57 protein-coding genes (2 of these 57 only partly in view) are annotated in these 55,100 nt (G+C 67.8%); 39 read left to right on the top strand and 18 right to left on the bottom strand.

Annotation, left to right across the window (positions count from 1 at the left end; genetic code table 11):
• Positions 1-438, top strand: partial view of an FAD-dependent monooxygenase gene (locus tag WFK98_RS10975; protein WP_336800237.1) — the final stretch only. 1,158 nt of this gene lie to the left of the window's left edge; only the last 438 of its 1,596 coding nucleotides appear in the window; its start codon lies beyond the left edge, outside the window; the stop codon is at positions 436-438.
• Here the strand turns inward: WFK98_RS10975 and WFK98_RS10970 are convergent, their stop codons facing one another.
• Positions 439-1,431, bottom strand: coding sequence for an AraC family transcriptional regulator (locus WFK98_RS10970; protein WP_336800236.1), 993 nt, complete (start codon positions 1,429-1,431; stop codon positions 439-441).
• On the opposite strand from WFK98_RS10970, the gene WFK98_RS10965 reads away from it, so the two are divergent.
• From WFK98_RS10965 to WFK98_RS10910, 12 genes are all read left to right on the top strand, one after another.
• Positions 1,415-1,690, top strand: coding sequence for a hypothetical protein (locus WFK98_RS10965; RefSeq protein WP_336800235.1), 276 nt, complete (start codon positions 1,415-1,417; stop codon positions 1,688-1,690). The two genes, WFK98_RS10970 and WFK98_RS10965, sit on opposite strands and share 17 nt — an antisense overlap.
• 180 nt (positions 1,691-1,870) lie before the next feature.
• Positions 1,871-2,728, top strand: a complete 858-nt coding sequence (locus WFK98_RS10960) for a class I SAM-dependent methyltransferase (protein WP_442907396.1) — start codon at positions 1,871-1,873, stop codon at positions 2,726-2,728.
• A 187-nt stretch (positions 2,729-2,915) separates the two neighbouring features.
• Entirely contained in the window at positions 2,916-3,422 is a 507-nt protein-coding gene (locus WFK98_RS10955; protein ID WP_336800234.1) for an L-2-amino-thiazoline-4-carboxylic acid hydrolase, read from the top strand.
• Positions 3,423-3,666: 244 nt separating this feature from the next.
• Entirely contained in the window at positions 3,667-4,395 is a 729-nt protein-coding gene (locus tag WFK98_RS10950) for a DUF4198 domain-containing protein (protein ID WP_336800233.1), read from the top strand.
• A gap of 72 nt (positions 4,396-4,467) precedes the next feature.
• Entirely contained in the window at positions 4,468-5,700 is a 1,233-nt protein-coding gene (zigA, locus tag WFK98_RS10945; RefSeq protein ID WP_336800232.1) for a zinc metallochaperone GTPase ZigA, read from the top strand.
• Between the two features lie 2 nt (positions 5,701-5,702).
• Entirely contained in the window at positions 5,703-5,987 is a 285-nt protein-coding gene (locus tag WFK98_RS10940; protein WP_336800231.1) for a hypothetical protein, read from the top strand.
• Positions 5,988-6,106: 119 nt separating this feature from the next.
• Positions 6,107-7,984 carry an adenine deaminase gene (locus tag WFK98_RS10935; RefSeq protein WP_336800230.1) on the top strand — a complete coding sequence of 626 codons (1,878 nt, stop codon included), beginning with the start codon at positions 6,107-6,109 and terminating at the stop codon, positions 7,982-7,984.
• Positions 7,985-8,110: 126 nt separating this feature from the next.
• The gene (locus tag WFK98_RS10930) at positions 8,111-9,091 is read left to right on the top strand and encodes a BMP family protein (protein WP_336800229.1); all 981 of its coding nucleotides are present in this window, start codon (positions 8,111-8,113) and stop codon (positions 9,089-9,091) included.
• Between the two features lie 229 nt (positions 9,092-9,320).
• Entirely contained in the window at positions 9,321-10,892 is a 1,572-nt protein-coding gene (locus WFK98_RS10925; RefSeq protein WP_336800228.1) for an ABC transporter ATP-binding protein, read from the top strand.
• On the top strand, positions 10,889-11,959 hold the full coding sequence (locus tag WFK98_RS10920) for an ABC transporter permease (protein ID WP_336800227.1): 1,071 nt from the start codon (positions 10,889-10,891) through the stop codon (positions 11,957-11,959). Before WFK98_RS10925 ends, WFK98_RS10920 begins: the two co-directional genes overlap by 4 nt.
• A complete protein-coding gene (locus WFK98_RS10915; protein ID WP_336800226.1) occupies positions 11,956-12,909 on the top strand; it encodes an ABC transporter permease in 954 nt (317 codons plus the stop codon). The genes WFK98_RS10920 and WFK98_RS10915 overlap by 4 nt, the downstream gene beginning before the upstream one ends.
• A gap of 5 nt (positions 12,910-12,914) precedes the next feature.
• Positions 12,915-13,646: a creatininase family protein gene (locus tag WFK98_RS10910; protein ID WP_336800225.1), complete on the top strand. Its 732-nt coding sequence runs from the start codon at positions 12,915-12,917 to the stop codon at positions 13,644-13,646.
• Between the two features lie 27 nt (positions 13,647-13,673).
• Here WFK98_RS10910 and WFK98_RS10905 read toward each other — a convergent pair whose 3' ends face one another.
• The 4 genes from WFK98_RS10905 to WFK98_RS10890 are packed head-to-tail and all read right to left on the bottom strand — an operon-like array spanning position 13,674 to position 17,597.
• Positions 13,674-14,876, bottom strand: a complete 1,203-nt coding sequence (locus WFK98_RS10905; protein ID WP_336800224.1) for a (R)-mandelonitrile lyase — start codon at positions 14,874-14,876, stop codon at positions 13,674-13,676.
• A 20-nt stretch (positions 14,877-14,896) separates the two neighbouring features.
• On the bottom strand, positions 14,897-15,913 hold the full coding sequence (locus tag WFK98_RS10900) for a zinc-dependent alcohol dehydrogenase family protein (RefSeq protein WP_336800223.1): 1,017 nt from the start codon (positions 15,911-15,913) through the stop codon (positions 14,897-14,899).
• A 26-nt stretch (positions 15,914-15,939) separates the two neighbouring features.
• A complete protein-coding gene (locus tag WFK98_RS10895) occupies positions 15,940-16,410 on the bottom strand; it encodes a cyclophilin-like fold protein (RefSeq protein ID WP_336800222.1) in 471 nt (156 codons plus the stop codon).
• Positions 16,407-17,597: an MFS transporter gene (locus WFK98_RS10890; protein ID WP_336800221.1), complete on the bottom strand. Its 1,191-nt coding sequence runs from the start codon at positions 17,595-17,597 to the stop codon at positions 16,407-16,409. The genes WFK98_RS10895 and WFK98_RS10890 overlap by 4 nt, the downstream gene beginning before the upstream one ends.
• Positions 17,598-17,747: 150 nt before the next feature.
• Between WFK98_RS10890 and WFK98_RS10885 the strand changes: the two genes are divergently transcribed.
• Positions 17,748-18,641, top strand: coding sequence for a LysR family transcriptional regulator (locus WFK98_RS10885; RefSeq protein WP_336800220.1), 894 nt, complete (start codon positions 17,748-17,750; stop codon positions 18,639-18,641).
• Between the two features lie 48 nt (positions 18,642-18,689).
• On the opposite strand, the gene acuI is transcribed toward WFK98_RS10885, so the two are convergent.
• The 3 genes from acuI to WFK98_RS27355 all read right to left on the bottom strand — a co-directional run bounded on the left by acuI (position 18,690) and on the right by WFK98_RS27355 (position 21,492).
• Positions 18,690-19,676: an acrylyl-CoA reductase (NADPH) gene (gene acuI / locus WFK98_RS10880; RefSeq protein WP_336800219.1), complete on the bottom strand. Its 987-nt coding sequence runs from the start codon at positions 19,674-19,676 to the stop codon at positions 18,690-18,692.
• A 105-nt stretch (positions 19,677-19,781) separates the two neighbouring features.
• Entirely contained in the window at positions 19,782-20,267 is a 486-nt protein-coding gene (locus tag WFK98_RS10875) for a VOC family protein (protein ID WP_266338027.1), read from the bottom strand.
• A 79-nt stretch (positions 20,268-20,346) separates the two neighbouring features.
• Entirely contained in the window at positions 20,347-21,492 is a 1,146-nt protein-coding gene (locus tag WFK98_RS27355; protein WP_442907395.1) for a transglycosylase SLT domain-containing protein, read from the bottom strand.
• A gap of 427 nt (positions 21,493-21,919) precedes the next feature.
• On the opposite strand from WFK98_RS27355, the gene WFK98_RS10865 reads away from it, so the two are divergent.
• The 6 genes from WFK98_RS10865 (at position 21,920) to WFK98_RS10840 (ending at position 28,280) form a co-directional block, all read left to right on the top strand.
• Complete coding sequence (locus WFK98_RS10865) at positions 21,920-23,335, top strand: Ppx/GppA phosphatase family protein (RefSeq protein WP_336800218.1); 1,416 nt, start codon at positions 21,920-21,922, stop codon at positions 23,333-23,335.
• Positions 23,332-24,096: an RlmE family RNA methyltransferase gene (locus WFK98_RS10860; protein WP_266338025.1), complete on the top strand. Its 765-nt coding sequence runs from the start codon at positions 23,332-23,334 to the stop codon at positions 24,094-24,096. Before WFK98_RS10865 ends, WFK98_RS10860 begins: the two co-directional genes overlap by 4 nt.
• 228 nt (positions 24,097-24,324) lie before the next feature.
• Positions 24,325-25,734, top strand: coding sequence for a circularly permuted type 2 ATP-grasp protein (locus tag WFK98_RS10855; protein ID WP_266338024.1), 1,410 nt, complete (start codon positions 24,325-24,327; stop codon positions 25,732-25,734).
• Between the two features lies 1 nt (position 25,735).
• The gene (locus tag WFK98_RS10850) at positions 25,736-26,671 is read left to right on the top strand and encodes an alpha-E domain-containing protein (RefSeq protein WP_266338023.1); all 936 of its coding nucleotides are present in this window, start codon (positions 25,736-25,738) and stop codon (positions 26,669-26,671) included.
• Position 26,672: 1 nt separating this feature from the next.
• A complete protein-coding gene (locus WFK98_RS10845; protein ID WP_336800217.1) occupies positions 26,673-27,512 on the top strand; it encodes a transglutaminase family protein in 840 nt (279 codons plus the stop codon).
• An 18-nt stretch (positions 27,513-27,530) separates the two neighbouring features.
• Complete coding sequence (locus tag WFK98_RS10840) at positions 27,531-28,280, top strand: peptidase (protein ID WP_266338021.1); 750 nt, start codon at positions 27,531-27,533, stop codon at positions 28,278-28,280.
• A gap of 55 nt (positions 28,281-28,335) precedes the next feature.
• Here the strand turns inward: WFK98_RS10840 and WFK98_RS10835 are convergent, their stop codons facing one another.
• The 4 genes from WFK98_RS10835 to WFK98_RS10820 all read right to left on the bottom strand — a co-directional run bounded on the left by WFK98_RS10835 (position 28,336) and on the right by WFK98_RS10820 (position 32,874).
• Complete coding sequence (locus WFK98_RS10835) at positions 28,336-29,787, bottom strand: MFS transporter (RefSeq protein ID WP_266338020.1); 1,452 nt, start codon at positions 29,785-29,787, stop codon at positions 28,336-28,338.
• A 78-nt stretch (positions 29,788-29,865) separates the two neighbouring features.
• Entirely contained in the window at positions 29,866-30,879 is a 1,014-nt protein-coding gene (locus tag WFK98_RS10830) for an ATP-grasp fold amidoligase family protein (RefSeq protein ID WP_336800216.1), read from the bottom strand.
• Positions 30,876-31,907, bottom strand: a complete 1,032-nt coding sequence (locus WFK98_RS10825) for an ATP-grasp fold amidoligase family protein (RefSeq protein ID WP_336800215.1) — start codon at positions 31,905-31,907, stop codon at positions 30,876-30,878. Before WFK98_RS10825 ends, WFK98_RS10830 begins: the two co-directional genes overlap by 4 nt.
• 139 nt (positions 31,908-32,046) lie before the next feature.
• A complete protein-coding gene (locus WFK98_RS10820; protein ID WP_336800214.1) occupies positions 32,047-32,874 on the bottom strand; it encodes an ATP-grasp fold amidoligase family protein in 828 nt (275 codons plus the stop codon).
• 396 nt (positions 32,875-33,270) lie between these two features.
• Here WFK98_RS10820 and guaB point away from each other — a divergent pair, with 396 nt between their 5' ends.
• The 6 genes from guaB to WFK98_RS10790 all read left to right on the top strand — a co-directional run bounded on the left by guaB (position 33,271) and on the right by WFK98_RS10790 (position 39,786).
• The gene (guaB, locus tag WFK98_RS10815) at positions 33,271-34,761 is read left to right on the top strand and encodes an IMP dehydrogenase (protein WP_336800213.1); all 1,491 of its coding nucleotides are present in this window, start codon (positions 33,271-33,273) and stop codon (positions 34,759-34,761) included.
• Positions 34,762-35,043: 282 nt separating this feature from the next.
• Positions 35,044-35,451 carry an MAPEG family protein gene (locus WFK98_RS10810; protein ID WP_336800212.1) on the top strand — a complete coding sequence of 136 codons (408 nt, stop codon included), beginning with the start codon at positions 35,044-35,046 and terminating at the stop codon, positions 35,449-35,451.
• A 12-nt stretch (positions 35,452-35,463) separates the two neighbouring features.
• On the top strand, positions 35,464-36,777 hold the full coding sequence (locus WFK98_RS10805; RefSeq protein WP_336800211.1) for an RsmB/NOP family class I SAM-dependent RNA methyltransferase: 1,314 nt from the start codon (positions 35,464-35,466) through the stop codon (positions 36,775-36,777).
• A 111-nt stretch (positions 36,778-36,888) separates the two neighbouring features.
• Positions 36,889-37,359, top strand: a complete 471-nt coding sequence (locus WFK98_RS10800; RefSeq protein ID WP_336800210.1) for a hypothetical protein — start codon at positions 36,889-36,891, stop codon at positions 37,357-37,359.
• 138 nt (positions 37,360-37,497) lie between these two features.
• On the top strand, positions 37,498-39,060 hold the full coding sequence (gene guaA, locus WFK98_RS10795) for a glutamine-hydrolyzing GMP synthase (protein WP_336800209.1): 1,563 nt from the start codon (positions 37,498-37,500) through the stop codon (positions 39,058-39,060).
• A gap of 342 nt (positions 39,061-39,402) precedes the next feature.
• Positions 39,403-39,786 carry a hypothetical protein gene (locus WFK98_RS10790; RefSeq protein WP_336800208.1) on the top strand — a complete coding sequence of 128 codons (384 nt, stop codon included), beginning with the start codon at positions 39,403-39,405 and terminating at the stop codon, positions 39,784-39,786.
• Between the two features lie 106 nt (positions 39,787-39,892).
• Here the strand turns inward: WFK98_RS10790 and WFK98_RS10785 are convergent, their stop codons facing one another.
• Complete coding sequence (locus WFK98_RS10785; protein WP_336800207.1) at positions 39,893-40,975, bottom strand: hypothetical protein; 1,083 nt, start codon at positions 40,973-40,975, stop codon at positions 39,893-39,895.
• 381 nt (positions 40,976-41,356) lie between these two features.
• On the opposite strand from WFK98_RS10785, the gene WFK98_RS10780 reads away from it, so the two are divergent.
• Both WFK98_RS10780 and WFK98_RS10775 read left to right on the top strand, forming a co-directional pair.
• Positions 41,357-42,319: a SphA family protein gene (locus WFK98_RS10780; protein WP_336800206.1), complete on the top strand. Its 963-nt coding sequence runs from the start codon at positions 41,357-41,359 to the stop codon at positions 42,317-42,319.
• 426 nt (positions 42,320-42,745) lie between these two features.
• Positions 42,746-43,555, top strand: a complete 810-nt coding sequence (locus WFK98_RS10775; protein WP_266338008.1) for a bestrophin-like domain — start codon at positions 42,746-42,748, stop codon at positions 43,553-43,555.
• Positions 43,556-43,596: 41 nt separating this feature from the next.
• Here the strand turns inward: WFK98_RS10775 and WFK98_RS10770 are convergent, their stop codons facing one another.
• Positions 43,597-44,103, bottom strand: a complete 507-nt coding sequence (locus WFK98_RS10770; protein ID WP_266338007.1) for a MarR family transcriptional regulator — start codon at positions 44,101-44,103, stop codon at positions 43,597-43,599.
• Between the two features lie 545 nt (positions 44,104-44,648).
• Between WFK98_RS10770 and WFK98_RS10765 the strand changes: the two genes are divergently transcribed.
• From WFK98_RS10765 to WFK98_RS10755, 3 genes are read left to right on the top strand one after another with little or no spacing between them, the layout of a single operon-like run.
• The gene (locus WFK98_RS10765; RefSeq protein ID WP_442907394.1) at positions 44,649-45,125 is read left to right on the top strand and encodes a DoxX family protein; all 477 of its coding nucleotides are present in this window, start codon (positions 44,649-44,651) and stop codon (positions 45,123-45,125) included.
• Positions 45,122-45,487, top strand: a complete 366-nt coding sequence (locus tag WFK98_RS10760; protein ID WP_266338204.1) for a hypothetical protein — start codon at positions 45,122-45,124, stop codon at positions 45,485-45,487. The genes WFK98_RS10765 and WFK98_RS10760 overlap by 4 nt, the downstream gene beginning before the upstream one ends.
• Positions 45,488-45,499: 12 nt before the next feature.
• Complete coding sequence (locus WFK98_RS10755) at positions 45,500-45,913, top strand: hypothetical protein (protein WP_336800205.1); 414 nt, start codon at positions 45,500-45,502, stop codon at positions 45,911-45,913.
• Between the two features lie 25 nt (positions 45,914-45,938).
• Here WFK98_RS10755 and poxB read toward each other — a convergent pair whose 3' ends face one another.
• The 4 genes from poxB to WFK98_RS10735 all read right to left on the bottom strand — a co-directional run bounded on the left by poxB (position 45,939) and on the right by WFK98_RS10735 (position 49,701).
• Positions 45,939-47,666, bottom strand: a complete 1,728-nt coding sequence (gene poxB / locus WFK98_RS10750; protein ID WP_336800204.1) for a ubiquinone-dependent pyruvate dehydrogenase — start codon at positions 47,664-47,666, stop codon at positions 45,939-45,941.
• A gap of 90 nt (positions 47,667-47,756) precedes the next feature.
• Positions 47,757-48,536, bottom strand: a complete 780-nt coding sequence (locus WFK98_RS10745) for an acetoin reductase (protein ID WP_266338004.1) — start codon at positions 48,534-48,536, stop codon at positions 47,757-47,759.
• A gap of 66 nt (positions 48,537-48,602) precedes the next feature.
• Positions 48,603-49,316 carry an LrgB family protein gene (locus WFK98_RS10740; protein ID WP_336800203.1) on the bottom strand — a complete coding sequence of 238 codons (714 nt, stop codon included), beginning with the start codon at positions 49,314-49,316 and terminating at the stop codon, positions 48,603-48,605.
• Positions 49,288-49,701 (bottom strand): CidA/LrgA family protein, encoded by a 414-nt coding sequence (locus WFK98_RS10735; protein ID WP_336800202.1) that lies wholly within the window; start codon positions 49,699-49,701, stop codon positions 49,288-49,290. Before WFK98_RS10735 ends, WFK98_RS10740 begins: the two co-directional genes overlap by 29 nt.
• Positions 49,702-49,793: 92 nt before the next feature.
• Between WFK98_RS10735 and WFK98_RS10730 the strand changes: the two genes are divergently transcribed.
• The 8 genes from WFK98_RS10730 to WFK98_RS10695 all read left to right on the top strand — a co-directional run.
• Positions 49,794-50,678 carry a LysR family transcriptional regulator gene (locus WFK98_RS10730; RefSeq protein ID WP_336800201.1) on the top strand — a complete coding sequence of 295 codons (885 nt, stop codon included), beginning with the start codon at positions 49,794-49,796 and terminating at the stop codon, positions 50,676-50,678.
• Positions 50,679-50,812: 134 nt separating this feature from the next.
• Entirely contained in the window at positions 50,813-51,331 is a 519-nt protein-coding gene (locus tag WFK98_RS10725; protein WP_336800200.1) for a hypothetical protein, read from the top strand.
• Between the two features lie 97 nt (positions 51,332-51,428).
• A complete protein-coding gene (locus tag WFK98_RS10720; protein ID WP_266337999.1) occupies positions 51,429-51,743 on the top strand; it encodes an ArsR/SmtB family transcription factor in 315 nt (104 codons plus the stop codon).
• Between the two features lies 1 nt (position 51,744).
• Positions 51,745-52,224, top strand: a complete 480-nt coding sequence (locus WFK98_RS10715; protein ID WP_266337998.1) for an SRPBCC family protein — start codon at positions 51,745-51,747, stop codon at positions 52,222-52,224.
• 25 nt (positions 52,225-52,249) lie between these two features.
• On the top strand, positions 52,250-52,666 hold the full coding sequence (locus WFK98_RS10710; protein ID WP_336800199.1) for a GFA family protein: 417 nt from the start codon (positions 52,250-52,252) through the stop codon (positions 52,664-52,666).
• A 61-nt stretch (positions 52,667-52,727) separates the two neighbouring features.
• A complete protein-coding gene (gene soxR, locus WFK98_RS10705) occupies positions 52,728-53,195 on the top strand; it encodes a redox-sensitive transcriptional activator SoxR (protein WP_266337996.1) in 468 nt (155 codons plus the stop codon).
• A gap of 69 nt (positions 53,196-53,264) precedes the next feature.
• Entirely contained in the window at positions 53,265-54,746 is a 1,482-nt protein-coding gene (locus WFK98_RS10700; protein ID WP_336800198.1) for an MFS transporter, read from the top strand.
• 146 nt (positions 54,747-54,892) lie between these two features.
• On the top strand, positions 54,893-55,100 hold the 5' portion of the coding sequence (locus tag WFK98_RS10695) for an ABC-F family ATP-binding cassette domain-containing protein (RefSeq protein WP_336800197.1). 1,421 nt of this gene lie beyond the right edge of the window; 208 of the gene's 1,629 nt are visible here — the first part of the coding sequence; it begins with the start codon at positions 54,893-54,895; its stop codon lies beyond the right edge, outside the window.

The raw sequence follows: 55,100 nt of genomic DNA, 5'->3' as shown, positions 1-55,100 counted from the left end.
CGCGACGGGCCGCTCAGCGTCTCGGCCGGCGAGGGGCCTGTGCAGGCCGGCGACCGGGTTCCCGATGCGCAGGGCCTGCGCCGCGCCGGCTTCGGCTATCCGCTGCGGCTGTTCGACCTGCTGCGCGGGCCGCGCTTCGTGCTGCTGGTCGCGGCGGGCGAAGGCGACCTCGACAAGGCGGAAGCCGCGGCCGCCGCGTTCGAGGCCGCCTGGCCGGGTCTCGTTCGCGTCGTCGCCGTGACGGCGGCGTCGTCCGATGCGCAGCCCCTTGGCGTCGAATGGGTGCACGATGCGGATGGGACGTTCAGCGCCGCCTTCGGCCCGCAAACCGATGTCGCCTGGCTTGTGCGGCCGGACAAGTATGTCGGCTATCACGCGAGCGACTGGTCGGTCGCCGCCGTGCTCGACTATCTGCGCGGGACGATCGGCCTGACCTGATCAGCCCGCGGCGGCGCGCCAATCGCTGGGCGACCGGCCGACATATTTCTTGAAGGCGCGACTGAAGGCGGCCTCGGAATCGTAGCCGATCTCCTGCGCCACCGCCGCGACCTTGACGCCGCCCTCGGCCAGCCGGCGGGCGGCGATCTGCATGCGCCACTGCGTCAGGTACTGGATCGGCGGGCAGCCCACCAGCTGCGTGAAGCGTTCGGCCAGGGCCGAGCGCGACGCGCCGGCGGCGGAGGCGAGATCCTCCAGCGTCCAGGCGCGCGCCGGTTCGCCGTGCAGCAGCGCCAGCGCCCGCCCGACCAGCGGATCGCGCAAGCCGGCGAGCCAGCCGGTGCGCTCGGTGCCGAGCTCGTCCATGTGCTGGCGCACGACTTCGAGGAACATCAGCTCGGAGAGCTTGTTCAGGATGCTCTGGCTGCCGGGGCGCCTGTTCTCCGCTTCGCTGGTGGCGAGGCGGATGAACTGGTCGAGCCGGCTCTCCGGCGTGCCGGCGGAACGGCCGAGCCGCATGAAGCGGGGCAGGGCGGCGAGCAGCGAATTGAACGGCCGCGCGTCGCAGCTGAAGAAGCCGCAGACGATATGCGTTTCGACCGGGCCGTCGCTGCCGGCCTTCAGGACGAAGGGCAGCATCGATTCATCCGGCGGGCGGCGGTGGAGGCTCCATTCCGGCTCGGCCCGCATGCCGGGGCGGCTCGACAGCGCGTGCGGGTCGCCCTGCGGCATCACGGCGATGTCGCCCTCGCGCAGTTCGACCGGCTCGAACGCGCCACGATCGACGATCGAGATCCAGCACGAGCCGCGCGTGACGACGTGGTATTCGATCGTGTGCTGGGCGCCCGGCATGACGAGACTGCCGAACCGCTCCGTCGGCGGCGCCTCGGCCACCCAGGGCGCGCGCGCCGAGACGTCGTAGAACACCGCGCCGGTAAGCCGGATGGCGGAAAGCACGTCCGAGAGGACGTCGATCTTGTCGTCGACATTCATGAGCGAAACCGAAAACGCCGCAGGCAGGCCAAATCCAGATGCGAGGCGGTCGCCGATCGCCGACCGGACCGGATGGACAGGCGCCGCGCGCGGCGGCCCCGATGCCGTCCGGGTGACGTTGGGTCAATCCGAGAATAGCAGGTCTGGACGCTCGGGCAAGAAATCCGGCGGCGCGATCATTCTGCCCCAACGGCAACTGCGCTACTCCATCCGCCGCCCCAGGGACATCGTGTCGGGCAGATCCGCGTGGCAGGCCTGAGCAGCCTCAGTCGGGTTGGCATGGTCCCGGGGAGCTCATCGGTGCCTTCATGACGCAACCGATTTCGACGTGCCGCCGGTGCGACCGGCGGCGCGGCCGCGCTTCACCCCTCACGGCCGCCAGGCGGCCGATCGAACGCTCGACAATGAACCTCGTGCGTAAACCGTCCAGGAGACGAGCATGACCATGACTTCGATTGGAAGCGACACCATGAACCCCGCCGTGATGACCGCGGCCCCCGACCTCGCCGCGCTGAAGGCGAAGCAGCAGGCGACCTGGTCCTCCGGCGACTACGCCGTCGTCGGCACGACGCTGCAGATCGTCGGCGAGAGCCTCTGCGAGGCGATGGACCTGCGCTCGGGGCAGAACGTGCTCGACGTCGCCGCCGGCAATGGCAACGCTACGCTCGCCGCCGCGCGGCGCTGGTGTGACGTGACCTCGACGGACTATGTCGACGCCCTGCTGGAACTCGGCCGCAAGCGCGCCGACGCGGAGGGACTCGCCGTCACCTTCCGCCACGCCGACGCCGAGAACCTGCCCTTCGCGGATGGCGCCTTCGACGCGGTGATGTCGACCTTCGGCGTGATGTTCACCGCCGATCACGACCGCGCCGCGGCGGAAATGGTCCGCGTCTGCCGCTCCGGCGGCAAGATCGGCATGGCCAACTGGATGCCGGAAGGCTTCATCGGCCAGATGTTCAAGACAATCGGCAAGCATGTCGCGCCGCCGCCGGGCGCCAAATCGCCGGCGCTCTGGGGCACGCGGTCGCGCATCGACGAGATGTTCGGCGGTGCGGCGCGCGCCATCGCCGCCGAGCCGCGCCAGTTCGTGTTCCGCTACCGCTCGCCGGCGCATTTCCTCGACATCTTCCGCCGCTTCTACGGGCCGACGCTGAAGGCCTTCGGCGCGCTGGACGCAGCGGGCCAGAAGGCGCTGGCGGAAGACATCGCGGCGCTGATCGCCCGCTTCAACAAGGCCGAGGACGGTACGCTGGTGGTGCCCTCGGATTATCTCGAAATCGTCGTTACCCGGCGCTGAGCGCCTGAGGCACGACGCAATTCATCGATAGCCGGCTGAAGCGGCGTCGCGGCGAAATCCGCGACGCCGTTTTTCATTGTCCGCCGGGCTGTGTGCCCCGGCATTGCAGGCTGACGTTTTGCCGGCAACTGGACTAGGATCGCCCTTCGCCCGCGCGATGGCGCGGCGGACGGAATGGAGGCCAGCCATGGCGGAAGCGGATAGCGGCAAGACGGCGACCGGGGGCGAGATCGGCATCCTGCAACGCCGGCGGATCGAGGCGGCGATCATCGCGCCGATCTATGCCGGCATGGTGCGCGAGATCGGCGAGGCGAGGGCGCAGGCGATCCTCGACGCCGCGATCAGCCAGGCGGCGATCGATATCGGCCGCGCCTTCGCCGAGCGGACCGAGGGCGGCACCAGCCTCCGGACCTTCCAGGAGCTGCAATCGCTCTGGACCCAGGACGACGCGCTCGAGATCGAGGTGGTGCGGGCGACCGACACCCATTTCGACTACAACGTCCATCGCTGCCGCTATGCCGAGAGCTATCGCGAGATGGGGCTCGGCCAGATCGGCCATCTGCTTTCCTGCAACCGCGACGGCGTCTTCTGCCAGGGCTATGACCCGCGCATCACGCTGGAGCGAACGCAGACGCTGATGGAAGGCGCCGAGCACTGCGACTTCCGCTATACGTTCCATCCCGACGGCGCGTAGCGACGCGATTCCGCGCCGGCCCGACAGTCCCTTCCTGCCTTTCCCCGCCTTTTGCCCGGCCGTTTGCGGGCTTGCCGACGCATGGCTTGCGGCGGGTTCATGAGTCGCGTCAGGCGCTTGAGCGGCGTTGCTCAGCGGATGGGCGAGGCGCGCGTACCAACAGGCCGGTCGAAAAGCGGTTGCCAGCGGCGGGATCGTTTCGTATGAGTGTTATGTTATAACATAACATATACGGAGTATCCCGATGCGGACCCAACGCCTTCTCCTCGCCTCCGCCGCCCTGCTGCTCGGCTCGCTCACCGCCTCGGCGCATGGCGTCTGGACGGCGGAACGCTGGGGCGAGACCGGCATCGTCTATGGCCACGGCGCCGAGGACGGCGCCTATGACCCGGCCAGGGTGAAAACCGTCCGCGCCATCGACAAGACGGGCAAGGCCGTCGAGGCCAAGGCAGTCGCCGGCGACCGCCGCGCCGTGGTCGAGGCGGCGGATGGTGCTGCGATCCTGCTCGTCGATTTTGCGAACGGCTTCTATTCGAAGGGCGCGGACGGCAAGTGGGTCGCCAGGCCGAAGGACGAGGTGCCAGGCGCGACGGAGGCGGGCGACAACTGGAAGCACAATGTCACCATCCGCCATCTGCATGGCGACGCCGTGCCCGCGCTGCCGGCGCAGCCCCTGCAGATCGTGCCGCTTTCAAACCCGACCGAGCTCGCCGCCGGCGACCTGTTCAAGGTGCGGGTGCTCTATGACGGCAAGCCGGTCGAGGGCGTCGCCATCACGCCCGACTATGTCAACGCGTCGGAAGCGAAGCTCGGCAAGACGGATGCCGACGGCGTCGCCGAGGTGCTGATCCGCAATGACGGGCTGAACGTCATCGCCGTCTCGCATGCGGTGCCGTTCGCCGATGCGAGCAAGGCCGATACGGCGAACCATTTCGCCACGCTCTCCTTCGTCAACGGCCACCACGAAGACTGATGCCTTCCCGGCCGGAGGCGTCCGTCCCCGGCCGGTCCTTTCCCGACCTCCTTCCTCACCATGGATCCGCCTATGCCCGCGTCCCGTCCCGACGATGCCCGCCTGCCTGTCACCGTGCTTTCCGGCTTTCTCGGCGCCGGCAAGACCACGCTGCTGAACCACATCCTGAACAACCGCGACGGCCTGCGCGTCGCCGTCATCGTCAACGACATGAGCGAGGTGAACATCGACGCGGCGCTGGTGCGCGACGGCGGCGCCAACCTGTCGCGCACCGACGAGCGGCTGGTGGAGATGTCGAACGGCTGCATCTGCTGCACATTGCGCGACGACCTTCTGGCCGAGGTGCGCCGGCTGGCGGCGGAAGGGCGGTTCGACTATCTGCTGATCGAGGGCACCGGCATCGCCGAGCCGCTGCCGATCGCCGCCACCTTCGATTTTCGCGACGAGGCCGGCCTTTCGCTCGCCGACGTCGCCCGGCTCGACACCATGGTGACGGTGGTCGATGCGGTGAACCTGCTGCGCGACTACTCCAGCCACGACTTCCTGCGCGATCGCGGCGAGACGGCCGGCGAGGGCGACGAGCGGACGCTGGTCGATCTGCTCGTCGACCAGATCGAGTTCGCCGACGTCGTCGTCATCAACAAGGCCGAGGATGTGCTGGACTTCGAGCGCGACCGGGTCGCCGCCGTGGTCAAGGCGCTCAATCCCGACGCGCGTATCGTCTTCGCCTCGTTCGGCCGCGTCGCCATCAACGCGGTGCTCGGCACCGGCCTGTTCGACTATGACAAGGCCGAGGAGCATCCGCTCTGGTTCAAGGAGCTGAACGGCTTTCGCGACCATGTGCCGGAAACCGAGGAATATGGCGTGTCGAGCTTCGTCTACCGGGCGAGGCGGCCGTTTCATCCGGCCCGATTTCAGGCGTTTCTCGACAAGACCTGGCCGGGGCTCGTCCGCGCGAAGGGGCTGTTCTGGCTGGCGACGCGGCCGGAATGGGTCGGCGACATGAGCCTTGCCGGCGCGCTCTGCCGCACCGGGCCGATGGGCTTCTGGTGGGCGGCGGTGCCGAAGGAGCGCTGGCCGGATGATCCCGACTGGACGTCGATGCTTCGCCGCAACTGGGCGCCGGTCTGGGGCGACCGCCGGCAGGAGCTGGTCTTCATCGGCATCGGGCTCGACGAGGCGGCGATCCGGGCCGCGCTCGACGAATGCCTGGTCGGCCCGTCCAATCCGGCCCGCTTCGATTTCGGCGCCTTCGACAGCCTGCCGGATCCGTTTCCGTCCTGGCGGCGCCAGCGGGTCGCCTGATCTTGCGCCTGTTCAACCCGTTCGCGCCGCGCGATGCCGCCCGGCGCGCCGAGGCCGCGGCCCGGATCAAGGACTGGACCCGCGCGGCTCTCGGCCTCGACGCGGCGACGCGGGTGCTGGTGCACGAGCTCGCCTGCTCGCGGCCCGACTGCCCACCGCGCGAGACGGTGATCCTCGTCGTCCCCGCCGAGGCGCCGCCCTTCAAGCTCGCCCTGCACAGTGCCATGGACGATCTGAGCGAAGACGATCTGGCGCAGGTTTGGGCTAGCAGGGAGGGGGTGCCCTAGAACCCCTTTGCGGCGGCGGCGCCCAAGAAATCGGCAGCTTGGCGCGCCGAAGCGCTTTACAGCGCGGTGCCACGCTTCTACCTCTGCCGGCTTCGCAATGACGTTCGACAGGCTCCCCCATGGTTTCCCCCGCCGCGCCGCTTCCCGCCGATCTCCTGATCGACGCCACCGATGAGATCGCGATCCGCCAGGACCTGACGCTGGTGGCGCTCGGCAAGCGCCCGGCCGACCGCGTGCTGCGCGTCGGCCGGCTGCTCGACGTGCATTCGCGCACCTGGGCAGTCGACCAGGAGATCGTCATCAAGGGACGCCGCATCGCCTATGTCGGCCCGGCGGGTTCCTGGACCGGCGAGGCGGCGACACGCGCGCATGAGCCGGATCTTGCCGCCGTGCCGGGCTTCGGCGAGGCGCACAAGCACATCGAGAGCTCGCACCTGACGCCGGAATACGAGGCGGCGCTGGTGATGCCGCACGGCATCACCTGGGTCTGCGAGGCGAGCCACGAATTTTCCAACGTCAACGGCGCCAACAATCTCGAATTCTGGCTGGAGGCGCGCCGGCGCGGCTCGCCGATGAAGATCTTCCCGCTGCCGGGCTCGGCCGTGCCGCCGACCGCTTATGAGTGGGGCGGCGGCTATTTCGGCTATGACGAGCAGAAGCAGTTCCTGAGCGAGAGCCTGATGGTGGCGGGTCTCGACGAGGTGATGGACTGGCCTTCGGTCTGGAACCCGGAAAACCCGTCCTATGACCGGCTCTGGGGCATGATCCGCGCCACCTTCGAGAAGCGCGGCGTTGTCGAGGGCCATGCCGCCGGCCTGCGCGACCTTTCGTCGATCAACGCCTTCGCCGCCGCCGGCATGGCGTCGGACCATGAGGGCTGGTTCCTGGAGGAGGTCTGGGAGAAGCTGACGCACGGCCTGTTCGTCGAGCTGCGCCCGCATTCGCTGCCTGACATCATCAAGGGCCTGATCGCCAAGGGCCTTTCCGACTGGTCGCAGATCGCCTTCGTCACCGACGACCGCAGCGCCACCGATACGCTGAAGCTGGGCGCGACCGACTACAACATGCGGCTCGCGATCGAGAATGGCCTCGCGCCGGAGATCGCCATCCAGTGCGTCACCATCAATCCGGCCCGCCACATGCGGCTGACGCCCTGGGTCGGCTCGATCGCACCGGGCCGTTTCGCCGACATCGTGCTGCTGGAAGATGTCGCCTCGCTCAAGATTGCCAAGGTCTGGGCCGATGGCCGGCCGGCCTCGGAAGGCTCCAGCTTCGTCGGCGAGCTACCAAAAATCGACTGGCCGGAATGGGCGACGCGGACGGTGAAGATCGACCGCACCGTCACGGCGGCGGATTTCCGCATTCCGGCGCCGGGAGAGGGCGCCACCGCCCAGGCGGCGCTGCTGCGGCCGTTCCACTGGCATGACGACTTCATCACCATGGAGCTTCCGGTCGAGGACGGCGCGGTGCAGCGCGACTTCGAGCGCAACGTCACCAAGTTCGCCATCGTCGACCGCTTCTCCGGCGAGGCGAAGGTGTCGAAGATGTTCTGGCTCGGCACGGGGCCGCGCACGCCGGATACGGCGCTCGGTGCGACGCTCGGCCATGACAAGCACAACATCTGGGTCGTCGGCTCCTCGGACGAGGCGATGGCGATGGTCGCCAACGAACTGGCGGCGCAGCAGGGCGGCTGGGTGCTGGTCTCCGGCGGCAAGGTCGTGGCGCGCGTCCTCTACGAGGTCGGCGGGCTGATGACGGCGCGGCCGGCCGAGGTGCTCGATGCCGAGATGCAGGCGCTCTATGTCGAGGGGGCGAAGATCGACTGGATGTACGAGCCGACCTTCTCGCCGCGCTGGTGGCCGGGCTTCCCGGAGCGGCTCTCCTTCGCCACGCTCACCTGCGCGCCCTGGCGCTGGGTGCTGGTGGCGCCGTCGCCGCTGGCGCCGGAAGGCTTCGTCAACGTGGCGACCGGCGCGACCCATCCGGTCGTCTGGTAACCATGCCGGCAGGCGGCACGATTTGAGGCTGTTAAAGCCTGCGATTTAGGCTGGCTAAAATTTGTGCTTGGATTAGAGCATTCGGCCGAATGGGCGCCTGGCCCGCAGCAGGGAAAGAGGAACGACATGTTTGAGAGACTGAAGCAGGGAATTCGCGTCGCGGCGGTTGCGCTGCCGATCGCCATCGGCGGCATGTCCGTGGCCGAGGCGGACGGCCTGAAGATCGCCATGATCCTGCCGGGTCCGATCAGCGACAATGACTGGAATTCGGTCGGCTATAACGGCCTGCAGGCCGCCGCCAAGGCGCTCGGCGCCGAAGTCGCCTATTCCGAGAACGTCACCGACGCCGACGCCGAGCGTATCCTGCGCGACTATGCCTCGCGCGGCTATGGCCTCGTCTTCGCCCATTCCTTCTCGTTCGGCGACGCGGCGCTGAACGTCGCCGAGGATTTCCCGGACACCGTCTTCATGGCCGGCACGGCCAAGGAACTGGCGCCCAATCTCGGCACCTATTCCAACCCGGATTACCAGGGCGCCTATCTCGCCGGCATGCTCGGCGCGGGCGCGTCGAAGTCGAAGACGATCGGCTGGGTCGGCGGCATGCCGGCGCCGAACATGCTCGCCAACCTGCACGCCTATGAAGCCGGCGCGAAGGAGATGGTGCCGGACGCCAAGGTGCTGCACACCTTCATCGGCTCGTGGTTCGACCCGCCGAAGGCCAAGGAAGCCGCCATCGCCCAGGTCGAGCAGGGCGCCGACGTGCTCTCCGCCCAGGGCGTCGGCGTCATCGACGCGGCGCTTGCCAAGAACGTGCTGGCGCTCGGCGCCATGACCGACCAGAACCACCTCGGTCCGAAGGTCGTGCTGACCAGCGTGCTCTGGGATCTCGGCCCGCTCGTCACCGCCGTCGGCAAGGCGGTCGAGGACAAGAGCTGGAAGAGCGAGAACTGGGCCTATGGCATCGCCGAGGGCTCGGTGAAGCTCGCCGACTTCCACGGCCTCGACGCCAATGTCCCGCCGGAGGTCCTGAAGGCCGTCCAGGCGAAGTTCGACGCGATCAAGTCCGGCGCCTTCACCGTGCCGCTCGACACCTCGAACGCCGAGTAATCTTCGGGCGGCCGGGCTTACGTCCGGCCGCCACCACGCACTTGCCGTCATCCTGGGCTTGACCCGGGATCCACTAAGCCGTCGCTGACCGCGCCTAAGGCGGCGACGGTCCGGCTGCATGGATCCCTGCCTTTGCAGGGATGCCGGAGTTTTGTGGGGCCGACTTTTCTGCCTCCCCCACGAAGACCTTTCTACGCTTCCCGTCCCACCAGACGGTGAGAGGACCGAATTGCCACCATCCTCCACGCCACTCCTCGACATGCGCGGCATCCGCGTCGTGTTCGGGCCGCTCGTCGCCAATGACGACGTCAACCTGGTGGTCGACCGGGGCGAGATCCACGCGCTGCTCGGCGAGAACGGCGCCGGCAAGTCGACGCTGATGCGGGCGCTTGCCGGCCTGCTCGTGCCGGCGGCGGGCGAGATCCGCATTGATGGCAGGCTGGAGCCGCTCGGCTCGGCGCATGAAGCGATGCGGCTCGTCATCGGCATGGTGCACCAGCACTTCATGCTCGTGCCGACGTTGACGGTGGCGGAGAATGTCTGCCTCGGCCTCGCCTCGACCGGCCGCGTCTTTCCGGACCTGAAGACCGCGGCGGCGAAGATCCGCGACCTCGCCACGACCTATGGCCTCGATGTCGATCCGAATGCGCGCGTCGCCGATCTCTCGATCGCCGGCCAGCAGCGCGTCGAGATCCTGAAGGCGCTCTATCGCGGCGCCCGCATCCTGATCCTCGACGAGCCGACCGCCGTGCTGACGCCGCAGGAGACGGAAGGCTTGTTCCGCATCCTGCGCTCGCTGGCGGCCGAGGGCACCGCGATCCTCTTCATCAGCCACAAGCTGAACGAGGTGATGGCGCTCACCTCCGGCGTCACCGTGCTGCGGCAGGGGCGGGTGGTCGCGACGGCGAAGACGGGCGACACCGACGCGCGCGGCCTCGCGCGCATGATGGTCGGCGCCGAGATCGAGCTGCCGAAGCTGGAGGACGTTCCCTCGCTGGAAGCGGCCGGCACCGAGCCCGATGCCATGGGCAGGCCGGCGCGGGCGGCGGCGACGCCGATCCTCGCGGTCGAAAGCCTCGTCTGTCGCGATGTCCGCGGCGCGGTGCGGGTCGATGGCGCCAGCCTCGCCGTGCGGCCGGGCGAGATCGTCGGCGTCGCCGGCGTCGACGGCAATGGCCAGCAGGAACTGGCGGAGGCGATCGTCGGCTTAAGCCGCGTCGAGGCCGGCGCGATCCGGCTGATGGGCGAGGACGTGACGGCGGCCTCCGTGGCGCGCCGCATCGCGCTCGGCCTGGCGCATATCCCGGAGGACCGGCACCGCACGGCGATCGTGGGGCCGATGTCGATCGAGGACAATCTCATCCTGGAGCAGGCGGGCGAGCCGCCGCTCTCGAAGCGCGGCTGGCTCGATCGTCGCGCCATCGCCGACAATGCGCGCCGCATCATGGCCGCCTTCGACGTGCGGGCGACCGGCGCGAGCCAGAAGGTCGGCACGCTCTCGGGCGGCAACCAGCAGAAGGTGGTGCTCGGCCGGGCGCTGTCGCGCGCGCCGAACCTCGTCGTCGCGGTGCAGCCGGTGCGCGGGCTCGATGTCGGCGCCACCGCCTTCGTGCACCGGCAATTGCTGGCGCGCCGCGCCGCCGGCGCCGGCGTGCTGCTGATCTCGACGGAGCTCGACGAGATCCTGGCGTTGTCGGACCGCATCGTCGTGATGTTCAAGGGCGCGATCATGGGCGAACTCGCCCGCGCCGACGTGACCGTGGAGAAGCTGGGCTTGATGATGGCGGGACGAACGGCATGAGCGCGGTCGAACCGATGCCCGCCTCGAGGTTCAGGCTACCGCCGGCGCTCGCCGGCAGCGTCTTCGCGGTTCTCGCCGCCTTCGTCGTCGGCGCGGCGCTGATCGCCGCCGTCGGCGTCAATCCGTTGACCGCCTATTCGGCGCTTTTCGAGGCGGCGCTCGGCAGCCGCAACGGACTGGCCGAGACGCTGCTGCGCACCGTGCCGCTTTCGCTCTGCGGCCTCGGCATCGCGCTCGCCTTTCGCGCCGGCGTGTTCAATGTCGGCGCCGAGGGCCAGCTCTTCCTCGGCGGCACGGCGGCGGCCGCGATGGGTGTCGCTGGGGCTGGGCTTCCGAGCTACCTGCTGCTGCCGGCGATGGCGCTTGCCGCCATGCTGGCCGGTGCGCTCTGGTCCGGCCTCGCCGCCTGGCTCAAGCTGCGGTTTCGCGCCGACGAGCTGATCACCACGATCATGCTCAACTATGTCGCGATCCATCTCGTCGGCTTCCTGCTGCACGGGCCGCTGCGCGATCCGAACGCGGCGCTGGCGCAGACGGCGCGGCTGACCGCCGATGCGCGCCTGCCGGTGCTCCTCTCCCGCACCCGCCTGCATGCCGGCATCCTGATCGTCGTCATCGCCGTCATCCTCGCCCATCTCTTCCTCTGGAAGCGCACCAACGGGTTCCGGCTGCGCGTCGTCGGGCTCAATCCGCGCGCGGCGCTGAATGCCGGGATGAACGTGCGCGGCACGATCCTGTTCGGCTTCTTGATCTGCGGCGCGTTGGCGGGTCTTGCCGGCTTCGCCGAGGTTTCCGGCGTGCAGCGGCGGATGATCGAAAACCTGTCGCCCGGCTTCGGCTACACGGCGATCATCATCGCGCTGCTCGGCCAGACCAACCCGTTCGGCGTGCTCGCCGCCGCCTTCCTGTTCGCGGCGCTGCAGATTGGCGCCACGACGATGGAATCGGCGGCCGGCGTGCCGGGCACGCTCACCACCGTGATCCAGGGCCTTGTCGTGCTGTTCCTGCTCGCCCGCCCGGCGCTCGCCATGCTGCGCGCGCGGTTCGCGAAGGGAGGCGCTCGATGAACGCGCTCGCTTTCCTCACCGATCCGGTGCTCGCCGGTTTCCTCGCCGCCTCGATGCGGCTCGCCATCCCGATCCTGCTGGCGGCGCTGGGCGGGATGTTCTCCGAGCGCTCCGGCGTGCTCAACATCGGCCTCGAGGGCGCGATGCTGATCGGGGCCTTCGTCGGCTTCGTCGCGGCCTTCCTGTCCGGCAGCCTCGCCATCGGCGTCGTGGCGGCGATCCTTGCCGGCATCGTCTTCGGCCTGATCCTCGGCTTCTACACGATCACGCTCGGCGCCAATCAGGTCGTCGTCGGCATCGCGATGAACCTGCTTGCGGTCGGTGTCACGGCCTTCTTCTACCGGCTGATCTTCGGCTCCGGCACGCAGAGCCCGCGCATCGACGCCTTCCCGCCGCTCGATCTCGGCGCACTCGCCGATATCCCGCTCGTCGGGCCGCTGCTGTTCCGGCAGGATCTGCTGGCCTATATCGCGCTCGGCCTCGTCGTCGTCGCCTGGGTGGTGATGGCGAAGACCCGGCTCGGCCTCAACATCCGCGCCGTCGGTGAACATCCGGAAGCGGCCGAGACGCTCGGCCTCGACGTCTACCGGATCCGCTATCTCGCCGTCGCCATCTCGGGCGCGCTCGCCGGGCTCGGCGGCGCCTTCCTGTCGCTTTCGGCGACCGGCATCTTCATCGACAACATGACGGCGGGACGCGGCTATATCGCGCTGGCGATCCTGATCCTCGGCCGCCGCCATCCCGTCGGCGTGCTGCTGGCGGCGCTCCTCTTCGGCGCGGCCGATGCGCTGCAATTGCGCGCGCAGCTGCTGCCGACCGGCGTGCCGTTCCAGTTCATGCTGATGCTGCCCTATGTCCTCACCATCATCGTGCTGGCGGGCTTCGTCGGACGCGGCGGCGCACCCGCCGCGCTCGGCGTGCCGTTCCGGCGCGGCCGCTCCGGAGACTGATTGCCATGCTCGATCTTCATGCCGCCACTTCGCCGGAAGTGAAGGAAGCGCTCGGAAAGGGCGCGGTTGCCGTGCTGGCGGTCGGCGCGCTGGAGCAGCATGGCGCGCACCTGCCGCTCTCGACCGACACGATCATGTCGCAGGGGGTCGCAAGGCGGATCGCCGCCGAGATCGACGGCCTGCTGCTGCCGCCGATCGCCTATGGCGACGCCTGGAACAATGAGGGCTTCGCCGGCACGCTGTCGCTGTCGTCCGATACGATGCGAGCGATCTTCCTCGATATCGGCCATGGCCTGAAGCGGATGGGTGTGAAGGCGCTGATCATCGTCAACGGCCATTTCGGCAACCGCGTCGCGATCACGCAAGCCGCGCAGGCGCTCAAGGTCGAGGCCGGCTTCCCGGTCATGTATCTCGACTATCCCGGCATGGAGGCGATCGCCTCGAAGATCTGCGACAGCGAGCCGGCGGCGCCGACCTTCTACCACGCCGACGAGGTCGAGACCTCGATGGTGCTGGCGCTGGAGCCGCAGCTCGTGCGCATGGACAAGGCGGCGGCGGAGTATCCTGTATTCCCCGAAACCTTCGGGCTGGAGCCGATGGGCCTCGATACGTTCAACAAGTCCGGCGTGTTCGGCGACCCGCGCCCGTCGACGGCGGAAAAGGGCGAGACGCTCATCTCCGGCATCGCCGAAGAGAGCGTCCGCCTGATCCGGCTGTTCCTGGCCAGGCTCGGCTAGGGACCGCGATCTCCCGCCGTCACGGCCCTATCGCGCGGCGACCGGGCCCGCGCGGTATTCCGCCTCGGTGACCTTTTCCAGCCAGGTCACGACATTGCCGTCCTGCGCCTCGGCCATCGCGAAATGCACCATCGGCTCGGTGGCGCTCGCCCCGTGCCAGTGGCGCAGCTGCGGCGGGATCCAGACGACGTCGCCGGGAAGGACCTCTTCGATCGGTCCGCCTTCCTTCTGAACCCAGCCCTTGCCGGAGACGATATAGAGCGTCTGCCCGAGCGGATGGGTGTGCCAGGCGGTGCGGGCGCCGGCGGCGAAGGAAACAGTCGCGCCGCTGATCCGCGCCGGCGCATTGCCCTGGTAGCGCGTGGCGACGCGGACCTGGCCGCTGAAATAGGCCTCCGGCCCGGCATCGCCGCCATTCGGATCGGCGCGGACGATCTGTAGCTCGGCTGCGGGCGGCTCGGCGGCCTTCTCCTCGCGGGCGGCAAACACCTTCTGCAGCACCGGCACCGCCGACATGGCGCGTGGCCAGCCGGCATAGAAGCCGAGATGGGCCGGCACTTCGGCGGCCTCGGCGCGCGTCAGGCCGTTGTCCATGGCGCGATTGGCGTGGAAGGGAAGCTGCTCGGGCTGCCCGATGGCGATGAGCGCCGCCATGGTGACGAGGCTGCGATCGCGCGCCGACAGGTCGGGCCGCCGCCAGAGATCGCCGAACAGCACGCGGTTGGTGAGCTCGGCCAGGATCGGCGCGGTCGGGGCGACATTGGCGTCGACGGTGGCGGTGCGCGCCGCTTCGGCGGCGGCCTCCAGTTCGATGCGGGCGGCGTCGCTGTCGGCGACGGGGCCGATCTTGCGCTCGTCGAAGACCTTCTTCGTCTCGGCGACGGCCGACATCGCGTTGGGCCAGCCGGAATAGAAGGCGAGATGGGTAATGAGCTCGCCGATCTCGCCCGGCTGGACGCCGTTGTCGAGCGCCCGGCCGACATGGGCGCCGATCTGCGCCGTCCGGCCGGTCGAGACCAGCGCCGCGACGGTGACCAGGCTGCGGTCGCGCGGCGCCAGTTCGCCGCGCTTCCAGACTTCGCCGAAAAGGACCTCGTCGGTGAACTGGCCGAGGCCGGGGGCGACCTCGTAGACGGCGGCGGGTGCGATGCGGGTCATGCTATCCTCCCTGGCCTCGACCCCGGTTGCGGCCAGGGTCGAGATGGCGATGGATGCTGCGATGTTCTTCATGGCGGAACCTCGGTCTCGGACTAGACGCTGAGCAGCGTCTTGATGGCGCGACGCTCATCCATGGCGCGATAGCCCTCGGCGACGTCCTCGAGCGGCACGGTCAGGTCGAAGACCCTGCCGGGATTGATCTCCCGCTTCAGCACCAGATCCATCAGGTGCGGCAGGAAACGCCGCACCGGCGCGGGGCCGCCGAGCAGGCTCTTCTGGGCGAAGAACAGGCCCTGGCCGTCGAGCTGGACGCCGTGCGGCACGCCGACGAAGCCGATATTGCCGCCGGGCCGGGCGCAGTTCATGGCCTGGGTCATCGATTCCTGCGTGCCGACGCATTCGAGCACCGATTCCGCGCCGACATTGCCGGTCAGTTCCTTGACCCGCGCCACGCCGGCATCGCCACGTTCGGAGACGATGTCGGTGGCGCCGAATTCCAGCGCCAGGTCCTGCCGCGTCTTGTGCCGGCTCATGGCGATGATGCGGTCGGCGCCCATCTGCTTGGCGGCGAGCACGCCCATCAGGCCGACCGCACCGTCGCCCACGACCACGGCCGTCGATCCCGGCTGCACGCGCGCCGCGTCGGCGGCGTACCAGCCCGTGCCGAGAACGTCGGATGCCGCGAGCAGGCTCGGGATCAGGTCATCGGCGGGCATTTCCGGCGTGGCGACCAGCGTGCCGTCGGCGAGCGGCACCCGCGCATAGGGGGCCTGGGCTCGGCTCATGAATTCGCGCTGCTCGCAGGACGACTGGAAGCCGAAGCGGCAATGCGGGCAGGTGTTGTCGGAAAGGCAGAAGGAGCCGACGACGAACTGCCCCGGCTTCACGGTGCGGACGGCGCTGCCGACCTCGACCACGACGCCGCAATATTCGTGGCCCATATGCATGGGCTGGTTCATCGGCTGCAGCCCGCGATAGGGCCACAGATCCGAGCCGCAGATGCAACTGGCCGACAGCTTGATGATGGCGTCGGTGGGATGGAGGATCTGCGGATCCTCGACCTCTTCGCAGCGGATGTCGCCGGGGGCGTGGAGAACGGTTCCGAGCATGGAAAGCTCCTCTGGCAGGATGGGGATCAGGAAAGGGGTTCGATGCGGAGGGGGAATTTTCCGCGTGTCCGCAACGGCTCGAAGCCGCCGTCGATGCGGCCGAGCCGGATCAGCCCGCGCGACCAGCGATAGCCGGCGTAGAAGAAGGCGAGATTGCCCCAGGGCGCGTAGTAGCAGAGGTCGCCGGGTCGCTCGTCGCCGAACGGACCGCTGCCATCCTCCGTCAGCCTGCGCGGCAGGTAGCTGATCTTTTCGTTGTTGGCGTAGTCGTCGATCGAAAGGTCGCGGAGTGGCAGCAGCGTCGCGAAATCGCGCGCGGACGGGCTGTCTTCCAGCGTCGCCGCGAGGTCCCGATCGCCGAACGAAATCCGTATCTTCATGGCAAGGGATCCTTGGCCTTGTGCGGCCCCCGGCGTCGTTCCGGCAAGCGCCAAGGGCGGGGCCGCGAGCAGGCAGGCCTTCAGCAGGGCTCGACGGTTGGGGGCTGGCGATCTCATCGGGCGGCCTGCCGGGTATCGAGCGCGGCGGCTGCGGCGACGACGGCGGAGGCGAGCAGCAGCCCGGCGGCAAGCGCGAACGGGCTCCACCATCCCAGCGCGTCGAACAGCAGGCCGCCGAGGGCGGCGCCCAGCGTGATGGCGAACTGGATGACGGCGACCTGCAGGCCGCCGCCGGCCTCGGCGTCGTCGCGCAGGGCGCGGCTCAGCCATGTGCCCCAGCCGACCGGCGCGGCGGTGCCGAAGAAGCCCCAGCCGACCAGCAGGATCGCGACGGCGGCGGGCGTGGAACCGAAGGCGATCAGCGCCGTCGCGACGAGCGCCATCACGAACGGAATGGCGATGACGATGCTGTAGAGCCGTGCGCCCAGCAGCCGGCCGATGGCCCAGGTTCCGGCCACGCCGGCGAGCCCCATCAGGAGGAGCATCGCCGAGAGCGCCGGAATGCTGACGCCCGTGACGGTCTCGAGGAACGGCCGCAGATAGGTGAACAGCGAAAACTGGCCCATGAAGAACAGGAAGATCGCCGACATGCCGAGCGCCACCTGGCGGCGCCGCAGCAATCCGAACACGTTGCTCGATCGCCTCGCGCCGGCCGGCGGCAGCGCCGGCATGCCGATCCACTGCCAGACGAGGGCGAGCAGGGCCAGCGGAACGACGAGGAAGAACGCGCCGCGCCAGCCGACATGTTGGCCGAGGAGGCTGCCGAGCGGCGCCGCGATCGTCGCGGCGATGGCGTTGCCGGCGTTGATCATGGCCAGGCCCTTCGGCACCGCATCCTCCGGCACCAGGCGCATGACGATCGCCGTGGACATCGACCAGAAGCCGCCGATGGCGATGCCGAGAAGGGCGCGGCCGACCATCAGCACGGCATAGCCGGGCGCGAAGGTGACGATCAGGCCGGAGACGACCAGCAGGGCTGAAAAGGAGAGCAGGACGAGCTTCCGGTCGATCCGCCGGACCAGCCCGGCGATGAACAGGCTGGTGACGACGGCGAAGATGCCGGAAACCGAAATCGCCTGGCCGGCGCGGCCTTCGCTGATGCCCAGGCCGCCGGCGATCGGCGTCAGCAGGCTCACCGGCATGAATTCCGAGGTGATCAGAACCGCGACGCAAAGCGCCATCGAGAATACCGCGCCCCAGGCCGCCCGAGGTTCGATCAGTTCGCTGTCATAGGTCGTCGTCATCCATCCACCACGCGAAAACCGCCGCGCAGGCGGCGCTATTGCGTGCAACATAGTCGGATGCAATTGCTGTGATTAGACGGAAAGCCTCGTTTGAACTTATCGATATAGGCCATAAATTGATGCCGGCCGGACCAACAGCGGAGCGAACCCGTGCGCGACAATTTCAACGATCTGCTGTGGTTCCTGGCCGTCGCCGAAGAGCGCAGCTTCACGAGGGCAGCGGCCAAGATCGGGATCACGCAATCGACACTGAGCCACACCATCAAGCGCCTCGAGACGCGGATGGGACTGCGTCTGCTGGCGCGGACGACGCGCAGCGTCTCCACAACGGAAGCCGGCGAGCGCTTGCGACAATCGCTGGCGCCGCGCATCGCCGCGATCGAAACCGACATCGCCGCGCTGACCGATGACCGGGACAGGCCGTCGGGCACCGTGCGCATCACCGTTTCGGACCATGCGCTCGAAAAGCTCATCTGGCCGAAACTGAGGCCGCTGCTGCTCGACTATCCCGACATCCGTGTCGAGTTCAGCCGTGACAACGGACTGCGCAACATCGTCGAGGACGGGTTCGATGCCGGCGTGCGGCTCGGCGAAACCGTCGAGAAGGACATGGTGGCGGTGCGGATCGGCCCCGACTGGCGGCTGGTCGCCATCGGCTCGCCCCGCTATTTCGCCGAGCGCGGCGTGCCGCTCACGCCGCAGGACCTCGTCTCGCACAATTGCATGATGTTGCGGCTGACGTCCGGCGGCGGCTTCTACGCCTGGGAATTCGAGAAGGACGGGCGGGACATGCGCATGCGCGTCGAGGGCCAGCTGCGCTTCAACACCACGCTGCCGATGGTCGATGCCGCTCTGGCCGGTTACGGCATCGCATACGTGCCGGAGGATCTTGTCGACGAGCATGTCGCGGCTGGGCGCCTGCAGATCGTCCTCGACGATTGGTCGCCGCCATTCGCCGGCTACTACCTCTATTTTCCGAGCAGCCGGCAGAACTCGGAGGCGTTCAAGGTCATCGTCAACGCGCTGCGCTATAGCGCTAGGTGATGGCAGGGAAGGACGCGCCGCCGCGGCGATGCGGGCGGCGCGCCGAAGTCAGCGGTTGACGTCGACCAGCGTGCGGCCGCGCACCTTGCCTTCGAGGATGGCGGCCGCGACCTGCGGCACCTCGGAGAGGCCGATCTCCTGCACGGTCGTCTCCAGCTTGCCGAGGTCGAGGTCGGTCGCGAGGCGGGTCCAGGCGACGCTGCGGACGGATTGCGGCGCGTTGACCGAGTCGATGCCGGCCAGCGTGATGTTGCGCAGGATGAACGGCGCCATCGAGCCGGGCAGCTCCATGCTGTCGGCGAGGCCGCAGGCCGTCACCGTGCCGCGATAGTCGGTCTGGGCCAGCACGTTGGCGAGGGTGTGGCCGCCGCAGCTGTCGATGGCGCCGGCCCATTTCGGCTTGGCGATCGGCGCGCCCGGCTCCGACAGCGACGCGCGGTCGATGATCTCGGCGGCGCCGAGGCGCTTCAGATAGTCCGCCTCCTGGACGCGTCCGGTCGAGGCGATGACGCGGTAGCCGAGCTTCGACAACAGCGCGACCGAGATCGACCCGACGCCGCCGGAAGCGCCCGTCACCAGCACCGGGCCGCGATCCGGCGTGATGCCGCCATGCTCCAGCCCCAGCACGCTCAGCATCGCCGTGTAGCCGGCGGTGCCGATCGCCATCGCGTCCTTGGCGGAAATCGAATCCGGCAGCTTCACCAGCCATTCGGCCGGAACGCGGGCGCGCTGCGCATAGCCGCCATGATGCGTCATGCTCAATTCGAAGCCGTTCAGCACGACGCGGTCGCCGGGCTTGAAGCCGGGATTGCGGGAGCTCTCGACCGTGCCGGCAAAATCGATGCCGGGGATCAGCGGGAACTTGCGGATGATGGCGCCTTTGCCGGTGACCGCGAGGCCGTCCTTGTAGTTGACGGTCGAATAGTCGACTGCGACGGTGACGTCTCCGTCCATCAGCTGGTCGTCTTCGAGGCGGGCGAGGGCGACCGATATTGCGTCGTCCGTCTTGGTTGCCCAGAGGCCGTTGAAAGTCATTGCTCGCTCCGATGCATGGCTGTTGCCACGGACAGGTGGCGGCTTTCGCATCGGATCGCAAGGGGACCTTAGCTTTTTACCCGCCAGGACCTCTGGCCCGGAGAACTAGGCCGTGGGCGGATAAACGCGTTCGGCGGCTCGGATCCGGCCGGCATTGCCGAGCTCGATCACGTAGCCGAAGTCCTTTTCCGTATCGAGATAGTAGTGCTCATCCTCGTCGATCCGGCCGCTCTGGATCACCGGATAGCCCTGGCGGGTGAAGTTCTCGACCGCCTTCGCGCAATCGGCATAGAACAGCTTGATGTGGTGCAGGCCTTCGCCGTGCTTCTCGAGGTGTTCGTCATAGATGCTGTAGCCGGTCAGCGGCTGCATCAGCTCGAGCTGGGTGTCGCCGCTCCAGGTGACGGCGATCAGGCAGGTGTGGGTGGCCGGCTTGCCGCGATAGATGTAGTTCTGAACCTTACCGGGCTCGAACTGGTAGATGTCCCACGGGCCGATGCCGAACGTGTCCCAATGGCGCTTCATCGCCGCTTCGAGGTCGCGGACGACATAGGCGACCTGCATGGTGCCGCCTTCCTTGAAGCTTCGCATCCCGTGCCTCCCCCTTCTTGACGCGCATCTCCCTGCGTCAAGCTAGGCTTGGGGGTTGTGCAGGGTCAAGCGGCGCGGATCAATCGACCCGATGGCCGGGACGAGGGCGCGGCAGCGGCGCCTCGGCGACCGAAACGGCGCCGACCTTGCAGCAGGGCGCCGCATCCGAGCGGATGCCGTCGTCGGTCGAGGCGACGCGGATGGCGGCGGGAAGCCGCTGCGCCGAGGGGAAGCGGGACGAGGCGACCGGCGCGGCGAAGGCGAGGGCGGTCGCATCCTTGGCGAAGCGCGACGAGGAGGCGCTGGCCAGCGCCAGTTCCGGCCGGGCGATGGTGCTTTCGGCGAAATCGGCGACGGTGCCCGTCGGCGGCGACACCAGCGCGGTGGCGTAGACCAGGCCGCGGACCGGGCCCTTGATCGGCTCGACCGCCGCAACGGCATCGACTGCCTGAACGGGCAGCGCCGGCTTGTGGCGTGGCAGGATCGGCATGACCATCTCGGCCATTTCGACCACGGGCTGCGCCACGACGGGCCGCCGGAGCGGCTTCGGCGCGATGGCGTCCTCGGCGCTGGCCACGATGGCGGCCGTCGGCTCGGCCGCCGCGGCTTCCGGCTTGGCGCCCTCGGCGAGGACCAGCTTCGGCGTCGCGGCCTTGTCGGCGACGGGCGCCCGCGCGGGTGTCGCGAGCGCCAGCATCGTCTCGTTGGAGGGCCGCGTCGTGAGCTTGCCGGCGAGCAGCACCGGCGTCTCGCCCATTGGCACGCGGATCAGTTTCGAGAGCAGGCGCTTGCGCTTGGCCTCGTAGTAATAGCCGTTCTTGTAGAGGGCGTGCGCGCGGGCCGAGTTGCCGCCGGCGACGATATAGGCGTTGGCGAGATAGGCGCCGCCATAGATCAGGTTGGTTTCTGCGTCGAGCAGGCCGGAGGCCGGGCCCTCGAAGCCGATGCCCTTGGCCGTGTCGTGCCGGATCTGCATCAGGCCCCAATAGGGACCGTTTCGCGCGCCCGGATTGAAGGTGCTCTCGGTGCGGACCACCTTGCGCAGCAGATCGACCGGCAGGCCGTAGGTCTTGGCATAGTAGGCGATGCGGGCCTCGATGGCGTCCCGCGACGTGGTGCTGTCGGCAAGCGCCGCGGCGGGAATTCCGACACAGACGAGCAGCGCGAGGACGGCGCGTTTCCAGCCGCGGACGGCGGGGGAGGTGCGGCCAGATCGTCGGCGCATCGGGAGCAAGGGTCGGATCAAGGAGGCTCCAAGCCTGGTTAATCGTTCAATAAGACTCTCACGCGAAGGCCGATGAGGCAAGTCACCTGCCGAAATGCGCGCGAACCGACGCATGGCGCCGCCGCACATGTGTTGAAAGAACGGTGATTTGTGGCTTTTCCAAGAAGCCGGATTATTCTGTTAATCATGATGGTTGCCGGGACCGGATCCTGCGATCCGGGCGCTTTTGCCCCGTTTGGAGCGAAGCTCATTGCCGGCGCGCGCTTGTGCCGCCGCCGCTTGCTGCTACACTTGGTCCCAACAAGGCACGCGATGAGCTGCGCGCCGGGCCTATTTGCCCTGTGTCCGCGCGGCCAAAGGATTTGATGTGACAATCTCGGGCGAGGATCCGCGGATCGCGGATTCCGGTGCGCCCGTCAGGGATTCCGTGGCCACGCCACGGAACCATGTCGGGACCGCCGATGGTTCTGGCCAGCCACAGGGTGGCAATGGCCCAGGACATCCAGGCAAGAAGAAGGGCAGGCGGCGCAAGAAGCGCGGGCCGGTCTATGCATCCGGGCAGAAGCCGGACGCCAGGAATGGCGGCAAGCCGGCGGAGGCCCTGCGGTCGGATTCCGGCGATCGCGGTCCGGCGGCGCGGACGCAGCCGGCGTCGGCGGGCCGTCCTGGACGGTCGGGAGCGGCGCGCCCCGCCGGCCACGCCTCCCGCCCGCAGCACCATGCGCAGGGGCACAATGGCGCACATCCGCATCAGGGGCCGTCTGGGCAGGATGCACGGCCAGGCAGGCCTGACGCGCGTTCGCGCGCCGAGGAGCCCGCGCCGACCGACACGCTCTATGCCGCGCTCGATCTCGGCACCAATAATTGCCGCCTGCTGATCGCGCAGCCGCGCGAACGCGGGTTTCGCGTCGTCGATGCGTTTTCGCGCATCGTGCGGCTCGGCGAGGGCGTCGGCCGCAGCGGCCGCCTCGGTGAGGCGGCGATGGACCGCGCCGTCGAGGCGCTGCGCATCTGCCGCTCGAAGCTCGCTGATCGCGGCGTCGCCCGCGCGCGGCTGATCGCGACCGAGGCCTGCCGCTCTGCCGAGAATGGCGCGATCTTCCTGGAGCGTGTGCGCAGCGAGACCGGCCTGTCGCTGGAGATCGTCTCGCGCGAGACGGAGGCGAGGCTCGCCGTCTCGGGCTGCGCCTCGCTGATCGACCCGAACTCGAACGGCGCGCTGTTGTTCGATATTGGCGGCGGTTCGTCCGAGTTGGTCTGGATCGACCTGACGCGCCCTGCCGAGGCCAGGCGGCGGCGCATGTCGGACCGCATCCGCACCTGGGCTTCACTGCCGGTCGGCGTCGTGACGCTGAGCGAGCGGCATGGCGGCGAGCTGGTGACGCCGGAAGTGTTCGAGGCGATGGTCGTGGAAGTGAGCGACATGCTGCGCGACTTCCCGGAGGCCGAAGCGCTCGACCATGCGGTGGCGGCGGGCAATCTCCATATGCTTGGCACGTCCGGCACGGTGACGACGCTCGCCGGCGTCCATCTCGGCCTGGAGCGCTATGACCGGCGCCGGGTCGACGGCACCTGGATGACGGGCGACGAAGTCAATCTGATGATGAATACGCTGACCGGCATGGACTATGCCGCGCGGATCGCCAATCCCTGCATCGGCAAGGAAAGGGCGGATCTCGTGCTGGCGGGCTGTGCCATTCTCGAGGCGATCCGCCGGCGTTGGCCCTGCCAGCGGCTGCGGGTGGCCGATCGTGGCTTGCGGGAAGGTATTCTGGTGGAAATGATGGCGGAGGACGGCGTCTGGCGCCGCTCGCCGCATCGGCAGAACGGAAGGCCGTCATGACCGGCACCAAGAACAATTCGGGCAGGGGATCGGGCGGGCGCGAGCTCACGGTCCGCGTCAAGACTTCGCGCGGCCGCACGGCCTCGTCGCAACGCTGGCTGGAGCGGCAGCTGAACGACCCCTATGTCGCGCGCTCGAAGCGAGAGGGCTATCGCTCGCGCGCCGCCTACAAGCTGATCGAGATCGACGACAAGCACCACATCCTCGCGCCGGGCATGCGCGTGGTCGACCTCGGCGCCGCGCCGGGCGGCTGGTCGCAGGTGGCGATCGAGCGCGTCGGCTCGACCGACGAGGACAAGCGGGTGGTCGCGATCGACTATCTGGAAATGGACGAGCTTCCGGGCGTTATCCTGTTCCAGAAGGATTTCCTGGACGAGGATGCGCCGGCTCTGCTGGAGCAGGCGCTGGGTGGACTTGCCGACGTCGTCATGTCCGACATGGCGGCGCCGACGACCGGTCATCAGAAGACCGATCACCTGCGGACGATCTATCTTTGCGAGGTCGCTGTCGATTTTGCACTCAATGTGCTCAAGCCTGGTGGTCACTTTTTGACCAAGGTGTTCCGTGGTGGTGCAGAAAACACGGTGCTGACGCAGCTGAAGCAAAACTTCGCCTCCGTCTATCACATCAAGCCGCCGGCGAGCCGCGCCGGTTCGGTCGAGCTGTTCCTGCTCGCCAAGGGCTTCAAGGGTCGCAAGGCCGCGCCGGAAACGGCGGCAGCCGCCGAGGGCGGCGAGGACGAAAGCGGCTGGCGGCCTTAACGCCCGCACAATCATCCCGAGAAAAAAGCGCGATCCGGCAAGCCGTTGGATCGCGTTTTTCATTTGTGCGGCGCGGCGGCGAGCGCCCGTCCGGGTGCCCGCCGGTAGGCGGGCGCGCGGCCTGCGACGCCTGGTTGCGAACATCGCGATTGCCATCTCCTTGGTATGGTGCTTGCATCGTTGTCGAGCAGCGCTTGGCTACGGTTCTATGCAGAACAAGGAGACCGAATGGCCCTCTTCGAGATGACCGATGCGTCTGGTGTAGTACGCCCCTGCTATACCGAAGTGCAGCGCTGGGTCGACGAGGTCGGGATCGAGGGATTGAGGGGCCGGCTGAAGGAAGCCGAGACCATCTTCCGCCGGATCGGCATCACCTTCGCGGTCTATGGCGAGGGCGGCGATCCGGAGCGACTCATCCCCTTCGACCTGCTTCCCCGCATCTTCGCCGCCGACGAATGGCGCACCCTCGACCGCGGCATCCGCCAGCGGGCGCGGGCCCTCAACGCCTTCCTCTATGACGTCTATCATCGCGGCGAGATCATCCGCGCCGGCATCGTCCCGGCCGACCTGATCTACCGCAACCGCGCCTTCGAGCCGGAGATGATCGGCTTCGATCCGCCGGGCCGGGTCTACAGCCACATCGTCGGCATCGACATCATCCGCACCGCCGAGGGCGGCTTCCAGGTGCTCGAGGACAATTGCCGCACGCCTTCCGGCGTCAGCTACATGCTCGAAAACCGCGAGACGATGCAGCGCATGTTCCCGGAACTGTTCGGCTCGGTCCGCATCGCGCCGGTCGACAGCTATCCGAACGACCTGCTGGAGACGCTAAAGGAAGTGGCGCCGGCCGGCGCCGGCGGTGACCCGACCGTGGTGGTGCTGACGCCGGGCTCGTTCAATTCGGCCTACTACGAGCACAGCTTCCTCGCCGACATGATGGGCGTCGAGCTGGTCGAGCCGATGGACCTTTATGTCGACGACGATCGGGTCTGGATGAAGACGACGCACGGGCCGAAGCGGGTCGACGTCATCTATCGCCGGATCGATGACGACTACATCGATCCCCTGACCTTCCGGCCGGATTCCCTGCTCGGCGTGCCGGGGCTGTTCGGTGCCTATCGCGCCGGCGGCGTGACGCTTTGTTCAGCCCCGGGCGCGGGCATCGCCGACGACAAGGCGATCTACATGTTCGTGCCGGACATGATCCGCTTCTACCTCTCGGAGCAGCCGATCCTGCACAACGTGCCGACCTGGCGCTGCGCAGTGCCGGACGAATGCGCCTATGTGCTGGAGCATCTCGACGAACTGGTCGCCAAGGAAGTGCACGGCTCCGGCGGCTACGGCATGCTGATCGGCCCGCGCTCGACCCGCGCCGAGATCGACGCCTATGCCGCGCGCATCCGCGCCAATCCGTCCGAGTTCATCGCCCAGCCGACGCTGGCGCTTTCCACCGCGCCCGTGCTGGGCGCGAAGGGTATCGTCCCGCGTCATGTCGACTTCCGGCCCTATTGCCTGGTCGGCAAGGAGATGCGGCTGTCGCCCGGCGGGCTCACGCGCGTCGCCCTCACCGAAGGATCCCTGGTGGTCAATTCCTCCCAGGGCGGCGGCGTCAAGGACACATGGGTGCTGGAAGACTGACATGCTGAGTCGTACCGCCGAGAACATCTTCTGGATGGCCCGCTACATCGAGCGGGCCGAAAGCACCGCCCGCCTGATCCAGATGGGTCAGCGCATGACCATCCTGCCGGGACCGATCCACCGCGAGGAATGGCGCTCCGTGCTGCGCGTCACGGGCTGCGACGCGCTGATCGAGGGCGGCCGCAGCGTCTCCGAGGCGGACATCGTCCGCCTTCTGCTGCTCGACGATACCAACCCTTCCTCGATCCGCTCCTGCATGATGCGGGCGCGCGGCAATGGCCGCGCCGTCCGCACTGCGCTGACGCAGGACATGTGGGAGGCGCTGAACGACGACTGGCGCCGGCTGGAGAGCTACGACACCGCCCGCGCCCGCCGCGACCTGCCGGAACTGCTCGACTGGGTGAAGACCCGCGCCTCGACCTTCCGCGGCGCGGCCGAGACGGGCCAGCTTCGCAACGAGGGGCACGACTTCCTGCGCATCGGCGGCGCGCTGGAACGGGCCGAGATGACGCTGCGCCTGCTCGACGTCAAATATTACGTGCTGCTGCCGGAGACCTCGGTCGTCGGCGGCGGGCGGGACCACTATCAGTGGACCTCGGTGCTGCACGCCCTGTCGGCGGCGCGGGCCTATCTCCATGTTTATGGCGGGGGCAGCTACACGCCGTGGCGGATCGCCGACCTCCTGATCCTGAACCGGCAGTTCCCGCGCTCCGTGGCGTTCTGCTTCGGCCAGATCGGCTGGCATCTCGAACGCCTGGCCGATGCGCATGGCGGCAACAAGCCGCCGCACGACACCGTCGCCATGGTGCGCTCCGAATTGCGCGATCGCGAGAACGGCGAGATCTTCGAAGAGGGCCTGCACGAGTTCGTGCAGACCGCCCTCAGCGTCACCAACCGGCTGTCGCGCGAGATCGCGCAGGCCTACCATTTTAACTGACATGCTGCTTGTTGTTCGCCACCTCACCCAGATGCAGTACCCCCTCGGCGCCACCAGCGTGGCGCTGCGGCTTCGGCTGTTCCCACAGAGCTTTGACGGCCAGCGCGTGATCGACTGGCACGTCAGCGTCGACGGCAAGGAGATCGAGCGCTCCATTGTCGGCGGCTATGGCGAGCGGAGCGCCCAATGGCTGTCGCAGGGACAGCGCACCGAGCTCGAGATCCTGGCCTGGGGCCGGGTCGAGACGGAGGATCGCGCAGGCATCGTCGCCGGCCTGCGCCGGGCCTGCCCGACCGGCGTCTTCCTGCGCGACACGCCGCTGACGCTCGCCGACGCGGCGATCCGTGCGCTCGGCGGGGAACTGGAGCCGGGGGGCGACACGCTTTCCGGCCTGCATGCCCTGTCGGCCCGCGTTCAGGAGGCCTTGCCCTATGTCAGCGGCGTCACCGACAGCACGACGACGGCCGCCGCCGCGCTCGCTGGCGAAGGCGGCGTCTGCCAGGACCACGCGCATATCTTCATTTCCGCCGCACGGTCGCGGGGGATTCCGGCGCGCTATGTCGTCGGCTACCTGCTGGCCGGCGATTCCGAGCACCAGCGGTTCGAGACGCACGCCTGGGCGGAGGCCTTTGTCGAGGGCCTCGGCTGGGTCGGCTTCGACGTCGCCAACGGCCTGTGCCCGACCGACCACTATGTCCGGCTCTGCACCGGGCTCGACGCCCATGATGCGGCTCCGGTGCGCGGAGTGGTGACGGGCGGGGATGCCGGCACGGTCGTGGCCGATGTCCGCATCGCGCGGGGCGATGGCGATGTCGACGCTATCCAGCAGCAACAGCAGTAATCCGGGGCCTGAACTGACATGACCTATTGCGTCGCCGTGCGCGTCAATTCCGGCCTGGTGCTGCTGTCGGATACCCGCACCAATGCCGGGATTGACAATTTCTCGCGCTTTTCCAAGATGTTCACCTGGGAGGTTCCGGGCGAGCGCGCCGTCGTTATGATGACCTCGGGCAATCTCTCGATCGCCCAGGGCGTGATCACGCGGATCAACCAGGCGATCGAGCGCTCGGCTGAGGATCCGACGATCGAGACCATCCTGAACGTCGACAGCCTCTATCATGCCGCCGAACTGGTCGGCGAGGCGATGCAGGGGCTGCAGGACCGCTATCGCCAGTCGATCCAGGCGGACGGCGCCGGCGCGGACGTGACGATGCTCGTCGCCGGCCAGCGCAAGGGCGGGCGGCTGCGCCTGTTCATGGTCTATGCCGCCGGCAACTTCATCGAGGCGACCGACGACACCGTTTACTTTCAGATCGGCGAGCACAAATACGGCAAGCCGATCCTGGACCGCGTCGTCTCCTCCACCACCTCTCTCGAGGACGTGGTGAAGGCGGTATGCGTGTCGATGGACTCGACGCTGCGTTCCAACCTTTCGGTCGGCATGCCGCTCGACCTCTGCGTCATCCGCCGCGACAGCTACCGCTTCGACGTGCGGCAGCGGATCGAGGCCGGCGATCCGAAATTCCAGGCGATCTCGCAGCACTGGGGCGCCGCGCTGCGAAGCGCCTTCTCCGGCGTGCCGGACATCATCCCGCGCATCGCGACCTGAATCGCCCGAACGGCGCGGGCGGGTGCCGTGCCTTTCGTCCTTGCTGCGGGCGCGCTCAGGCGCGCTCGCGCATCGCGGTGACCGGGTCGGGCGCAAGCTCCTTGGTGGCGCGCTGGCGGCCGGACATTTCCTCTCCGGCGTCCTTCGGCATCCTGACGAAGAAGATCACCGAGCTCGCCGCGATCAGGCCGATGGCGATGAAGGCCGGGTGGAACGCCGCGAGGTCGAGATGGGTGCCGCCATGCGCCTTCATCGTCAACTGCAGCGAGATGGCGCCGGTCGAGATGCCCAGCGACAGCGACAATTGCTGGAACACGCTGGTCATGCTGGTCGCCCGGCTCATCTTCGATTGCGGCACGTCGGCGAACGACAGCGCGTTGGCGCTGGTGAACTGCAGCGAGCGGAAGAAGCCGCCGACGAACAGCAGGCCGGTGATGAGATGCATTGGCGTGCCGATCGAGAACGCCGCCGGAATGCCGACGAAGAACGCGGCAATGAACGAGTTCGCGATCAGCACCGTGCGGAAGCCGAGCCGGCGCAGCAGCGGCGGCGCGACGAACTTCATGGCGATGGCGCCGATCGCCGAGACGAAGGTGATGGTGCCGGACTGGAACGGCGTCAGCCCGTAGCCGAGCTGCAGCATCAGCGGCAGCAGGAAGGGCAGGGCGCCGATGCCGATGCGGAACAGCATGCCGCCGATGACGCTGGCCGCGAAGCTCGGTATGGCGAACAGCGACAGGTCCAGGATCGGGTCGGCGACCCGGCGGCTGTAGAAGAAATAGACCGTCAGCAGCGCCGCGCCGCCGAGCAGGCAGGTGGCGACATAGGGCCAGGGCATCAGGTTCAGGCCGAGCGAGGTCGAGCCGGTGATGAAGCCGGCGATGCCGAAGGCCGTGAGCAGGAAGCCGGGCACGTCGAAGCGTACCTGCTGCTCGCCGCGTATGTCGGGGATGAACAGGGTGGCGAGGACCACGCCGAGCACGCCGATCGGCACGTTGATCCAGAAGATCCAGCGCCATTCGAAATAGGTGGTGATGAAGCCGCCGACGACGGGCCCGACGACGGGTCCGATCAGCGCCGGCACGGTCAGCCAGGCGAGCGCCCCGACAAGCTCGGACTTCGACACCGACTTCAGGATCACCAGTCGCCCGACCGGCACCATCATGGCGCCGCCGATGCCCTGCAGCACGCGCGACGCGACGATTTCCGGGATCGAGCTCGACAGGCCGCAGCAGATCGATCCGAGGGTGAACAGGACGATCGCGAGGCGGAATACCGAGCGGGCGCCGAACCGGTCCGCCACCCAGCCGGAGGCGGGGATGAAGATGGCGATGGTCAGCAGATAGGAGGTCAGCGCCAGCTTCAGGTCGATCGGGCTAACGCCGAAATCGCGGGCGATGGCGGGAAGGGATGTCGAGAGGACGGTCGAATCGAGATTCTCCATGAACAGCGCGCAGGCGACGATCAGCGGGAGCAGGATCCGGGCGGGGGGGCGATGCGGAACCATGGGGCCTCTTGGGCGGGCGCTTATCCTAAGCCTACCTTAGGACGGTCCGCGTCGCTTTCGTAGCCGCGAAATCAACCGTCAGGCTTTCACCATCGCGTGATGCAGCGCGGACACGCCGTCCTTGTGGATGGGAGCGAGGCGAAGCTCGCGCAACGCTGCACGGCAGCGCATCGCCTCGGCCTCCGAGGGATCGCGCCAGCAGCGACCGAGCAACTCGTTGAAGCGCGGGTCGTTCCATTCGACGATCGCGCTCGCATGATAGGCCGTGAGTTCGCCGATCTTCAGCCCGTGATCGGTCAGGTAGACATCGACCCGCAGATGGCCGAAGCCGGCTGCGACGCGCCCGGCGACATCGGCGAGCGCGCGCGCCAACTCCGGGGCGAGCCGATAGGCGCCGACCGGAATGTCCTTCGACTTCAGGCTCAGTTCGACGCCGTCGGTATCGAACCAGTTCGCGTGACGCGTCTCGCGCCCCTTCCGGCCGGTGAGGATGCGCATCATCACGGCCCGGCCGTGGAAGGTCATCACCTGGACCTCCGGCGGCGTCTCGCCCGTTTCGGTGGTGAGCAGGGCCTCCGCCATGATCCGCCGCGGCAGGTTTCGATAGCCCCATTCACAGGCACAATCGAAATAGTCCTGGCGCAGCCAGCGCCGCATCTCCGTCACGAGGGCGGCGCGATCCAGCCGGGCGGCGTCGGGCACGAGCGCGACCATGCCGGAGCCGTGGTTCGGCTTCAGGACGAAGCGGTCGGGCAGGCTGTCCCAGGCGATTTCCTCCGGTCTCGTCCAGGCGCCGATGAGCGGCACGAGGAAGGTCTCGCCGACCCGCTCGCGGATCAACTCCCGCACGGCGAGTTTGTCGGAAACGATCTTCAGGCGCGGATCGCGATCGAACAGGATGCGATGCAGCAGGTGCTCGGAATAGGTGACCGGCGGCGCGAGCCGTGGCAGCTCGCCCATGCCGGCCGCATAGCGCCGGACATGCCAGTGCCGAAGGAACGGGCTGCCCAGGACCGGCAGGCGTCGCAGCTTGCGCAGGACGCGGCGCCTGAGGCTTTGCCAATGCCGGGCGAGGAGCGCCGGGCGGCTCATGCGACGGCGCGCTTCCGATATTGCTCGATCCAGGGAGAGGGGTCGTGCGGGGCGGCGTCCCGGATCGCCTGGCCAAGGTCTGGGATCATCCCGATCGCGTTCGGCTCCTGCCACAATCGGCCGAGCAGCCGGTCGCAGCCGGGTTCGCTCCACCGGTTCAAACCCGCGCCGTGATAGGGTGTCAGCTCCCCGATCCGCAGTCCGTCGGCGGTGAGATAGAAATCGACGCGCAACTGCTGGAACCCCTTCGCGGCACGCTCGGCGACCTCGACGAGGCGGCGGGCGACGGACGGAGCGAGCCGGTAGTCGCCACGCGGGATCTTCAGCGAATGGAAGGAGAGGGGCGCGCCCTCGGCGTCGAACCAGTTGTCGCGACGCTGCGGGGTGGATTTCGGGCCGGTGAGGACGCGGATCATGGCGGCCTTGCCCCCAAAGGTCATCACCTGCGGCTCGGCCGGCAGCTCGCCGTCGGGGCCGCGCAGCAACGGCTCGGCGAGGATCCGGCGCGGAACGCCCAGATAGCCCCACTCGAAGCTCTGGTCGAAATAGTCCCTCTGCAGCCAGGTCTGCGCCTGCCGGGCCAGCGCATCCCGGTCGAGCTCGGCCGTCCGCCGGACGAGCACCGCGATGCCGGAGCCATGGCTCGGCTTCAGCACGAAACCGTCCGGCAGCGACGGCCAGGCGATGACGGCGGCGTCGGACCAGATGCCGAGCAGCGGAACGATGAATTCGGCGCCGACGCGTTCGCGGATCACCTCGCGCACCGCTACCTTGTCGCAGATGTGCTTCAGCATCGGGTCCCGGTCATAGAGCATCCGGTGCACGACGCGGTCGTTGAAGCCGATTGGCGGGGCGAGCCGGAGCGGCTGCTTCATGATCTCCAGATAGCGCCGCGCCAGCCAGGGCCGGTTGATGCGCTGGCCGATCCAGTCCGATCGGAGCGCCGTCCGCCAGGCGTCGGAACGAAGCCGCTTGTAGGTCCGCTCGATCCTGCGGGCCGACATTGCGAGCTGGGCGGGGAGATGCATCGGGAACATCAGGACTGCGCTGTGGGGCGGCGCGAATCTGCCGCCGGTTCGGAAGGCTCTTTCTGTCCTCTGGATCAGGCTGCGCGTTTCCGCAAGGCTAGGCTGAGCCGGGCGGCCCGTTCCCGCCGCCCGCGCCCCCTCAGTCCGAGGCGGCGATGACGGCGCCGAGATCGTCGATCCGGTCGATCCAGTCGGGGTCGTCCCACATGCGCCCGAAGACGTTGTCGCAGCCGCGCCGGTTCCAGGGGATCAGGCCGGCGCCGCAATAGGGGGTAAGCTCGCCGATTCGCAGGCCGTCCCGGGTCAGGTAGAAATCGACCCGCAGATGGCTGAAGCCCTCGGAAACCGCTTCCGCGGCGGCGATGATGCGCGCGGTCGTATCGGGATCTATGGCATAGTCGCCGGGTTGGTATTTCAGCGAATGGAAGGGCAGGCGAGCGCCGTTCCTGTCGAACCAGGTATCGCTCCGCTCCGGGGTGCCCTTGCCGCCGGTGAAGACGCGAATCGCCGCGACCTTGCCGCCAAAGGTCATCGCGACCGCCTCCGTCACCGCCGCGCCGCCTTCTCCGTCCAGCATCGGCTCGGCGAGGATCCGCCGCGGAAGATCGCGATAGCCCCACTCGAGCGAGACGTCGAAATAGTCGTCGCGCAGCCAGTCCGCCGCCTGCCGGGCCAGGGCCTCCGGGTCGCGGTCCGGCTCGCCATGCACCAGGGCTACGGAACCGGAGCCGTGGTTCGGCTTCAGCACGAATCGTTCCGGCAGCGCCTCCCATTCGATCTCGCGCGGATCGCTCCAGACGCCGAGTAGTGGGACGACGAACGCCTCGCCGACGCGCTCCCGGATGAGCTCTCGCACGGCGATCTTGTCGCAGACGATCTTCAGGCGCGGATCGCGGTCATAGAGAATGCGATGGACGAGGTGTTCGTTGAGGTCGACGGGTGGGTCGAGGCGAAGCGGGCGCTCCATCCGCTGTTCGAAGCGCCGCCTGTGCCAGGAACGGACGAGATGCGGACCGATGACGGGGGAGCGTCGAAGCCAGCGTCTGGCTGCGTGGCGGAGCCGCTTGTACGCGGATGGGGGCGCGCGGTCTGCCATGGCTGCCTTTCGCGGTGACGGGGAGGTTGCTGCATATCGGGCCGCATTGGACGGCACAACTTCTGCGGCGTCTGTTACGCACGTCACAGCCGCGGCGGGCCGCTTCCCGCGTCGCAGCCACCACATATGGGATAATTTGTGCAGTGCGAGACTATTCACGGGCGGCCCAACCGTGATAGAGACCACCGCCAACTCTATTCGATGAAACCTCGACCCGCCGGTGACCTATGGTCCCTCGGCCGGTCTTTTGCATTCGGAGCGTTGGCCATGGCCCAGATCCTAGAATTGTCGACCGGACGCGAAGCCCTCACCTTCGACGACGTGCTGCTGCAGCCCGGCCACTCGCTGGTCATGCCCGGCGAGGTCGACATCCGGACGCGGCTGACGCGCGAGATCGAGCTCAACATTCCGATCATTTCCTCCGCCATGGACACGGTCACCGAGGCGCGACTCGCCATCGCCATGGCCCAGGCCGGCGGCCTCGGCGTCATCCACCGCAACCTCTCGGCCGAGCAGCAGGCGGAAGAAGTCCGCCAGGTGAAGAAGTTCGAATCGGGCATGGTGGTGAACCCGGTGACGATCGGCCCGGACGCGACGCTCGCCGAGGCGCTGGCGCTGATGAAGCAGCACCGCATCTCCGGCATCCCGGTGGTCGAGGGCGAGAGCACGCCCGGCCGCCTCGTCGGCATCCTGACCAACCGCGACGTGCGCTTCGCCTCCAACCCGAATCAGAAGGTCTATGAGCTGATGACCCGCGAGGGTCTCGTGACGGTGAAGGAGAGCGTCAGCCAGGACGAGGCGCGCCGGCTGCTGCATCGCCACCGCATCGAGAAGCTGCTCGTCGTCGACGACGCCTATCGCTGCATCGGCCTGATCACCGTCAAGGACATGGAGAAGACCCAGCTCAACCCGAACGCCGCCAAGGACGAGCAGGGCCGGCTCCGCGTCGCTGCCGCCACCACGGTCGGCGACAACGGCATCGAGCGCACCGAGCGGCTGATCGATTCCGGCGTCGACCTGATCGTCGTCGACACCGCGCATGGCCATTCGCAGCGCGTTCTCGACGCGGTGACGCTGGTGAAGAAGTTGTCCAACCGGGTTCAGGTCATGGCCGGCAACGTGGCGACGGCCGAAGGCGCGCAGGCGCTGATCGACGCCGGCGCGGACGCGGTCAAGGTCGGCATCGGCCCCGGCTCGATCTGCACCACCCGCGTCGTCGCCGGCGTCGGCGTGCCGCAGCTGACCGCCATCATGGAAGCCGTCGCGATCGCCGAGAAGGCCGACGTGCCGGTGATCGCCGATGGCGGCATCAAGTATTCGGGCGATGTCGCCAAGGCGCTCGCCGCCGGCGCGCGCTGCGTGATGATCGGCTCGCTGCTCGCCGGCACGGAGGAGAGCCCGGGCGACGTCTATCTGTACCAGGGCCGCTCGTTCAAGTCGTATCGCGGCATGGGCTCGGTCGGCGCGATGGCGCGCGGCTCGGCCGACCGCTATTTCCAGGCCGAGGTGCGCGACACGCTGAAGCTCGTTCCGGAAGGCGTCGAGGGCCAGGTTCCCTACAAGGGCCCGGTCGGCGGCGTGCTGCACCAGCTCGCCGGTGGCCTGCGCGCCGCCATGGGCTATGTCGGCGCCGAGAACCTCGAGGTCTTCCGCGACAAGGCGCGCTTCGTCCGCATCTCGACGGCCGGCCTGCGCGAGAGCCACACGCATGACGTGACCATCACCCGCGAGAGCCCGAACTACCCCGGCGTGGGCTGATCGGTCCGCTTCCCGTCTTCCCACACTCGCCGTCATCCCGGGCTTGGCCCGGGATCCATCCAGCCGGGTTGGCGATTCCTGAATCTCCCAGCTCGGCGGCTGCATGGATCCCGGCCTTCGAAGGGATGACGGCGGTGGGTGGGCAGGCGATGTGATGCGCCAATAGCCAAGACGGTCCGGCGTCGAGCCGGGTGGGGGCGGGAACCTTCCGCCCTTTTTCGTGTTTGCGCCTTGCCGGGCGCTGGAAATGCGGCGAGCCTCGGCGCATCGATCGGGGGCACCATGCTGAAGACCGTCATTCTCTGGCCGGCGATCGCGCAGTTCGCGCTGATCGCGCTCTGCTATCTCTGGCTCGGCATCACGCGCCGCAACGCCGTCACGAGCGGCGCCGTCGCGTCGACGGACTTTCCGCCCGGCGTGGCGGAGCCCGATGCCTCGGCCACGGCCCGCCGCCACCTCGCCAACCAGTTCGAACTGCCGCTGCTCTTCTTCGTCGTGCTCGGCTTCCTGTTCGGCGTCGACGGCGTCTCGATCCTGGAACTCGTCGTCGCCTGGCTGTTCGTCGCGAGCCGCCTCGTTCACACCATCGCCTCGCTCCGCGGGCTGCTGGCGCTGCGTCATGCCGGCTTTTTCATCGGCTTCGTCCTGGTCTGCCTGCTCTGGCTCGACCTTGCCGTCCGTATCCTCTAGAAGCGCGGAACCATGATCCCAGCCGCACGCATCTCCGCCGCCATCGAGGTCCTCGATGATATCGCAACCCGTCGCCGCCCGGCGCCCGACGCCCTGAAGGACTGGGGCCTCGCGCACCGCTTCGCTGGCTCGAAGGATCGCCGCGCCATCGGCGATCTCGTCTTCGACGCGCTCCGGCACAAGAACTCGTCGGCGGCTGTCGGCGGCGGCGACGATGGCCGCTCGATCCTGCTTGGCCTGTTCCGCCAGCATCGCGGTCTCGACATCGCGGCGATCGAGAAGCTCTTCTCCGGCGAGCGCTTCGCCCCGGCGCCTTTGACCGACGACGAGCGCGCCGTGCTTTCCGCCGACCCGCTCGCGGGCGCGCCGGATTTTGTCCGCGGTGATTATCCGGAGTGGATCGCGCCGAACTTTGCCCGCGTGTTCGGCGACAATGTCGTGGCCGAGATGCAGGCGCTGGCGACCCCGGCGCCGCTCGACCTTCGCGTCAACACGCTGAAGGCCGAGGCGGACCATGCCGCCTCCGAGCTGACCGCCGCGATCGGCCGTGCCCCCGAACGTCCGGCGCTCTCGACGCTCTGCCTGCGCCTGCCGCTGGAGCCGGGATCGGCCGAGCCGCACATCGCCTCGACCGAGCCGTTCCTGAAGGGGCATATCGAGATCCAGGATCTCGGCAGCCAGCTCGCGGCCGAGTTTGCTGGCGCGCGCCCGGGCATGCAGGTGCTTGATCTCTGCGCCGGCGGCGGCGGCAAGACGCTCGCGCTCGCGGCCGCCATGCAGAACCATGGCCAGATCTTCGCGCATGACAGCGATCGCCGCCGCCTGGCGCCGATCCATGACCGGCTGGCGCGCGCCGGCGTCCGCAACGTCCAGGTCCGCACGCCGCGTCCGAACAGCGACGTGCTCGACGATCTCGAGCATCGCATGGATCTGGTGCTGGTCGATGCGCCCTGCACGGGGACCGGAACCTGGCGCCGCAATCCCGACGCCAAGTGGCGCATTCGCCCCGGCAGCCTCGCCGAGCGCAACAAGGACCAGGCGCTGGTGCTCGAAACGGCAGCCCGCTACGTCAAGACCGGCGGTCGTCTCGCCTACATCACCTGCTCGGTGCTGGAGGAAGAGAACACCGACCAGATCGCCGCCTTCCTGAAGTCGCATCCCGGTTTCCAGATGGTGCCGCCGCAGAAGGTGGTCGAAGCCTATGAGCAGGAATCGATGAACATTCTCGGCCCGGCCGTGCGCCTGCTCTCGAATGGTCTTCTGATGACCCCGCTTGCCAGCGGCACAGACGGGTTCTTCGTTTCCGTGCTGACGCGGACCACCTGACCGCATTCATCTGTGAGCCCTCCCGGTGTTCCCGGGCGTTCGTCTCGACACGGCGTGGTTGCGCCGATAGAAGGACGGCCCCGGGGTTTCCCCGATTACGGAGGTAGACTTATGCGCCTGCTCAGGCTTATCGCCATCATCCTTGTCCTGCTCGCGGGATACTGGGCCTATTACGTGTTCGCCGCGGCGAACCCGAACGACCAGTTCGGCGTGCAGATCAACAAGGTGCTGCCGACCGCCGCGCGCGAATTCGCCTGCAAGAAGCTGAAGGAACGCTTCGCCGACGCCAAGGCGCCGGAAGGCTGCGCCGAGTTTGCCTTCTGGGCCCCGGCTCCCGAGCCCGTCGTCGAGACCCCGGCAGCCCCGGCTCCGGCCGCAACGCCGGCCCCGGCAGCGCCTGAGGCGGCGCCTGCGCCTGCACCGGCCGCCGAGACGCCCGCTCCCGCGGCTCCGGCCGAAACCGCCCCGGCAGCAATGCCGGCACCGGCCGCCACGCCCGCGCCCGCAGCCGAAACCCCGGCGCCCGCCGCTCCGGCAACGCCGGCTCCGGCGACTGATACGCCCGAGACGGCCGCGCCCTGATCGCGATTTTCGGCCCGCTCCACCCGGAGCGGGCCGTTTTCTTTACCTATGCATCGGCGGATGGCAGCTCCGCGATTGCAGTTTTCGGCCCGATCGCTTAACCGAGGGGCCATTCCCCTCAGACGCCGGGCCGCTTCCATGACCGACAGCATTCTCATTATCGATTTCGGGTCGCAGGTAACGCAGCTGATCGCGCGCCGTCTTCGCGAAGCGGGCGTCTATTGCGAGATCCATCCGTTCCAGAATGCGGAGGCCGCCTTCACCAGGATGCAGCCGAAGGGCGTGATCCTTTCCGGCAGCCCGGCCAGCACCGGCGACATCGGCTCGCCGCGCGCGCCCGAGGCGGTGTTCGCCGCCGGCATCCCGGTCCTCGGCATCTGCTATGGCGAGCAGACCATGACGGCGCAACTCGGCGGCCGCGTCGAGACCAGCGACCACCGTGAATTTGGTCGCGCCTTCGTCGAGGTGAAAACGGCGTCGCCGCTCTTTGAAGGCGTCTGGGACAAGGGTAGCCGTCACCAGGTCTGGATGAGCCATGGCGACAAGGTGATGGCGATTCCGGAGGGCTTCGAGGTCATCGCCGTCTCCGAGGGCGCGCCCTTCGCGGCGATCGCCGACGAAGCGCGCCGCTTCTATGGCGTGCAGTTCCATCCGGAAGTCGTTCACACGCCGGACGGCGCCAAGCTGCTTTCGAACTTCGTGCACAAGATCGTCGGCCTGAAGTCCGACTGGACGATGTCGGCCTATCGCGAGCAGATGATCGAGAAGATCCGCAAACAGGTCGGCAAGGGCAGGGTGCTCTGCGCGCTGTCGGGCGGCGTCGATTCCGCCGTCGCGGCCGTGCTGATCCATGAGGCGATCGGCGACCAGTTGACCTGCGTCTTCGTCGACCACGGCCTGATGCGCCTGAACGAGGGCGACCAGGTCGTCTCGCTGTTCCGCGAGCATTTCAATATTCCGCTGGTCAGCGTCGATGCTTCCGATCTCTTCATCGGTAAGCTCGAGGGCGTCTCGGATCCCGAGACCAAGCGCAAGATCATCGGCGGCCTGTTCATCGACGTGTTCGAGGCCGAGGCGAAGAAGATCGCCGCCGACGGCAAGGGGGCGCCGGAATTCCTGGCCCAGGGCACGCTCTATCCCGACGTGATCGAGAGCGTCTCGTTCTCGGGCGGCCCGTCGGTGACGATCAAGTCGCACCATAATGTCGGCGGCCTGCCGGCCCGCATGAACATGAAGCTGGTCGAGCCGCTGCGCGAGCTGTTCAAGGACGAGGTGCGGGCGCTCGGCCGCGAGCTCGGCCTGCCGGACAGTTTCGTCGGCCGTCATCCGTTCCCGGGCCCGGGCCTCGCGATCCGCCTTCCGGGCGGCGTGACGCGCGAAAAGCTCGACATCCTGCGCAAGGCCGACGCGATCTATCTCGACGAGATCCGCAAGGCCGGCCTCTACGACACGATCTGGCAGGCCTTCGCCGTGCTGCTGCCGGTGCAGACGGTCGGCGTGATGGGCGACGGCCGTACCTATGACTCGGTACTGGCGCTGCGCGCCGTCACCTCGGTCGACGGCATGACGGCGGATTTCTACCCCTACGACATGAACTTCCTCGGCCGCGCCGCGACCCGCATCATCAACGAGGTCAAGGGCATCAATCGCGTCGTCTACGACGTGACGAGCAAGCCGCCCGGCACGATCGAGTGGGAATGAGGAGATACGGACGGCGGCAAGTTTGCCGCCGTTTTGCTATCGAGCGCGTGTCGTTCGGGATCCGCCCGGGCCGCCGGTTTCTTGTCCTAACCTGCCAGCTCGGCGCAATCCTCGCGGAATAGTCCTGCCGCGAAGGTCTGGATGCGGCGCGGCCCGGCAATGGCGGGTCGCGACGTTTGCGGCAATACAACATGCCGTTGTCATTTCCCCGGACGTAATGGCAGGATACGGCGCAATTCGACTCGAAAACCGAACAATGCGCGAGGAACCATGAAGTCCCTGGGCTGGTTTTTTCTTTGCAATGTGATGACGATTTCTGCGGCGATCGCTGAGACCCCTGACATGAAGGGGGATTGGGTTGGAAAGACCAATACGATCATTGCCGGCATGGGCGGACCGCACTGGCCCGACAGCAAGGGCACCTGGGAAAAACCGCTGCTAGCGGAACGCGACATCACGCTCCGCATCGTCGGCCAGAGCGATCGCCGCTTCTGGGGCCAGAGCATCATCGCCGGCGACGCCGCGTCGGGCGGCGCGGTCACCACCGAACCTTTCATCGGAACCGTCTCCAAGGGGGGCGACAGCGTGATGATGGCCGATACGGATGGCTATTTCTTCGGGGACCTCGAGGGCAATACGCTCTCCTATTGCTATGTCCAGGCCGGCGCCAAGCAGGCTGCGGACAAGCCGGCCGTCGTGACCTGCCTCGACGTGACGAAGCGCTGACCGCTTTCTCCATGGTGGTGACGCTGCGCTCCTTTGGGAGTGCAGGGTCATCTTCCTCTTCGAGCTCAGGTCCTGTCCGGAACCGGATGTCCGGGCAGGGCTGTCGCTAGTCGCCCGGGCAGATCAGCTTTACCCGGATCGTCTCCTTGCCAGAGGCCGAGAGGCCGCCGCCAGCGAGCCGCTTGGCGAACTCCATGTCTCTGACGTCGCGGGAAAAATCGGTTTCCGTCCGCACCTCCAGGCCGGAGAAATAGGCGCCGTTGCCGACCTCGTTTTGCGGGCGCATCGACATGCCGTGGCCGCCCCGGCACTGCACCTTCACGTCGCCCGGCGCGCTCGTCGACTTGCCGGTCAGCGCCATGGTGAGGCCGTCGGTCCGCATCGTCAGGTCGACGCCGGTGTTGAGCTGGCCGGTCGAGCTGCATGTCATCCCCGCGAGGCGCATCCGGGCGATCCGGCCGACCTGGACGCCCTTGCCCTCCAGCGACCATTCGTCGGCGCCGCTGCTCTTGCCCTTAAGCTGGATCGGGCCGGTGGCGTAGGAATAGGTCACATCGAACTGCGGGCTCTGGAGTCGCGGCTCCATGCGCGCCTCGACGGTCATCTCGCCGTCGTCGAGCACCTTTTTCAGGAGGCGCCGCAGGGCGGCGGCCTGCTCCTGGTAGCGGGCGACTTCCTCCGTCGCCATCTTGCTCGGCAGCCGCTTCCAGTATTCGGCTGCGCCCATCGCAGTGCATTCGGCCCGGTGCGCCGCCTCATGCGCGAGGTTGATGTCGGCGAGTTCCCGGCACTGCGAGCCTGACCGCAGGGCGTCCAGATCCTGCGTCGGCTGCTCGCAGGTTCCGTAGCGCATCTTGATTTCCTCCGGACCGGTGTAGCCCTTGACCTTCGGATAGGGAAACTGGAACCGGCTGACGATCCGTGTCCGCTCGCGGAGCGAGCGATCGTAGATGTTGACGTCCGAATCGGGGTGGGTCGGGTCCTTCTTCGCTTCGATCAGCGGCGCTTCGATCGCCTCGAGCTCCCGGGCGATCTTCTTCTGCAGCTCCAGCAGCGCCTCGGCATTCTTCAGCTCCTGCTGGATGCTTTCGAGATGGCGGCAGGAGCAGGTCGCGTCGTCGGCGAGCGTTGGAGATGCCGGGATGAGCATGGCGAGGGTGGAGGAAAGGATGATCGGGCGTTTCGGCATGGTCTCTTCCCTGTGGCTGTAGAAGGTCACGCCTAGGGGGCGGCGGCGGGTCGGAGCAAACGGGATCGACTGCAATTTGACGCCTATTTGCAGCGGCGGCCCGCGCCGGGTGAAGAACGCAGCACTCCCTGCCGGCGATCTCTGGGCGCAGGGCCCGATCGGAACCCTGTCCGAAAGCCATGGGTTTTGGCACTGACGACGGCTGCGGGGCCACTATCGACGGCGCCCTGATTTGATGACAATCTTGCCCTAGGCGGCCGAACTTTGATTCGAGGAGGGCCGCTGCCGGTTAGTGTCTCGTCATCGCGGCGGGTAGGTGGCGGATCGATCGGCGATCGCAAGCCCATCGACAATCAGACCTGATTTGCGAGAGGCACCTCCATGGATCAGAAGCTGCGGCGCTTTTCGGCACTCCTGACGGCCATTTTCGTGGCCGTGGCGGCCGCGCCTGCGGCTTTCGCTGCCGAGGGGGGCGTCGGCTTCTACCTGCTGGGTTCGAAGGGACCGCTCGCCGGCATCACGCCGCCCGAGGGCGTGTATATCCAGGACGATTTCTATTTCTATTCCGGCTCCGCCGGCGCCAGCCGCGAGATTCCGATCGGCGGCAAGGTCGTCGCCAATATCGATGCCGACGCCTACATCAATCTGGCCACCGTCCTCTGGTCCACCGACCTGTCGGTGCTGGGCGGCACGCTGGCGTTCCAGGGCACGCTGCCGATCGGCGGGCAGGACGTCAGCGCCTCTGCCTCGCTCGTCGGCGGACCGAGCCGTTCCGTGAGCGACAGCGTGTTCACCGTCGGCGATCCGGTTCTCGGCGCGCAGATCGGCTGGAACCACGACAATTTCCATTGGAACTTCACGACCCTGGTCAATGTTCCCATCGGCGACTACCAGGAAGGCCAGATCGCCAATATCGCGTTCCATCGCTGGGGAACGGACCTCTCCGGCGCGCTGACCTGGCTCGATCCGACGATCGGTATCGATCTTTCGGGCGTGGTGGGCGTGACCTTCAACGGCGAGAACCCGGACACCGACTACACGACGGGCACGGAATTCCATGCCGAGTGGGCTGCGGTGAAGAACTTCTCGCCGGCGTTCTCTGCCGGCCTCGTCGGCTACTATTACAAGCAGATCACCGGCGACAGCGGCCCCGGCGCCAGCCTCGGGGATTTCGAGGGCCAGGTCGCGGCGCTTGGCGGCACGGTCGCCTGGAACTTCAAGGCAGGCAACACGCCCGTCACGCTGCGCGCCAAGGTCTACCGCGAGTTTGCCGTCGAGAACCGTCTCGAGGGCACGTCCGGGTTCGTGACCCTGTCTTTCCCGCTCGGCGTGTCGTCCCACTAGAGCGCTTTCGAGCGAAGTGGATGCCAGTTCGAGTGAATAAAGCGCGATAGAACAAGGAGATGGATCGTTTCGGCGTTTCCGCGAAACGCTGAAATAATCCGGTCGCCACTGCGAGCCTGCTTGTCGGACCGCCCGCCATGCTGGCGAGCCTTTTGGCAACGCATGATTCCGGCGTTGATTTCAGGGGATCTGTCTCTGCTCTGCGAGCTGATCCCTGGCTGCGAGATCTCCTGCATAATTCGGGGATTTTGTCGCTGAACCGTCTGATCCGGCGATTGACGATCGCCGCCCGGACGGTCAACCTCCGGATATGTCTCAGCCATCGGGCGGAGAACCCGGAGAGCGGCCCAGGCTCGGGCGCCTGCTCCGCGGTGATCTGCCTGTTCCCCCGATTACACCGTTGCAGCTTTCAGGAGCTCCGCCGTCATGGCGCTTCTCATTGAGATTGCCGAGTTCAGCATCGTCCTGTTCGGCCTCGTTCTGCTCTTCTTGCAATTGCTGGTGCATGAGGTCGGCTATCGCATCGGCCTGCGGCGGCGACAGTCGGCGCCCGGCGAGACAGTGGGCGTCGTCGTCGGCAGCATGCTGGGCCTGCTCGCCTTCGTGCTGGCGCTGACGCTTTCCTTCTCGACGACCCGCTTCAGCGAGCGCCGGCAGGGGACGATCGTCGAGGCGAACGCGATCGGCACCGCCTGGCTGCGCGCCAAGGCGATCGGCGCGCCGCGCGGCGAGGAGATCGCCAGGCTGCTCGAAGACTATACCGCGCTGCGCAAGGAGTTCGTGCTCGCCGAGGGCGGTCGCGGCGGCAGCGTCGAGGCGCTCAACACCCGCACCAACGCGCTGCAATCGCAGATCTGGGGCCAGCTTGCCGGTCTTGTTCGCGAGCAGCCGAACCCGATCAGCGCGTCGCTGATGGCGTCGCTCAACGAGGCGTTCGACGCCGCGACCAGCTCGCGCTTTGCTTTCGAGACGCGCCTGCCGCCGCAGATTTTCTGGCTGCTGATGGCCATGACCATGCTCAGCATGGGGTGCCTCGGCTATCAGCTCGGGCTCAAGGAGCGGCCGTCGCGCCTGCTGATCGCGCTGCTTTCGCTCATGTGGACCATCGTGATCGTCGAGATCCTCGACCTGTCGGCGGCCCGGCTCGGGACGTTCCGCACGGGTTCGATCGTCTATGACTGGACGGAAACCGGCTTCAAGGGCGGTGTCACGGTGCCGCCGCTGCCGGCGCCATAAAGGCTGGAGCGGGCCGTCCGGAGAGCGTGACGGCCTGACGCCTATTGTCCGGAGGCGGCGCGCGCCGGGTCATAGACATAGCCGTGTCGGCGGGCGATTGCCTTGCGCGCCTCGAGGAAGATGCGGCCGATCTCGAACAGGCGCTGCGTCGGCATCAGGAGGAGGCGCCGGCGATCCTTCGGGTCGGGCGTGCGCACCAGCGTGCCGGAGACCACCATGTCGTCGATGTGACGGGTGATGGTCACGTCGCTGGTGAAGGCCTCGAAATAGGTCGCGACCTGCTTCACGGTCAGGATCTCGCCCTGCAGCCATTTGTGGCCGATCAGGGTGAAGATCATGTCGGCCTCGAAGATGCTGCGCCAGGGATGCTTCAGGAAGCCCTGCTTGATCATCTGCCGGCGGAATTCGGCCCGGTATTCGAGCCAGGATACGTCCAACGCCAGCAGGGCGCGTTGCTCGAAGTCGAGCGCCACTTCCGCATGCTCTTCGATCCGCAGGACGTCATTGGGGATCCCGCTAGGCGTGATCCCGGTGGCGAGCTTGGTCATGCGTTGGATTTCCGGCTCTGGGAACGGCGGTATTGCGATTGGGGGGATGCCGTTTCGCACGTCTTGCGGCGGCTGGCTGTGAGCGTCGTCACACCTGTTGCCGACGGAATGGCGCGGCGGAGGCCGACGGGGCGGCCCGGAAAGAATAGGCGAAGAATTGTAGCTAATTGGGTCTTTGGTTCCGCGCAGACCTTCGCTAACGCTCGATGAGGCTGGCTCTTCCTGCTTCGCGATCTCGCGTCGGGCAGGGGCACCGGTCCCTATAGCCTGCGCGCCCGGCCTGACGGCGGGAGCGGGCAGCAAACACAAGCATGGATCTCTTCATCCTTCGGGAGCCCCGGCTCCCGTCGCCGGCGGAGCTTTGTCTGCGCCGGACAACGCGGAGCATGGAATTGCCGTTTGGAACCCTTGATCCCGCCCTCCCGGCGGCCGCGACCCGTGTCCGTCCTGCGCGCCGGCCTCCGGGCCCGTCGCCCAGGACGCCGGAACGATGTCGGCCTCGCGCCGGCATCGTCCGCCCTATCAGCCAATGAAATGGAATGACCATGAGCATCGATCTATCGAGCCGTTCCGGCTCCGAGAGCCTCGCCGCGGCGCCGCCGCGCTTTTGGACGAAGCTGGACCAGATCCTTCGCATGAGCTGGGTCGGCTATGTCGCCCGGGTCCTGCTGACTTTCATGTTCTGGTCGAGCGGCGTGGCAAAGCTGCTCGACATGGATGCGGGCGTCGCCGAAATGCGGCATTTCGGGCTGGAGCCGGCCATCCTGTTCTACTGGGCGACGGTCGTCGTCGTGCTCGGCGGCTCGCTGCTGGTCATCCTCGACCGCTGGACCTGGCTCGGCGCCGGGGCGCTCGCCGTCTTCACCCTGCTGACCATCCCGATCGCCCACGGCTTCTGGTCCATGGAGGAGCCTTTCCGGACCATCGAGTTCCACGTGGCGATGGAGCACGTCACCGTGGTGGGAGGCCTGCTGGTCGCGATCTATGGCTCCGCGATCCGGAAGAAGGGCGCCCAGTCATGAACATGAAAGAGCTTCTGATCGCCGGCCTGTGCCTGTTTACGGCCGGCTGCACCAGCGATGCGCGGATGGGGGCGGTGCGGGCCGACCTGGCCAGCCGGCAGGCGGCCGCCGAGGTCGCGGCCAGTCGTCCCGGCGCCACGGCCGAGGACAAGGAACGCGCTCGCGGCTACGCCTCCGCCCAATCCTGCATCGATCAGATCCAGGCGCATGGCAAGGCGGCGCAGGCGAAGCACATGGCGGCGACGGGCGCGATGGCCGCGGTCAGCTTTGCCGGGCCGGGCGGCGCGATGGCGGCCCGCACGATGGCGCCGGTGGCCGCCGCGGCGACGCGGGACCAGCCGTTCAGCGTCGCCTGCTACTAGTCGAGGCTCGACATGACCGCATCCTCCCCCGTCGAGGCATCGATGAACCGATATCGAAACGGCCAGTCGCCCGGTGTCGCGCTGGCGTTGCTGGCCTGTCTCGCGACGGCCGCGTGCCAGAGCGCGCCGTCCAATTTCCAGGGCCCGAACTTCTCGAACGAGACGAGAGCCCTGGAGAAGCAGCTGAACGCCGAAGCCACGGCGTTCGGCGCCGCCCAGGGCGCGACCAGCCTCGCGGCGTCCGCCGACCCGACCGGCATTTCCAGCTTCGTCAAGGCGCCGGTGGCGCACGCGGCGCGAAACGCCATGGCGCGCAGCGCCGACGCGCGCATGGACGCCCAGCTGGCGCGCGACGAGCAGGAACTCTATCGCCGCTACGGCATGAAGCCGGACGGCACGTCGTCCGGCAGGAAGCCGGCGGACTAGGGGGGCCTCGCGGAAGTCTGGCCGGCTAGCGGCGCAGATTGGTCCGGGCCAGCTCGATCACCTCGTCGCCCCTGCCGTTGATGATCGCCTTCAGCAGGAACAGGCTGAAGCCCTTGGCCTGTTCGAGCTGGATCTTGGGCGGCATCGCCAGTTCCTGCTTGGCGGCGACGACGTCGAGCAGCACCGGCCCGTCATGGGCGAGCGCCGCCTTGACGCTGTCTTCGAGCGCCGCCGGGTCCTCGACGCGGATGCCGCGAATGCCGATCGCCTCGGCCATGGCGGCGAAGTTCGGATTGTCGAGATCGGTGCCGGTGTCGAGATAGCCCGCCGCCTTCATCTCCATGGCGACGAAGCCGAGCGACCCGTTGTTGAGCACGACCAGCTTCACCGGCAGCTTGAGCTGCTTCAGCGACAGCACGTCTCCCATCAGCATCGAGAAGCCGCCATCCCCGGAAAGCGAGATCACCTGCCGGCCCGGGAACGCGGCCTGCGCGCCGAGCGCCTGCGGCATCGCGTTGGCCATCGAGCCGTGGTTGAACGAGCCGACGAGGCGGCGTTTGCCGTTCATCGCCAGATAGCGCGCTGCCCATACCGTCGGCGTGCCGACATCGGCCGTGAAGATCGCGTCGTCATCGGCGAACTCGCTGAGCAGGCGGTTCAGATGCTGCGCGTGAATGCGCGGGTCGCCGGCCTTCGGCCGCGCCAGGTCGTCGAGCCCGGCGCGGGCCTCGGCATAATGGGTCCTGGCGCGTTCGAGGAAGGTGCGGTCGGTGCGCCTTGCAAGGCGCGGCAGGATCGCGGAAATCGTGGCGCGGACATCGCCGATGAGGCCGAGATCGACCGGCGCGCGGCGGCCGATCGCCTCGGCGCGCGTGTCGACCTGCACGACCTTCGCCTTGTCGGGATAGAAGTTGCGGTAGGGAAAGTCGGTGCCGAGCATGACCAGCGTGTCGCAGTTGAGCATCGCGTGGTAGCCGGACGAGAAGCCGATCAGGCCGGTCATGCCGACATCGAACGGATTGTCCCACTCGACATGTTCCTTGCCGCGCAGCGCATGGACGACCGGCGCGCCGAGCGCATCGGCGAGCGCCACGACCTCGTCATGGGCGCCGGCGCAGCCGCTGCCGCAGAGAAGCGTCACGGCGGCGGAGGAATCGAGCAGCGCGACCAGCCGGTCGATATCCTCCTCGGCCGGGCGGATGACGGGCGGCTTCACCGCGCTGAGGTCGATCCGCGCGCCGGCCGGCATCGGCTTCAGCGCGACATCGCCTGGAATCACGAGGACGGAGACGCCGCGTTTGCCGATCGCCGTGCGGATCGCGGTCTCGAGCACGCGGGGAAACTGCTCGGCGCTGGAGACGAGCTCGACATAGTGGCTGCACTCGCGGAAGAGCTCCTGCGGATGCGTCTCCTGGAAATAGCCGAGGCCAATCTCCGAGGAGGGGATGTGCGCCGCGATGGCGAGCACGGGCACGTGGTTGCGATGGCAGTCGTAGAGCCCGTTGATGAGATGGAGATTGCCGGGGCCGCAGCTGCCGGCGCAGACGGCGAGCTTCCCGGTGACGGCGGCCTCGCCGCCGGCGGCGAAGGCGGCGGTCTCCTCATGGCGCGTATGCATCCAGCGGATGCCGCCGAGACGGCGGAGGCTGTCGTTGAGGCCGTTCAGGCTGTCGCCGGTCACGCCCCAGATGCGCTCGACGCCGATCTCGGCGAGGGTCTCGGCGAGGAAGTCTGCGATCGTCTTCGTCGGCATGTCGCTATCCCTTCTTTCCTTCGTCCCTCCCGCAGCGAACACGGTGGCGCCGTCGAAAGCAACCGGCCGACGGCGCCGCCGCGATGGGCGTCAGCGATAGACGATGCCGCCGTCCGTCAGGATCGCCTGGCCGGTGATGTAGTCGGAATCGTCGCTGGCGAGGAAGGCGACCAGGGCGGCGACGTCGGCCGGCGTCTGGGCGCGGCCGAGCGCGATGCCCTCGACATATTTCTTGTAGGTCTCGCCTTTCGGCGTGCCGGTGATCTCGGAGAAGCGCTCGTCGATCTCCACCCACATGTCGGTGCCGACGATGCCCGGGCAGTAGGCGTTCACGGTAATGCCCTGGCTCGCATATTCCTTGGCCGCCGCCTGGGTCAGAGCGCGCACCGCGAATTTGGTGGCGGAGTAGACGCCCAGCATGGCGAAGCCGTCATGGCCGGCGATCGAAGAGGCGTTGATGATCTTGCCCTTCTGCTTGCGCGCCTGAAACGTCCTGGCGGCCGCCTGGATGCCCCAGAGCACGCCGTCGACATTGATGCGGAAGATGCGCTCGAGATCGGCTGGTTCCACCTCCGAGAGCGGCTTGACCTGGGCGATGCCGGCATTGTTGACGATCACGTCGAAGCCGCCGAGCGTCTTTTCGGCGTGGTCGACGGCAGCGAACACCTCGTCGCGCTTGCTGACATCCGCGATCGCGGTCGTCGCCTTGACGCCGAGCGCTTCGACCTCCTTGCGGACGGCCTCGAGCTTCTCGGCCTTGAGATCGACCAAAGCGAGGTTGGCCCCGTCCTTCGCCAGCCGCAAGGCGATGCCACGGCCGATGCCCTGGCTCGCACCGGTCACGAGGATGACCTTTCCTTTAACTGACATATCCTTGGTCCTTTCATGTTGCCGCATTCGACTTGCGGACGGGAGGAATGGGTCGCGGGGGCGGCCCTATCTCAGCAGGTAGGCGACGAGGGGCGCCGCCAGCAGGTTGAGGAGACCAACCAGCACCATGACGAGTCCGGCGACCGCGCCCTCGGTCTCGCCGATCTGGTGGGCGCGGGCGGTTCCCGCGCCATGGGCTCCCACCCCGAAGAGTGAGCCGCGCGCCAAGGCCGAGGCAAACGGGATCCGCGCCAGGATCATGTCGCCGATGACGGCGCCGGCAAGGCCGGTGACGACGACGAAGACGGCCGTCAAATCGGGGATGCCGCCGATGTCGCTGGAGACTTCCATGGCGAAGGGCGTGCTGATCGAGCGCGGCAGCAGGCTGAGACGCAGCGCTCCGTCGAGGCCGACCAGCGTCGCCAGCGCCCAGCTCGAAACCATGGCGGTCAGGCTGCCGGCGAGCATGCCGACGAGCAGGACGGGCCACTGCCGGCGGATCATCGCGCGCTGCTCGTAGATCGGCACGGCGAAGGCAACCGTCACCGGGCCGAGCAGCACGACGAGCCACCTCGTGCCGCGGATATAGTCGCTGTAGCTCGCGTGAAGCGAGAGCACGGCGATGGCGATGAGGACAGGCGCGACGGCCAGCGGCATCAGCCACCAGCGCGGCCAGCGTCTGTAGATCCGCTTGGCGAGCGCGTAGAAGCCGATCGTGACGGCCGACCACAAGAGCGCGTGGAAGAGGGGTTCAGCGAGGATCTGGTTCAGCGCGGGCATGGCCGAGCCTCCACCGATAGCAGCGATCAACGGCGAAGGCGGTCGCCAGCATCACGGCCGCCGTGCTGATCAGGATGACGAACAGGACCTTGAGCCCGACGAGGCCGAGAAATTCGCGATGGTCGAGCACGGCCAGCACAGCCGGGACGAAGAAGAGGAGCATGTCGGCTAGCAGCCAATCGGCGCCGCGCCGCATGCTGCGCGGGCTGAGACTTCCCGTCGCAAGCAGGACGAGCAGCAAGGCCAGACCCAGGATGGCGCCGGGAACGGGGAGGGCCAGCAGCCGGACCAGGGCTTCGCCCGCCAGCCAGAAGGCGATCACGAGCCCGGCCTGCAGCCATGCGCTGTGGCGGACGAACCGGGCGGCCTTCTGATGCGGACTCATGGGGGAAGCTCCTTCGTTCTCCAAGATATGTGGCGCTGCAGCATGATGAAAATGAATTGATCGACTAGCGTATATTCAGATACGGAATGGCGATGGAATTCCGTACGCTCCGCGCCTTCGTCGAGGTTGTGCGCCAGGGAGGCTTCTCCCAGGCCGCCAAGACCGTGTTCGCGACCCAGTCCACGGTCAGCAAGGCGGTGAAGCAGCTCGAGGAAGAGATCGGCGTGCCGCTGCTCGACCGCATCGGCCATCGGAGCGTCCTCACCGTTGCCGGCGAGGTCGTCTACCGGCGCGGCGTCCGCCTGCTCGCCGATCGCGACGACCTGCTGGCGGAGCTGGACGAAATCCGCGGCCTGAAGCGGGGCGCGCTGCGGCTCGGCCTGCCGCCGGTCGGCAGCAGCACGCTGTTCGCGCCCCTCTTCGCCCTCTATCGCCAGCGCTATCCCGGCATCGACGTGCGCCTGGTCGAGCATGGCAGCGCGCAGCTGGCGGAAAGCCTGCGAGCCGGAGAGATCGACTTCGCGGGCGCGCTGATCCCGACCTCAGAGGAGTTCGACTGGCAGGTGGTCCGGCGCGAGCCGCTGGTGGCGCTGGTGCCGGCGAGCCATCCCCTGGTCGGCCGGCGTTCCGTAACGCTTGCCGATCTCCGGGAGACGCCGTTCATCCTCTTCGAAAGCGGCTTCGCCTTGCACCGGGTCGTGCTCGATGCCTGCCAGCGCGCCGGATTCGAGCCCAATATCGTGGCGCAGAGCAGCCAGATCGATTTCATGATCGAGCTGGTTGGCGCGGGGCTCGGCGCGGCCTTTCTGCCGCGCATGATCGCGGCGCAGAGGCGCCAGTCCGCCGTCCGCCACCTCCTTCTCGACGAGCCGGGCACGGAATGGCACATGGCGATGACCTGGCGCCGCGGCGCCTTCCTGTCTGCCGCCGCGCAGGCCTGGCTCGATCTCGTGCGCGAGATCCATAACGGCGACTGAGGCGGCGAACAGGGCTGCCATCGACCCGCTTTCGCCATGTCGCAGTGCAGCGTAGCTTTCCTGTCGCCGGCGCGCCGATGCGAGACGATCCCTTCCGATCGCCGGGGGCGCCCGCCACGACGGGAGATCTCCACATGGACGAGCCGATCCAATCGACCCTGAACGATCCGGCCAAGGCGCGGCGAGACGTCGTGCTGCAGGAAATCCAGCCGGCCCTGCTCGGTCTGATGGACGGGTCCGTCTCGACGCTGGCGCCGATCTTCGCGACGGCGGGGCTGACGGGAAGGCCGCTCAGCGCGTTTTTCGTCGGGCTGGCCGCCTCGCTGGGCGCGGCCATCAGCATGGGACTCTCGGAAGCCCTTTCCGACGATGGCAGCGTGACGGGGCGCGGGGGGCCGGTGCGGCGCGGCACGATCACCGGCGTCTCGACCGGGATCGGCGGCATGCTGCACACCATCCCTTTCGTGATCCCCAACCTGCAGGTCGCGCTCAACGCCGCCTATGCGGTCGTCGCCTTCGAGCTGATCGCGATTGCTTTCATCCGCTACCACTTCATGGGCGGCAGGCTACTCAACACCATCGTCCAGGTGGTGATCGGCGGTGCCATCGTCTTCGCCATCGGCGTCTGGCTCGGCAAGATCGGCGCGGGTTGAGCGAGGCGGCAGGACGCCATCCTCGTCGATGGATCAGGCTTGCGTTGACATGCAGGTAAATGCCTGCATATTATGATCCGGCAATCGGGTGAGAACGATGGACGCAGACAAGGTCTTCAGAGCGCTGGGGGATCCGACCCGCAGGAAGCTGCTGGACCTTCTCTGCGAGAGGAACGGGCAGACGCTCGGCCAGCTCTGCGAGAATCTCGATATGGCCCGGCAGTCCGCCACGCAGCACCTGGAGATCCTGGAGGCGGCCAATCTGGTCGCAACGATCCGGCGCGGCCGCGAGAAGCTGCATTTCATCAACCCCGTTCCGCTCCAGGAAGTCTACGAGCGGTGGGTCCGGAAGTTCGAGCATCATCGCCTGAGCCTGCTTCATGACCTCAAGAAGGAACTGGAAGGAGAGTAAGATGACCGGTGACACGAAGAGCTTTGTCTATGTGACTTACATCGCCTCGACACCCGAGAAGGTCTTCGAGGCCATCACGCGGCCGGATGTCGCCCGCCGCTACTGGGCACATGAGAACGTCTCCGACTGGCGGCCGGGTTCCCGGTGGGAGCATGTCCGCAATAGCGCGGCGCGCGAGGTCGATATCGCCGGCAAGGTGATCGAGAGCGAGCCGCCGCGGCGGCTGGTGATCAGCTGGTTCGATCCCTCGGCGTCCGAGGATCCCGCCCAGCACAGTCGCGTCACCTTCGAAGTCGTGCCGTATGACGGCATGGTGCGGCTGACCGTGATGCATGACGACCTGCAGGCGGGCAGCCGCATGGAAGCGGGCATTACCCGGGGCTGGCCGATCGTGCTGTCGAGCCTGAAGTCCTTGCTCGAAAGGGGCGAGGGGCTCAATGTCTACGCCAAGCCGAGCGAGGACGCCGGCCGGGCCGCCTGAACCCTTGAGGCGAGGAGCGCGTCGCATGAAGGATCCTTATCGGGGCGGGTGCGCCTGCGGCGCGATCCGCTATGAGACAACGAGCGAGCCGATCGTCCAGCTCCACTGCCAGTGCCGCGACTGTCAGCGGCGAAGCGGCACCGGCCATTCCTCCTACCTGACTTTCGCGCAGCGCTCCGCGATGCGCATCACCGGCGAAGCGACGAGCTGGCGCGTCGCCGGTGAAAGCGGCAACGAGAAGATCCATGCCTTCTGTCCCGTCTGCGGCGCGCCCGTCTACCTGACCTTCGCCGCCATGCCGGAGCTGATCGCCGTTCATGCCGCGAGCCTGGACGACCCCGGCCGGTTCAATCCGGGCTTCGTCACCTATGGCATCCGTGCCCAGTCCTGGGACCGGATGGATCCGGGACTGCGGCGCTTCGACAGGATGCCGCCGGGCTGAGCGCTTCCTTCGCTTCGGCAGAGGCTTGCGCTATAAACCTCATCCAACGATGAGGTTTGCGATGCGCGATGGCGAAACCAGGGTGATGCTGGCGGTCGGCGAAGTGGCCCGGCGCAGCGGCATCGCGGTATCGACGGTGCATTTCTACGAGTCCAAGGGGCTGATCGCCGGCGAGCGGACGCAGGGAAACCAGCGGCGATATCACCGCTCGGTGCTGCGCCGGATCGCCATCATCCGCATCGCCCAGCGCGCCGGCATTCCGCTTGCTACCGTCAACGAGGCGCTGCGCGACCTGCCGCACGACCACACGCCGAATGCGCGCGACTGGCGGCATTTCACCGAGACGTGGAAGGACATGCTGGAGGAGCGGATCACCGGGCTGATCCAGCTGCGCGACCAGCTCACCAGCTGCATCGGCTGTGGATGCCTGTCGCTGGAGGATTGCCCGCTGCGCAATCCGGACGACGAGCTCGGCAAGCGCGGCGCCGGCCCGCGCCGCCTTCTTCCGGATGAAGAGCTGCTCTCTTGACCTCAACTTTGGTTGAGGTTCTATAAGCCGTGTCGGTCGGCGACGAATCGTCGCCAATGGAGTGCCGACATGAATTTTGATCTGGATGTGCCAGCGCCGAAGGCTGGCGAACTGATGGTGATCGCCCAGCCAAGCGCGCCCGCCGGCTGGGGCGAGCTGCTCTCCGGCAAGAATGCCGTCTACGCGCTGGCTCTCGCCGGCGGCGTGACGCTGCACGCCGTCAACATCTACATCGCCACCACGGTGATGCCGTCGGTGGTCGTCGATATCGGTGGCCTCGATTTCTATGCGTGGGCGACGACGCTGTTCGTCGTGGCCTCCATCCTCGGCGCGGCGCTGACCGCCAAGCTGCTGAAGGGCGCGGGCCCGCGCGGCGCCTATGTCGTGGCCTCGCTGCTGTTCGGCGGCGGCACGCTGCTCTGCTCGCTGGCACCCAGCATGCCGGTGATGCTGGTCGGGCGCGGCGTGCAGGGGCTGGGCGGCGGTTTCCTCTATGCGCTCGCCTATGGCCTGACGCGGCTGGTGCTGCCGGAGCGGCTCTGGGGCCGCGCCATCGGCCTGATCTCGGCGATGTTCGGCATCGCCACGCTGATCGGCCCGGCCGTGGGCGGCGTGTTCGCTCAATATGGCGCGTGGCGCGCCGCCTTCTGGTCGCTGATCCCCGTCACCGCCGTCTTCGCTCTCGTCGCCTATGCGACCCTGCCCAGGGCGAGCCGCGACCGGGATGCCGGCACGCCCGTGCCGCTGCTGCAGCTCGTCTTCCTCACTGGCGCGGTGCTGGCCGTCTCGGCGGGCAGCCTCTCTTCGTCGCTGTTCTGGAACCTCGCCGGCCTCGTCGCCGGCATCGGGATGACGGTGCTGATCGCCGCGGCCGAGGGCATGGGCGGCGCTCGCCTGCTGCCGCGCGGCGCCTTCAGCATCGCCACGCCGCTCGGCGCCCTCTACCTCACCATCGCGTTGCTGATGATCGGCATGCAGCCGGAGGTCTTCGTGCCCTACCTGCTGCGGCAGCTGCATGGGCAGTCGCCGATCTGGGCGGGCTATCTGGCGGCGCTGATGGCGCTCGGCTGGACGACGGCGTCGCTCCTGAGCTCGCGCTGGCAGGAGAGCCATGGCGACTGGTTGGTGGTCGGCGGTCCGGCGCTGGTGGTGACCGGCCTCGCCCTGTTCGCGCTGTTCATGCCCGTCCACAGCGCCGGCGAGATCGCCTATCTGCTGCCGATCTGCCTCGGCCTCGTGCTGGTCGGCTTCGGCATCGGGCTGGCCTGGCCGAACCTGGTGACGCGCGTCTATGGCAGCGTCGGCGAAAGCGAGCAGGGCCTGGCTGCCGGCGGCGTGACGACGGTGCAGCTCTTCTCCATCGCGCTCGGCACCGCCGGCGCCGGCATGGTCGCGAACTTCGCCGGCATCGCCGAGCCCGGCGGCGTGGAGGGCGCGTCGAACGCGGCGCGCTGGCTCGGCGGCGTCTTCGCGCTGGCGCCGGCGCTCTGCGTCGTCGTGGCGGTGCGGGCCGTCAGCCTGACGACCCGGCGGGTGCGCCGGACCGCCTGACCTCCGGCTGCCCGATCGGGAAGGGCCGGCGCTGCGAAAGCGGCGCCGGCCCCTGTCGTTTCCGGCCTTGCTGCACTGCAATGGTTGGGTCGTCCGCGCCGACTGGCTATAAGGCCGCCAACGATCCTTCCAGACGCTGCGGACCCATGATTCGTCTCGACAACATCAGCAAGCAGAACGGCCACCAGATCCTGTTCATCGACGCCTCGATGGGGCTGCAGAAGGGAGAGAAGGTGGGACTGGTCGGGCCGAACGGCGCCGGCAAGACGACGCTCTTCCGGATGATCACCGGCGAGGAGCTGCCGGACGACGGCCAGGTGTCGATCGATCCGGGCGTGACCATCGGCTATTTCA

Origin of the sequence: Kaistia sp. MMO-174 (genome assembly GCF_037147815.1) — a bacterium.
Lineage (GTDB): Bacteria > Pseudomonadota > Alphaproteobacteria > Rhizobiales > Kaistiaceae > Kaistia > Kaistia nematophila.
This window is presented reverse-complemented; position numbering and strand designations above follow the sequence as displayed.

Bases quoted from the DNA above. Each gene is read 5' to 3' on its own strand.
- soxR (WP_266337996.1), top strand. From the start codon at position 52,728: ATGCGCGATGGCGAAACCAGGGTGATGCTGGCGGTCGGCGAAGTGGCC.
- WFK98_RS10765 (WP_442907394.1), top strand. From the start codon at position 44,649: ATGAGCATCGATCTATCGAGCCGTTCCGGCTCCGAGAGCCTCGCCGCG.
- WFK98_RS10820 (WP_336800214.1), bottom strand. From the start codon at position 32,874: ATGGAGCGCCCGCTTCGCCTCGACCCACCCGTCGACCTCAACGAACAC.
- WFK98_RS10755 (WP_336800205.1), top strand. From the start codon at position 45,500: ATGACCGCATCCTCCCCCGTCGAGGCATCGATGAACCGATATCGAAAC.
- WFK98_RS10770 (WP_266338007.1), bottom strand. From the start codon at position 44,103: ATGACCAAGCTCGCCACCGGGATCACGCCTAGCGGGATCCCCAATGAC.
- WFK98_RS10825 (WP_336800215.1), bottom strand. From the start codon at position 31,907: ATGCATCTCCCCGCCCAGCTCGCAATGTCGGCCCGCAGGATCGAGCGG.
- WFK98_RS10735 (WP_336800202.1), bottom strand. From the start codon at position 49,701: ATGAGTCCGCATCAGAAGGCCGCCCGGTTCGTCCGCCACAGCGCATGG.
- WFK98_RS10930 (WP_336800229.1), top strand. From the start codon at position 8,111: ATGTTTGAGAGACTGAAGCAGGGAATTCGCGTCGCGGCGGTTGCGCTG.
- WFK98_RS10805 (WP_336800211.1), top strand. From the start codon at position 35,464: ATGATCCCAGCCGCACGCATCTCCGCCGCCATCGAGGTCCTCGATGAT.
- WFK98_RS10730 (WP_336800201.1), top strand. From the start codon at position 49,794: ATGGAATTCCGTACGCTCCGCGCCTTCGTCGAGGTTGTGCGCCAGGGA.
- WFK98_RS10890 (WP_336800221.1), bottom strand. From the start codon at position 17,597: ATGACGACGACCTATGACAGCGAACTGATCGAACCTCGGGCGGCCTGG.
- WFK98_RS10700 (WP_336800198.1), top strand. From the start codon at position 53,265: ATGAATTTTGATCTGGATGTGCCAGCGCCGAAGGCTGGCGAACTGATG.
- WFK98_RS10835 (WP_266338020.1), bottom strand. From the start codon at position 29,787: ATGGTTCCGCATCGCCCCCCCGCCCGGATCCTGCTCCCGCTGATCGTC.
- WFK98_RS10745 (WP_266338004.1), bottom strand. From the start codon at position 48,536: ATGTCAGTTAAAGGAAAGGTCATCCTCGTGACCGGTGCGAGCCAGGGC.
- WFK98_RS10950 (WP_336800233.1), top strand. From the start codon at position 3,667: ATGCGGACCCAACGCCTTCTCCTCGCCTCCGCCGCCCTGCTGCTCGGC.
- WFK98_RS10955 (WP_336800234.1), top strand. From the start codon at position 2,916: ATGGCGGAAGCGGATAGCGGCAAGACGGCGACCGGGGGCGAGATCGGC.
- WFK98_RS10840 (WP_266338021.1), top strand. From the start codon at position 27,531: ATGACCTATTGCGTCGCCGTGCGCGTCAATTCCGGCCTGGTGCTGCTG.
- guaB (WP_336800213.1), top strand. From the start codon at position 33,271: ATGGCCCAGATCCTAGAATTGTCGACCGGACGCGAAGCCCTCACCTTC.
- poxB (WP_336800204.1), bottom strand. From the start codon at position 47,666: ATGCCGACGAAGACGATCGCAGACTTCCTCGCCGAGACCCTCGCCGAG.
- WFK98_RS10970 (WP_336800236.1), bottom strand. From the start codon at position 1,431: ATGAATGTCGACGACAAGATCGACGTCCTCTCGGACGTGCTTTCCGCC.
- WFK98_RS10725 (WP_336800200.1), top strand. From the start codon at position 50,813: ATGGACGAGCCGATCCAATCGACCCTGAACGATCCGGCCAAGGCGCGG.
- WFK98_RS10935 (WP_336800230.1), top strand. From the start codon at position 6,107: ATGGTTTCCCCCGCCGCGCCGCTTCCCGCCGATCTCCTGATCGACGCC.
- WFK98_RS10905 (WP_336800224.1), bottom strand. From the start codon at position 14,876: ATGAAGAACATCGCAGCATCCATCGCCATCTCGACCCTGGCCGCAACC.
- WFK98_RS10895 (WP_336800222.1), bottom strand. From the start codon at position 16,410: ATGAGATCGCCAGCCCCCAACCGTCGAGCCCTGCTGAAGGCCTGCCTG.
- WFK98_RS10910 (WP_336800225.1), top strand. From the start codon at position 12,915: ATGCTCGATCTTCATGCCGCCACTTCGCCGGAAGTGAAGGAAGCGCTC.
- WFK98_RS27355 (WP_442907395.1), bottom strand. From the start codon at position 21,492: ATGCGCCGACGATCTGGCCGCACCTCCCCCGCCGTCCGCGGCTGGAAA.
- zigA (WP_336800232.1), top strand. From the start codon at position 4,468: ATGCCCGCGTCCCGTCCCGACGATGCCCGCCTGCCTGTCACCGTGCTT.
- WFK98_RS10860 (WP_266338025.1), top strand. From the start codon at position 23,332: ATGACCGGCACCAAGAACAATTCGGGCAGGGGATCGGGCGGGCGCGAG.
- guaA (WP_336800209.1), top strand. From the start codon at position 37,498: ATGACCGACAGCATTCTCATTATCGATTTCGGGTCGCAGGTAACGCAG.
- WFK98_RS10855 (WP_266338024.1), top strand. From the start codon at position 24,325: ATGGCCCTCTTCGAGATGACCGATGCGTCTGGTGTAGTACGCCCCTGC.
- WFK98_RS10830 (WP_336800216.1), bottom strand. From the start codon at position 30,879: ATGAGCCGCCCGGCGCTCCTCGCCCGGCATTGGCAAAGCCTCAGGCGC.
- WFK98_RS10800 (WP_336800210.1), top strand. From the start codon at position 36,889: ATGCGCCTGCTCAGGCTTATCGCCATCATCCTTGTCCTGCTCGCGGGA.
- WFK98_RS10845 (WP_336800217.1), top strand. From the start codon at position 26,673: ATGCTGCTTGTTGTTCGCCACCTCACCCAGATGCAGTACCCCCTCGGC.
- WFK98_RS10920 (WP_336800227.1), top strand. From the start codon at position 10,889: ATGAGCGCGGTCGAACCGATGCCCGCCTCGAGGTTCAGGCTACCGCCG.
- acuI (WP_336800219.1), bottom strand. From the start codon at position 19,676: ATGACTTTCAACGGCCTCTGGGCAACCAAGACGGACGACGCAATATCG.
- WFK98_RS10810 (WP_336800212.1), top strand. From the start codon at position 35,044: ATGCTGAAGACCGTCATTCTCTGGCCGGCGATCGCGCAGTTCGCGCTG.
- WFK98_RS10740 (WP_336800203.1), bottom strand. From the start codon at position 49,316: ATGCCCGCGCTGAACCAGATCCTCGCTGAACCCCTCTTCCACGCGCTC.
- WFK98_RS10900 (WP_336800223.1), bottom strand. From the start codon at position 15,913: ATGCTCGGAACCGTTCTCCACGCCCCCGGCGACATCCGCTGCGAAGAG.
- WFK98_RS10775 (WP_266338008.1), top strand. From the start codon at position 42,746: ATGGCGCTTCTCATTGAGATTGCCGAGTTCAGCATCGTCCTGTTCGGC.
- WFK98_RS10915 (WP_336800226.1), top strand. From the start codon at position 11,956: ATGAACGCGCTCGCTTTCCTCACCGATCCGGTGCTCGCCGGTTTCCTC.
- WFK98_RS10780 (WP_336800206.1), top strand. From the start codon at position 41,357: ATGGATCAGAAGCTGCGGCGCTTTTCGGCACTCCTGACGGCCATTTTC.
- WFK98_RS10790 (WP_336800208.1), top strand. From the start codon at position 39,403: ATGAAGGGGGATTGGGTTGGAAAGACCAATACGATCATTGCCGGCATG.
- WFK98_RS10850 (WP_266338023.1), top strand. From the start codon at position 25,736: ATGCTGAGTCGTACCGCCGAGAACATCTTCTGGATGGCCCGCTACATC.
- WFK98_RS10760 (WP_266338204.1), top strand. From the start codon at position 45,122: ATGAACATGAAAGAGCTTCTGATCGCCGGCCTGTGCCTGTTTACGGCC.
- WFK98_RS10785 (WP_336800207.1), bottom strand. From the start codon at position 40,975: ATGCCGAAACGCCCGATCATCCTTTCCTCCACCCTCGCCATGCTCATC.
- WFK98_RS10875 (WP_266338027.1), bottom strand. From the start codon at position 20,267: ATGCGAAGCTTCAAGGAAGGCGGCACCATGCAGGTCGCCTATGTCGTC.
- WFK98_RS10960 (WP_442907396.1), top strand. From the start codon at position 1,871: ATGACCATGACTTCGATTGGAAGCGACACCATGAACCCCGCCGTGATG.
- WFK98_RS10710 (WP_336800199.1), top strand. From the start codon at position 52,250: ATGAAGGATCCTTATCGGGGCGGGTGCGCCTGCGGCGCGATCCGCTAT.
- WFK98_RS10715 (WP_266337998.1), top strand. From the start codon at position 51,745: ATGACCGGTGACACGAAGAGCTTTGTCTATGTGACTTACATCGCCTCG.
- WFK98_RS10720 (WP_266337999.1), top strand. From the start codon at position 51,429: ATGGACGCAGACAAGGTCTTCAGAGCGCTGGGGGATCCGACCCGCAGG.